55 protein-coding genes and 1 tRNA gene (2 of these 56 cut by a window edge) are annotated in these 56,702 nt (G+C 50.7%); 23 read left to right on the forward strand and 33 right to left on the reverse strand.

Features of this window, described 5'->3' with window-relative positions:
- From EWA64_RS16795 to EWA64_RS16810, 4 genes are all read left to right on the forward strand, one after another.
- Nucleotides 1-407 carry the end of an alpha-amylase gene (locus EWA64_RS16795; protein ID WP_061896090.1) on the forward strand. It extends 1,657 nt beyond the left edge of the window, so 407 of the gene's 2,064 nt are visible here — the last part of the coding sequence; its start codon lies beyond the left edge, outside the window; it ends in the stop codon at nt 405-407.
- 211 nt (nt 408-618) lie between these two features.
- The gene (locus EWA64_RS16800; protein WP_061896089.1) at nt 619-1,386 is read left to right on the forward strand and encodes a DeoR/GlpR family DNA-binding transcription regulator; all 768 of its coding nucleotides are present in this window, start codon (nt 619-621) and stop codon (nt 1,384-1,386) included.
- Nucleotide 1,387: 1 nt separating this feature from the next.
- On the forward strand, nt 1,388-2,428 hold the full coding sequence (locus EWA64_RS16805) for an oxidoreductase (protein WP_061896088.1): 1,041 nt from the start codon (nt 1,388-1,390) through the stop codon (nt 2,426-2,428).
- Nucleotides 2,425-2,895, forward strand: a complete 471-nt coding sequence (locus EWA64_RS16810; protein ID WP_061896087.1) for a heme-degrading domain-containing protein — start codon at nt 2,425-2,427, stop codon at nt 2,893-2,895. Before EWA64_RS16805 ends, EWA64_RS16810 begins: the two co-directional genes overlap by 4 nt.
- A gap of 73 nt (nt 2,896-2,968) precedes the next feature.
- On the opposite strand, the gene tyrS is transcribed toward EWA64_RS16810, so the two are convergent.
- The 4 genes from tyrS to EWA64_RS16830 form a co-directional block, all read right to left on the reverse strand.
- Nucleotides 2,969-4,231, reverse strand: a complete 1,263-nt coding sequence (gene tyrS / locus EWA64_RS16815) for a tyrosine--tRNA ligase (RefSeq protein WP_061896086.1) — start codon at nt 4,229-4,231, stop codon at nt 2,969-2,971.
- Between the two features lie 86 nt (nt 4,232-4,317).
- Nucleotides 4,318-5,160: a helix-turn-helix transcriptional regulator gene (locus tag EWA64_RS16820; protein ID WP_061896085.1), complete on the reverse strand. Its 843-nt coding sequence runs from the start codon at nt 5,158-5,160 to the stop codon at nt 4,318-4,320.
- Nucleotides 5,161-5,248: 88 nt separating this feature from the next.
- A complete protein-coding gene (locus EWA64_RS16825; RefSeq protein WP_061896084.1) occupies nt 5,249-5,623 on the reverse strand; it encodes a rhodanese-like domain-containing protein in 375 nt (124 codons plus the stop codon).
- A 51-nt stretch (nt 5,624-5,674) separates the two neighbouring features.
- Nucleotides 5,675-6,508, reverse strand: a complete 834-nt coding sequence (locus EWA64_RS16830; RefSeq protein WP_061896083.1) for a LysR family transcriptional regulator — start codon at nt 6,506-6,508, stop codon at nt 5,675-5,677.
- A gap of 110 nt (nt 6,509-6,618) precedes the next feature.
- On the opposite strand from EWA64_RS16830, the gene EWA64_RS16835 reads away from it, so the two are divergent.
- The 3 genes from EWA64_RS16835 (at nt 6,619) to EWA64_RS16845 (ending at nt 10,243) form a co-directional block, all read left to right on the forward strand.
- Nucleotides 6,619-7,272, forward strand: coding sequence for a glutathione S-transferase family protein (locus EWA64_RS16835; RefSeq protein ID WP_139045747.1), 654 nt, complete (start codon nt 6,619-6,621; stop codon nt 7,270-7,272).
- Nucleotides 7,273-7,510: 238 nt separating this feature from the next.
- Entirely contained in the window at nt 7,511-9,541 is a 2,031-nt protein-coding gene (locus EWA64_RS16840; RefSeq protein WP_061896081.1) for a sensor domain-containing diguanylate cyclase, read from the forward strand.
- Between the two features lie 294 nt (nt 9,542-9,835).
- Nucleotides 9,836-10,243 (forward strand): hypothetical protein, encoded by a 408-nt coding sequence (locus tag EWA64_RS16845; RefSeq protein ID WP_061896080.1) that lies wholly within the window; start codon nt 9,836-9,838, stop codon nt 10,241-10,243.
- 38 nt (nt 10,244-10,281) lie between these two features.
- Here the strand turns inward: EWA64_RS16845 and EWA64_RS16850 are convergent, their stop codons facing one another.
- Entirely contained in the window at nt 10,282-12,039 is a 1,758-nt protein-coding gene (locus tag EWA64_RS16850) for a sigma-54-dependent Fis family transcriptional regulator (protein ID WP_061896079.1), read from the reverse strand.
- Nucleotides 12,040-12,274: 235 nt separating this feature from the next.
- On the opposite strand from EWA64_RS16850, the gene exaC reads away from it, so the two are divergent.
- Nucleotides 12,275-13,795 (forward strand): acetaldehyde dehydrogenase ExaC, encoded by a 1,521-nt coding sequence (gene exaC, locus EWA64_RS16855; RefSeq protein WP_061896078.1) that lies wholly within the window; start codon nt 12,275-12,277, stop codon nt 13,793-13,795.
- 310 nt (nt 13,796-14,105) lie between these two features.
- Nucleotides 14,106-16,229: a methyl-accepting chemotaxis protein gene (locus EWA64_RS16860; RefSeq protein ID WP_061896077.1), complete on the forward strand. Its 2,124-nt coding sequence runs from the start codon at nt 14,106-14,108 to the stop codon at nt 16,227-16,229.
- 99 nt (nt 16,230-16,328) lie between these two features.
- Here the strand turns inward: EWA64_RS16860 and EWA64_RS16865 are convergent, their stop codons facing one another.
- Both EWA64_RS16865 and EWA64_RS16870 read right to left on the reverse strand, forming a co-directional pair.
- A complete protein-coding gene (locus EWA64_RS16865) occupies nt 16,329-16,778 on the reverse strand; it encodes a GNAT family N-acetyltransferase (protein WP_061896158.1) in 450 nt (149 codons plus the stop codon).
- Between the two features lie 108 nt (nt 16,779-16,886).
- Nucleotides 16,887-17,225 carry a winged helix-turn-helix transcriptional regulator gene (locus EWA64_RS16870; protein ID WP_061896076.1) on the reverse strand — a complete coding sequence of 113 codons (339 nt, stop codon included), beginning with the start codon at nt 17,223-17,225 and terminating at the stop codon, nt 16,887-16,889.
- 89 nt (nt 17,226-17,314) lie between these two features.
- Between EWA64_RS16870 and EWA64_RS16875 the strand changes: the two genes are divergently transcribed.
- The gene (locus tag EWA64_RS16875) at nt 17,315-17,605 is read left to right on the forward strand and encodes a YciI family protein (RefSeq protein ID WP_061896075.1); all 291 of its coding nucleotides are present in this window, start codon (nt 17,315-17,317) and stop codon (nt 17,603-17,605) included.
- 47 nt (nt 17,606-17,652) lie between these two features.
- On the opposite strand, the gene EWA64_RS16880 is transcribed toward EWA64_RS16875, so the two are convergent.
- Nucleotides 17,653-19,167, reverse strand: a complete 1,515-nt coding sequence (locus EWA64_RS16880; protein WP_061896074.1) for a M28 family metallopeptidase — start codon at nt 19,165-19,167, stop codon at nt 17,653-17,655.
- A 225-nt stretch (nt 19,168-19,392) separates the two neighbouring features.
- On the reverse strand, nt 19,393-20,862 hold the full coding sequence (locus EWA64_RS16885; protein WP_061896073.1) for a DEAD/DEAH box helicase: 1,470 nt from the start codon (nt 20,860-20,862) through the stop codon (nt 19,393-19,395).
- Nucleotides 20,863-21,105: 243 nt separating this feature from the next.
- Between EWA64_RS16885 and EWA64_RS16890 the strand changes: the two genes are divergently transcribed.
- From EWA64_RS16890 to EWA64_RS16900, 3 genes are all read left to right on the forward strand, one after another.
- A complete protein-coding gene (locus tag EWA64_RS16890; protein WP_061896072.1) occupies nt 21,106-21,534 on the forward strand; it encodes a VOC family protein in 429 nt (142 codons plus the stop codon).
- A gap of 94 nt (nt 21,535-21,628) precedes the next feature.
- Nucleotides 21,629-21,958, forward strand: coding sequence for a DUF6614 family protein (locus EWA64_RS16895; protein ID WP_061896071.1), 330 nt, complete (start codon nt 21,629-21,631; stop codon nt 21,956-21,958).
- Nucleotides 21,959-21,970: 12 nt separating this feature from the next.
- Nucleotides 21,971-22,390, forward strand: coding sequence for a VOC family protein (locus EWA64_RS16900; RefSeq protein WP_039432987.1), 420 nt, complete (start codon nt 21,971-21,973; stop codon nt 22,388-22,390).
- Between the two features lie 59 nt (nt 22,391-22,449).
- Here EWA64_RS16900 and EWA64_RS16905 read toward each other — a convergent pair whose 3' ends face one another.
- Nucleotides 22,450-23,475 (reverse strand): MBL fold metallo-hydrolase, encoded by a 1,026-nt coding sequence (locus EWA64_RS16905; protein WP_061896157.1) that lies wholly within the window; start codon nt 23,473-23,475, stop codon nt 22,450-22,452.
- A 192-nt stretch (nt 23,476-23,667) separates the two neighbouring features.
- On the opposite strand from EWA64_RS16905, the gene EWA64_RS16910 reads away from it, so the two are divergent.
- Complete coding sequence (locus EWA64_RS16910) at nt 23,668-24,336, forward strand: TetR/AcrR family transcriptional regulator (protein WP_061896070.1); 669 nt, start codon at nt 23,668-23,670, stop codon at nt 24,334-24,336.
- Here the strand turns inward: EWA64_RS16910 and EWA64_RS16915 are convergent.
- From EWA64_RS16915 to EWA64_RS16935, 5 genes are all read right to left on the reverse strand, one after another.
- Entirely contained in the window at nt 24,333-25,259 is a 927-nt protein-coding gene (locus EWA64_RS16915; protein WP_061896069.1) for a Gfo/Idh/MocA family protein, read from the reverse strand. The genes EWA64_RS16910 and EWA64_RS16915 overlap by 4 nt on opposite strands.
- A gap of 123 nt (nt 25,260-25,382) precedes the next feature.
- A complete protein-coding gene (locus EWA64_RS16920; protein WP_061896068.1) occupies nt 25,383-26,471 on the reverse strand; it encodes an AarF/UbiB family protein in 1,089 nt (362 codons plus the stop codon).
- A 165-nt stretch (nt 26,472-26,636) separates the two neighbouring features.
- The gene (locus tag EWA64_RS16925) at nt 26,637-27,734 is read right to left on the reverse strand and encodes an ABC transporter permease (RefSeq protein WP_061896067.1); all 1,098 of its coding nucleotides are present in this window, start codon (nt 27,732-27,734) and stop codon (nt 26,637-26,639) included.
- On the reverse strand, nt 27,731-28,672 hold the full coding sequence (locus EWA64_RS16930; protein WP_061896066.1) for an ABC transporter ATP-binding protein: 942 nt from the start codon (nt 28,670-28,672) through the stop codon (nt 27,731-27,733). The genes EWA64_RS16925 and EWA64_RS16930 overlap by 4 nt, the downstream gene beginning before the upstream one ends.
- A 2-nt stretch (nt 28,673-28,674) precedes the next feature.
- Nucleotides 28,675-29,622, reverse strand: coding sequence for an HlyD family secretion protein (locus EWA64_RS16935; protein WP_061896065.1), 948 nt, complete (start codon nt 29,620-29,622; stop codon nt 28,675-28,677).
- A 396-nt stretch (nt 29,623-30,018) separates the two neighbouring features.
- Here EWA64_RS16935 and EWA64_RS16940 point away from each other — a divergent pair, with 396 nt between their 5' ends.
- Nucleotides 30,019-30,822, forward strand: a complete 804-nt coding sequence (locus EWA64_RS16940) for a hypothetical protein (RefSeq protein ID WP_061896064.1) — start codon at nt 30,019-30,021, stop codon at nt 30,820-30,822.
- An 81-nt stretch (nt 30,823-30,903) separates the two neighbouring features.
- Here EWA64_RS16940 and EWA64_RS16945 read toward each other — a convergent pair whose 3' ends face one another.
- Both EWA64_RS16945 and EWA64_RS16950 read right to left on the reverse strand, forming a co-directional pair.
- Nucleotides 30,904-31,767 (reverse strand): MurR/RpiR family transcriptional regulator, encoded by an 864-nt coding sequence (locus tag EWA64_RS16945; protein WP_061896063.1) that lies wholly within the window; start codon nt 31,765-31,767, stop codon nt 30,904-30,906.
- A 33-nt stretch (nt 31,768-31,800) separates the two neighbouring features.
- Entirely contained in the window at nt 31,801-33,066 is a 1,266-nt protein-coding gene (locus EWA64_RS16950) for an amino acid deaminase (RefSeq protein ID WP_061896062.1), read from the reverse strand.
- 178 nt (nt 33,067-33,244) lie between these two features.
- Here EWA64_RS16950 and EWA64_RS16955 point away from each other — a divergent pair, with 178 nt between their 5' ends.
- From EWA64_RS16955 to EWA64_RS16980, 6 genes are all read left to right on the forward strand, one after another.
- A complete protein-coding gene (locus EWA64_RS16955; protein WP_061896061.1) occupies nt 33,245-34,699 on the forward strand; it encodes an N-acyl-D-amino-acid deacylase family protein in 1,455 nt (484 codons plus the stop codon).
- 50 nt (nt 34,700-34,749) lie between these two features.
- A complete protein-coding gene (locus EWA64_RS16960; RefSeq protein WP_061896060.1) occupies nt 34,750-35,142 on the forward strand; it encodes a RidA family protein in 393 nt (130 codons plus the stop codon).
- On the forward strand, nt 35,139-36,095 hold the full coding sequence (locus EWA64_RS16965; RefSeq protein WP_061896059.1) for a sugar kinase: 957 nt from the start codon (nt 35,139-35,141) through the stop codon (nt 36,093-36,095). The genes EWA64_RS16960 and EWA64_RS16965 overlap by 4 nt, the downstream gene beginning before the upstream one ends.
- A gap of 43 nt (nt 36,096-36,138) precedes the next feature.
- Complete coding sequence (locus tag EWA64_RS16970; protein ID WP_061896058.1) at nt 36,139-38,538, forward strand: beta-N-acetylhexosaminidase; 2,400 nt, start codon at nt 36,139-36,141, stop codon at nt 38,536-38,538.
- Nucleotides 38,539-38,617: 79 nt separating this feature from the next.
- The gene (locus EWA64_RS16975; protein WP_061896057.1) at nt 38,618-39,655 is read left to right on the forward strand and encodes a lactonase family protein; all 1,038 of its coding nucleotides are present in this window, start codon (nt 38,618-38,620) and stop codon (nt 39,653-39,655) included.
- Nucleotides 39,656-39,730: 75 nt separating this feature from the next.
- Complete coding sequence (locus EWA64_RS16980; RefSeq protein ID WP_061896056.1) at nt 39,731-40,093, forward strand: RidA family protein; 363 nt, start codon at nt 39,731-39,733, stop codon at nt 40,091-40,093.
- Nucleotides 40,094-40,162: 69 nt separating this feature from the next.
- Here the strand turns inward: EWA64_RS16980 and EWA64_RS16985 are convergent, their stop codons facing one another.
- A complete protein-coding gene (locus tag EWA64_RS16985; RefSeq protein ID WP_061896055.1) occupies nt 40,163-40,813 on the reverse strand; it encodes an HAD family hydrolase in 651 nt (216 codons plus the stop codon).
- A gap of 164 nt (nt 40,814-40,977) precedes the next feature.
- Here EWA64_RS16985 and EWA64_RS16990 point away from each other — a divergent pair, with 164 nt between their 5' ends.
- The gene (locus EWA64_RS16990; RefSeq protein WP_061896054.1) at nt 40,978-41,853 is read left to right on the forward strand and encodes an NAD(P)-dependent oxidoreductase; all 876 of its coding nucleotides are present in this window, start codon (nt 40,978-40,980) and stop codon (nt 41,851-41,853) included.
- Between the two features lie 42 nt (nt 41,854-41,895).
- On the opposite strand, the gene EWA64_RS16995 is transcribed toward EWA64_RS16990, so the two are convergent.
- From EWA64_RS16995 to EWA64_RS17055, 13 genes are all read right to left on the reverse strand, one after another.
- A complete protein-coding gene (locus EWA64_RS16995; protein ID WP_061896053.1) occupies nt 41,896-42,435 on the reverse strand; it encodes a GNAT family N-acetyltransferase in 540 nt (179 codons plus the stop codon).
- Between the two features lie 211 nt (nt 42,436-42,646).
- Nucleotides 42,647-43,750 carry a protein-glutamate methylesterase/protein-glutamine glutaminase gene (locus EWA64_RS17000; RefSeq protein WP_061896052.1) on the reverse strand — a complete coding sequence of 368 codons (1,104 nt, stop codon included), beginning with the start codon at nt 43,748-43,750 and terminating at the stop codon, nt 42,647-42,649.
- 32 nt (nt 43,751-43,782) lie between these two features.
- Nucleotides 43,783-44,373, reverse strand: a complete 591-nt coding sequence (locus tag EWA64_RS17005) for a chemotaxis protein CheD (protein ID WP_061896051.1) — start codon at nt 44,371-44,373, stop codon at nt 43,783-43,785.
- A gap of 4 nt (nt 44,374-44,377) precedes the next feature.
- Complete coding sequence (locus tag EWA64_RS17010) at nt 44,378-45,232, reverse strand: CheR family methyltransferase (RefSeq protein ID WP_212590094.1); 855 nt, start codon at nt 45,230-45,232, stop codon at nt 44,378-44,380.
- The gene (locus EWA64_RS17015) at nt 45,232-45,768 is read right to left on the reverse strand and encodes a chemotaxis protein CheW (RefSeq protein ID WP_061896050.1); all 537 of its coding nucleotides are present in this window, start codon (nt 45,766-45,768) and stop codon (nt 45,232-45,234) included. Before EWA64_RS17015 ends, EWA64_RS17010 begins: the two co-directional genes overlap by 1 nt.
- 8 nt (nt 45,769-45,776) lie before the next feature.
- Complete coding sequence (locus EWA64_RS17020) at nt 45,777-47,750, reverse strand: methyl-accepting chemotaxis protein (protein ID WP_061896049.1); 1,974 nt, start codon at nt 47,748-47,750, stop codon at nt 45,777-45,779.
- 23 nt (nt 47,751-47,773) lie between these two features.
- Nucleotides 47,774-48,364: a chemotaxis protein CheW gene (locus tag EWA64_RS17025; RefSeq protein WP_065860356.1), complete on the reverse strand. Its 591-nt coding sequence runs from the start codon at nt 48,362-48,364 to the stop codon at nt 47,774-47,776.
- Between the two features lie 11 nt (nt 48,365-48,375).
- A complete protein-coding gene (locus tag EWA64_RS17030; RefSeq protein WP_061896048.1) occupies nt 48,376-50,583 on the reverse strand; it encodes a chemotaxis protein CheA in 2,208 nt (735 codons plus the stop codon).
- Between the two features lie 2 nt (nt 50,584-50,585).
- Nucleotides 50,586-50,909 (reverse strand): STAS domain-containing protein, encoded by a 324-nt coding sequence (locus tag EWA64_RS17035; protein WP_061896047.1) that lies wholly within the window; start codon nt 50,907-50,909, stop codon nt 50,586-50,588.
- A gap of 52 nt (nt 50,910-50,961) precedes the next feature.
- Entirely contained in the window at nt 50,962-51,330 is a 369-nt protein-coding gene (locus EWA64_RS17040; RefSeq protein WP_039441878.1) for a response regulator, read from the reverse strand.
- 76 nt (nt 51,331-51,406) lie between these two features.
- Nucleotides 51,407-52,567, reverse strand: coding sequence for a methyl-accepting chemotaxis protein (locus EWA64_RS17045; protein WP_061896046.1), 1,161 nt, complete (start codon nt 52,565-52,567; stop codon nt 51,407-51,409).
- 259 nt (nt 52,568-52,826) lie between these two features.
- Complete coding sequence (locus EWA64_RS17050; RefSeq protein ID WP_061896155.1) at nt 52,827-53,438, reverse strand: DUF2913 family protein; 612 nt, start codon at nt 53,436-53,438, stop codon at nt 52,827-52,829.
- A 26-nt stretch (nt 53,439-53,464) separates the two neighbouring features.
- A tRNA-Leu gene (locus EWA64_RS17055) sits at nt 53,465-53,548 on the reverse strand.
- 549 nt (nt 53,549-54,097) lie between these two features.
- On the opposite strand from EWA64_RS17055, the gene EWA64_RS17060 reads away from it, so the two are divergent.
- On the forward strand, nt 54,098-55,306 hold the full coding sequence (locus EWA64_RS17060; RefSeq protein WP_061896045.1) for a NupC/NupG family nucleoside CNT transporter: 1,209 nt from the start codon (nt 54,098-54,100) through the stop codon (nt 55,304-55,306).
- A gap of 92 nt (nt 55,307-55,398) precedes the next feature.
- Here the strand turns inward: EWA64_RS17060 and EWA64_RS17065 are convergent, their stop codons facing one another.
- Nucleotides 55,399-55,755 carry a YibL family ribosome-associated protein gene (locus tag EWA64_RS17065; protein ID WP_039432941.1) on the reverse strand — a complete coding sequence of 119 codons (357 nt, stop codon included), beginning with the start codon at nt 55,753-55,755 and terminating at the stop codon, nt 55,399-55,401.
- Between the two features lie 80 nt (nt 55,756-55,835).
- Nucleotides 55,836-56,702: the 3' portion of a 2-hydroxyacid dehydrogenase gene (locus EWA64_RS17070; protein ID WP_061896044.1), read on the reverse strand. Its footprint extends 132 nt past the window's final position; 867 of the gene's 999 nt are visible here — the last part of the coding sequence; its start codon lies beyond the right edge, outside the window; the stop codon is at nt 55,836-55,838.

The following is a 56,702-nucleotide window of genomic DNA, read 5'->3' on the forward strand; positions in this document are numbered from 1 at the left end:
TCGCCAAAGAGAAAGATTTTAATCCGGTCAGTTACATGTCTTCTCACGACACGGAGCTGTTTTTCAGCCGCTTTAAAGACTATGCGATACAGCGTAACGCCGCCAATGCATTGCTGCTGAGCCCCGGCGCGGTGCAGGTTTATTATGGCGATGAGATCGGCCGCAACATTGGCCCGTACGCCGACGATTTCCATCAGGGAACGCGCTCAGATATGGTCTGGACGCTCAATGACCAGCAGCAAGGCTTGTTGAAACACTGGCAGGCCGTCGCCAAATTCAGACAAGCTCACCCGGCGATTGGTGCTGGCGTACATCAGGTGATAGAGCAAGAGGGGGCGTATGTTTTTTCTCGCACCAAAGGCGATGACAAGGTGGTGGTCGCTTTTGTCGGCCGAACGGAGAATTAGTCAGCATAGACCTCACCCATACCATCCCTCGACAAAGTTCGAGGGATTTTTTTAACTTTTCCTGTATTACCCGTCGCAAGCAGATGAGCTTGATTACAACCGAGACAAATAAAAACAGCAAAAACGGGTCAAGATCACAGCGAAAAAGATCTCGACCGCCAGCGTTTAACTCGGCATAATGCATTAAAACTACTTACGTGATTTTAAGTTTATGACGCAAGAAGAGCGCCTGATTCACTTACAAATGCTGATTAAGCAGCAGGGGAAAATGACCCTGACTGATATCTGTGACCAATTTGGCGTATCGCGTGATTCCGCGCGGCGCGATCTGGTGAAGCTCACTCAGATGCCGGGCATTCAGCGCATTCGAGGCGGTGCGATGCTGGCGCCGGTATCGCCGAAAAGCGAGCCGTTCTCGGCCAAAACCGTCAGCGCGAGCAAGCACGCGTTGGCGCAGTGCGCGGCATCCATGGTGGATGCGCAGGATTACATTGTGCTCGATACCAGCACCACGTTGGCGCTGGTCCCCGGTTATCTGGCGGCGCCTGCGACTATCGTGACCAACTCAGTCAACACGCTGGCTCAGGTTGAAGAAGGCTCTTCGCATTCGGTCCATTTGCTGGGCGGCCATTTCGATCCCTACAGCCGCGCTATTTTAGGCGCGCAGGCTGAACAGCAAATGGCTGGCTATCATGTCAACAAGGCGTTTATTGGCGTGTGCGCGCTGTCTGAGCGCGGCCTGACCACCAATGATGAACAAGAAGCGTCGATGAAACGCGCGATGATGGCGCAAGCGCAGCAGATCATTTTGGTGTGCGAACAGCACAAAATGGGCACCGAGAATTTCCATCACGTGTGTGATGTGGCGGCGATCGACATGGTGATCACCGACGCGCCACCCGCGCCAGCACTGCAAGAATTATTTGACCGTCACGACATTCAGTGTGTTGTGGCGACTGCACCAGAAGGACAGTTTTGATATGACTTACGCTCCGGTAAAAACCGCCGTGATTGGCTACGGCTATTCGGCGAAAACCTTTCACTTGCCTTTCATCAACGCGCTGCCTGAGCTGACGCTGAGTGCGATCAGTTCCAGCCAACAAGCCGCAGTCGCGGCCGATTGGCCGAGCGCGCAATGGTTTGGCGATGCGAATGACCTGCTGGACAACAGCGATGCGGAGCTGGTGATCATCACCGCGCCGAACGATGTGCATTACCCGTTGGCCAAACGTGCGCTGCAAAATGGCAAGCACGTGATTGTTGAAAAGCCGTTCGTGACCCGCATTGAAGACGGCGAAGAGCTGATTGCGTTGGCGGCGGAAAAAGGCCTAACGCTGAGCGTTTTCCATAACCGTCGTTGGGATGGCGATTTTCTCACCCTGCAAAAGCTGATGGCACAAGGGCGTTTGGGCGATATCAAACTGTTTGAATCCCACTTCGACCGCTACCGTCCACAAATTCGTCAGCGTTGGCGTGAACTGGCGCAAGATGGTGGCGGTATTTTGTTTGATTTGGCACCGCACCTGCTGGACCAAGCGCTGGCGCTGTTTGGTTTGCCACAGGCGATCAATGCGCAGTGCCGCATGATGCGCCCGGGCGCGACGACCATCGATTACTTCAACCTAATCCTGCACTACCCAAATCATTTGGTGCACCTGCATTCGAACCTCTACAGCCCAGAGCCGAATCTGCGCTACAAAGTGCTGGGCAGTTTGGCGAAGTATGAGAAATACGGCCTTGATCCGCAGGAAAGCTACCTCAAAGAAGGCAAGCAGCCGGACAGCCCACAGTGGTCGCAGGAAGCCGCGTCGCTGTATGGTCAGCTGCACAGCGAAACGGGATCACAAACCATTGCGACCGAACTGGGCGGCTATCAGCTCTATTTCAAAGGCGTAGCGGATGCGATTCGTCTCGGCACGGCCAACCCGGTGCCGCCAGAGCAGGCGTTGCAAAACATTGCGCTGATTGAAATGGCGCTGGAGAGCAGCAAAACGGGCCAAACGTTGCAGGTTAACTTATGAGCCTGACATTATCCGAGATTGCGCAGCAAGAAGAGACGCTGCAACTGAACCATTTTAACCACGATGTCGCGTGGCAACTAGGCTGCGTTCTAAAACAGATGGCGGAAAGTCAGCAAGCTGCGGTGGCGATCGAAGTGTATGGTTTTGGCCAGACGCTGTTCCAATACGCCATGCCGGGCACGTGCGCGGATCATCTCGATTGGATGCGCCGCAAACGCAATTCGGTGCTGCGTTATGGCCGCAGTTCTTACTATCTGTCGCTGTACAACGCGCAGAAACAGCGCGAATTTGAGACGCAACCGCACATTGATGCTGCGGAATATTGCGCTCATGGCGGCTCGTTTCCGATTCGTATTGCCGGATCTGGATTGGTGGGGGCGGTGACGGTTTCTGGTTTGCCTTCTTTGCACGATCACAATTTGGTCACGCAGGCACTTGCTCAGGTGATGGCTGAGAGCGAAAAATGAGAAAAGCCCGTGCTGGGCTTTTCTTAGTTTGGCGTTATTCACAAGATTTTGATGCTTTGTTTACAGTGTAAATTTAGCTCAGTTTGATCAACGCAAACTGTTTCTTACCGCGTTGCAGCAGGTAGTAGCGATCGAACAGCGCAAAGCTCTGGCTCAAATTGGCGTCGGCCATTTTTTCCCCGTTGACGCGAATGGCGCCATTGGCCAACCATTCGCGCGCCTGACGTTTGGAGCTGGCGAGTTGCGAAGCGATCAGCAGTTCAACCACATCATCTGCGGTGCTGACGGTGGTGCACGGCAGCCCATCCAACTCCAGTTGCGCCAGTTCATCCAGGCTGAGCTGTGCAACTGCGCCGCTGAACAGGGCGTCACTGATGCGTTGCGCGCTCGCTAAGCCCGCTTCGCCATGCACAAATGCAGTGATGTTCTCGGCCAGAATTTGCTGCGCTTGCGGTTTGCCGCTTCGCGCGGCATCTTCGGCTTCAATGCGTGCAATCTCGTCCACCGACAGGAAGGTGTAGTAACGCAGAAAACGGTATACATCGGCATCGTCGGTGTTCAACCAGAACTGGTAGAACGCGTAGGGCGAGGTCTCGCTCGCGTCCAGCCAAACGGCGCCCCCTTCGGTTTTGCCAAATTTGCTGCCGTCGGATTTGGTGACGAGTGGCAGCGTTAAACCATGCACGGTTTCATTGTTCAGGCGACGGGTGAGGTCGATGCCGCTGACGATGTTGCCCCATTGATCGTTACCGCCAATTTGCAGGCGACACTGATGTTCGCGGTTCAAATGGGCAAAGTCGAACGATTGCAGCAGCGAGTAGCTGAATTCGGTGAACGAAATGCCTTGGTCCGGGCGAGCCAGACGCTGTTTCACCGATTCGCGGTTGATCATCGCATTGACCGAAAAGTGTTTGCCGATGTCGCGGAAGAAGTCGATCACATTCACTTGGCCCGTCCAATCGGCGTTATTGACACACCGCAGTGGCTGGGTGAGATACGGCGTCATGGTGCGCGTGATCTGCTGGCGTAAATCGTCCACCCATTGCTGCACGGTCTGCGCTGAGTTGAGTGTGCGTTCGGTGGCTTTAAAGCTTGGATCGCCAATCATGCCCGTTGCGCCGCCAATCAGCGCAATGGCTTGGTGCCCCGCATCCTGAAAACGTTTGAGCATCAACAGCGGCACCAAGTGACCGATGTGCAGGCTGCCTGCGGTTGGATCAAAGCCGCAGTAGAGGGTTTGCGGTTCAGAGAATAGGGCGGTGAGTTCATCGAGCGATGTGCTTTGCGCGATCAGGCCGCGCGCGGTTAAATCATGAAATAGGGTTTGAGAATTCATACAGCCTCCAAGATGTCTTGCAGGCAGAGTAACGGATAGTGAGTCGTGTCGGCGATGTCCCTAAAGGGATAATCGCGGTGATTGTCTCAAGCGCGTGGTGAGTGGTTTGGCGCGCCAATCAGGTGATTTAAAAACAGCTGAAACAGTTCACTGAGCGAGGCGACATGGAGCTGCGCGTAGATGCGCTTGCGATGGTTTTTGACCGTGCCGTGTGTGATGCCCAGCTGCGTGGCGATCTCTTGCGAATCCAGCCCTTGTACCAGCAAGGCGGTAATTTGCTGCTCGCGTGGGCTCAGCAGTTGGGTGCCAAAGCTGGCCAGTGCGCGCTCCACCCAGCGGCGCATGTCGGGCGTGTGGTTGGTCTCGCTCTCCGGCGTGGTGTCATCGCTGTGGGCCAGCAGCAGCGCATTGGCGCTCCAATGTTGGCGGCAGAGCGGCGCCAGCGTGTGGAATCGGCTTTTAAGCGCTTGTCGGTCCTGCGCGGAAAAACGGCGTCCAGCAGCAAGGTGGCCAAGGTAGAGCAAGATCCAGCGCTCACTGTCGAGTTGCACTGCCAGGCTCATTTCATCCTGCCAGCCAGTTTGCGGATAAAACTGCTGCTGGTAATGGTGTTGCTGATAACTGTGCGGCGCACCGCTCATCTCGCTGAGATGAAACACGCCTTCTTGCTGCGTATCGGCCACCAAACGATAGAACGGATCGTGCTGATATGACTCGGTCAGGTAGCGTTGAAACAGCAGTTCGCGGTTATTCGGAATCGAATCGTAGAGATAAATCGGGTGTTTGTTGTGGCGATAGCCAAGCATCACCGCGCAGTCAAAATCGACAATCTCGCGCAGCAGTGCCACATAGCGCGACGTAAAGGCGGGCGTATTGAGTGCGATAATCGCATCACCTAAGGCGTGATATTCTAACAGACTGACTTGCATAACCCTAACCGAGAGAAAAGCACAGCCGGCAGTATGCCGATTCTGCTGAGTTTGGTCGAGCTTCCGTTGGCTTTACTGGCATGGAAGCTCAATTAAGTGGCGGCATTTCTAGTTGAGTTTGCTGCATTTCACTTAGGCCACCACCATTGTGCACATTGATGAAACCCTGTTTCACCAGCGCTTGCATGGCGATGGACGAGCGGTTGCCGCTGCGACAATAGACCACCATCGGCTGGTTTTTATCAATCGCGCGAAAGCCGGTGGCAACCTCGCTAAGAGGGATATTACGTGCCTGTTCGAGATGCCCACTGGCGAACTCTTCGGCAGTGCGCACATCGATCAGCAGCGCGCCGCTTTCTACCATTTCCCATGCAATTTCTGCGCGCTCAGAGGCAAAAAGTGGCCCGCAAGGTGCGAGAAGCAATAACGTTAGGCAAGCCGATTTCCAGTTAAGTTTTGACATGCTGTTCTCCAGTTCGCGTTGTCATCGCAACGAATAGATGAAGGTTCAAGGCTAACCAATAAACTCACTTTCGAGCTTTGTCAGCAGTTGTTGACTGAGCAAAGGGTGCGGTTTAGCGGCGACTGCTAACACAATATCCACCTTAGGTAGGGGTGGCATATCGGCCAATATTTGCACTCTATTACCAGCGCTGAGACGCCCCATGGCGCCAATCGCTAAACCCTGCTCGACCAAAGCGCGCTGCGCCGAGGCGGTATTGCAACAGGCCAAAAGATGAAAAGCGATACCGCGCTTGGTCAAGCCATCAATCGCTGCAGCGTGATATTTGCAGTCGGTTTGAAACAGCGCCAGCGTAAGCGGCATGTGCAGATCGACCTGATAGTGCGGCGATGCGATCCACACGCCCTGATCGGACGTAAGCCAATAGCCTTCCTCACTATCGGGCGCGCGGGTAAGAATCGCGCAGTCCAGCTCGCCCGTATCTAATTGGCGACGCAAATCGACACTGGGCAAGCTATAAATCTGTATCGAGCAGGTGGGTTGTAACTGTTGCAGCTTGGCCACTAACGTCGGTAGCACGGTTTGATTGTAATCTTCCGGGCAGCCGAGGCGCAGCGGTCGTTTATCCTGAAACTGCTGCAGTTGAGACAAGGATTCATCGTGCTGCGTCACCAGATTGCGCGCATGAGTAGTGAGGCGCACTCCGGCATCGCTAAGGACCAAATAGCGCCCCTCTTTGATAAACAGCGAAGCGCCAATCTCTTCCTCCAATTTGCGCATTTGCGCACTGAAAGCCGACTGTGTGCGACTGATCTGTTTTGCCGCCCGGGTAAAACTGCCCGTTTCGACAAAAGCAAGAAAACTGCGTAAAGCTTCAATGTCCATTGTTTGCCTCATCCATCGTAATTTTGAATAGGTTATATAAAAACTATCCGTTAGTCGCGCAGAAAAACTTGCCCTATTGTTTTGTTATATCAACCGAAAAAGGAATGACAATGAAGCTCTACATAGGAAATCAAAACTACTCTAGTTGGTCACTACGCGCATGGTTGGGGTTTACTCAAAACGGACTGGAGGTCGAAATTGAAAAGCTCAAGTTATTTACCCCTGAGTTTTACCAAACATTAAGTGGAGTTACGCCTACAGGTAAAGTGCCTGCTTTAGTAGATGGTGAGCGAGTGGTGTGGGATTCCTTGGCGATTTTGGAGTACCTAAACGAAGTGAAATTAGGCGGAAAAGCGTGGCCTAGCGATGTGCGAGAAAGAGCCAAAGCGCGCGCCATCGCTTGTGAAATGCATTCAGGGTTTAGCGCATTACGCAATGAGTTACCAATGAATTGCCGCGCGAGGCGTAAAGTGGCACTTTCTGAACAGGCACGTCTCGATGTCGCCCGTATTGATACGATTTGGAGTGAACAGATGACGCAGTACCCGCAGCAATGGCTGTTTGGCGCTTGGTCGATTGCCGATGCTATGTACGCTCCGGTGGTTTTGCGTTTTATCACTTACCAGATCCCGCTGTCAGAGCAAGCCGCGCTCTATCGAGACAAAGTACTGCAAAGCGCCGCGATGCAGCGTTGGTTGGTAGAAGCCGCTCAAGAGAGCGATATTGTTAGCGAAGACGAAGCGGGCGAAGAGGTCGCGATCTAACCGGTTCTCATCTTGTCGCTGAGATTGGTATACCTTAGCGACAAGGTTTCTCACCTTTATTATGATTTCTGTCAAAAAGTAACCAAAAACCCCTGAAGCCGGCATCGTATCGCTTATAGTTAATTTATCCGCGATCGTGGTCGTACGTTATCCATCCAAAGGGGCGAGTCAATGGTGGCACAATCTTTGCGAATCCGTCTTGTCCTGTATGAGCGTGTCTCAATGGCTGGAGGATCGTATGGATAAATGGGCTGTGCAACAAGGGCGTTCTTTAGCGCTGAGTTTGGTGGTCATGGTGATCTTGACCACATCATTGGTTATCGCCAGCTACGCTTTTCATACCTATCAACATCGCACTGAGATGCTTGAAGAGGAGATTCTGGGTCAAGCTCAGGAGAGTGCAGAGCGGCTAAGCCGTGCGATTACTCTCGATCTGCAAGCTGGTCATCTCGTTGATTACTTGCTCTTGGCACAAACAGAAATGAGTACCGCGAATCATAAAGCGCTGCTCGCCATCTTGCTGGAAGCTTCTCAGTTAGAATCCGCCTCTGAACCGCCTTTCTCTGCCGTCGGTCTGATTAAAATGCCAACGGGTGAAGTGCGTGAGTTTATACCTAGCCAAGATGATCACTTGCTTGCTTCTTCGCTATTTTTCCAGCAGCGAGACATTAGAAGCACAGAGGGTGCTTTGCTCGGTCATGTCAAAGTGTATGGCAGTGGTGAAGAACTACAGCAGGAAAAAAGAAACCTATTGCTGAACTCGTTACTTACGGCCCTTGGCTTGCTGCTGATGCAAACCGTACTCTCAGCCACCCTAATCCAATGGATTTTGACCCGACCGCTACAAAGAATAACCAATACCTTAGTGGAGCGAGATGCCGATGGCTTACCCACGGCAAAAGTTCACTCCTCTTCTTATACCGAACTTTCCGTATTGACCGACACCGTCAACGAGATGTTAGACGTGATTTGCAAAACGCGAGATAACCTGCGCGCGCAAACTGAACGGCTGGAAAACGTGATCGAAGGGACCGATGCTGGCACTTGGTATTGGAATATTCAAACGGGCAAGACGGAGTTCAACCCGCGCTGGGCAGAAATTATTGGTTATCAGTTGCATGAGTTAGAACCCGTTTCTATTCAAACTTGGTTTGCTCTCCTCCACCCCGAGGATGTCAAAAAATCAGAGGAAAAGCTGCAAGCGCATTTTGCTGGTGAGCAGGAATACTACCAGTGTGAGGTGCGGATGCGTCACCGTGACGGACACTGGGTATGGGTAATGGATAGGGGCAAAGTGGCGCTGTGGGATGAAAGTGGTAAGCCGCTAGAGATGTTTGGCACTCACATTGACATCAGTGAAGATAAAGCGCGAGAACAGCAGCTCGCACTCGCCGCGGATGTGTACAAATATGTTCACGAGGGAATTTTGATTGCCAATAGCCGCGGTTTGATCGTGGATGTCAATCGGGCGTTTAGCCAAATTACAGGTTATAGCCGAGAAGAGGTGATTGGTCAGTCGCCGAAAATGCTCAAATCCGGTATTCACGATCGAGCGTTTTATCACAGCATCTGGAGAACATTACATCTCGAAGGATGTTGGCGCGGAGAGATCTGGAACAAACGTAAAAACGGCGAAATCTATCCTGAATTACTGACCATTAGCCGGGTCAGCGATCCGGTCGAGGATGTTCGCTATGTCGCGCTGTTTTCTGATATTTCCGCACTCAAAGAGCACGAATACCAACTAGAAAAGATCGCCCATTATGACGCCTTAACCAAACTTCCTAACCGTCTTTTGCTGCAAGAGCGTCTAAATGCGTCGATGCTGAATGCGAAAAAATATGGCCGTGCCATTGCACTGCTGTTTATTGATTTAGATGGCTTTAAAGACGTGAACGACCAATATGGACACTCCGCGGGGGATGAAGTGCTGTGCATCATGGCACAGAGGATGAAAACCATTACTCGAGAAGAAGACACTTTAGCGCGCTTTGGTGGCGATGAGTTTATTGTGATTCTGTCGGATATTGATGATAAACATCGCACGACTCAGATCGTAGCCCGTTTACTCAGCTCTATCGCGAAGCCGCTGCATGTCTCAGAGTATGAAATGAGTTTGTCGGCCAGTATTGGCATCAGTCTCTATCCAGAAAATCGTGATATCAGCGCAGACACACTCATACAGCAAGCCGATCAAGCCATGTATCAAGCCAAACTGGCGGGGAAAAATGGCTACTACTTTTTTGCTCCTGCTTGTGACAATTTATAGAGATATACAGATCTTGAAGACAAGCAGATTATTCCCTAGAACTGTCACATTTGACGTTAAACAATCTGGAGTCTCAGGTTGACTATCGGCCTGTGGTCAATATACAAGACGAGCGTTTTTAAGTTTGTTTCTCCGATCCTAGAAAAAGGACGGAAAAAGCGAGGCAGTGGGTAAAAAAACAGAAGAAGCGTCTAATTATCACTTTTTATTATAAAGTTATGATTTTATTTAATTTTATTTTTTATAAAAGTGTAGGGTAACATCAAGGTCCCACTTCTAGCTGCGAGCTTTAAGATGTTAAAACGCATCATGTTACTCGGTTTTTGCTTTTTCCCTCTGATGACCCAAGCCGAACAGCAGGTTTACCCTATGGGGGGGATCTATTACGACACACTGTTTAAAGCCAATGTGATTGCCGGAATGAGCTACCGTTTGGATGCCGAAGCGCAAACGAGCCAACGCAGTGGCCTTTACGGGGATCTCTTGCTTGCATCTGACACTTATCTTATCTCTGCTGGGATAGGAGAATTTCAGCCAATTGGCAACTCGCGTTTGGGTCTTTCTCTAGGTCAAAAAGACCAGCATTTTCTCTACGGTGTCACGGCAGTCTATAGCGGTATGGGCTTGAGCATGAAGTTCGGCATTTATGATCGGAAAGAGCATGACGTCCAAGTTATGTTTGGCTTTGGTATCGCTATTTGAACGTTATCTAACAACAAGCCTTGTTACCGCGCACAGAATTAACTCAACATCCCCAAACTCTTAAGTTTGCGATAAATGGTGTTGCGGCTTATGCCAAGCAAACGCGAGGTTTTGCTGATGTTGCCTTGTGTCGCTTGGTAGGTTTTCAGCAAAGATTCATCGACGGTCGATTTAATGTCTTTGACTGCCGTTTCTACCTCATACGGAGGTTGCGGTTGGCCCAGTTTGCCAGCAAGGTGATTCGGCAGATGGCTGAGGGTCAGCACCGTTTCACCTTGTGCCATTAGCGCGGACACTTTAAGCAGGCTATCGAGTTCACGTAAATTGCCCGGCCAGTGGTAACCGAGCAACAGCGCCATCAGATGAGGACAAATTGATTGATCGCTCTCGGCATACCGACGGTGAATTTGCTCTATCAGAGTTTGTTTGTCGCTGCGCTGTTGCAAGCGCGGCAGCTCGATGACAAGGCCATTGAGGCGGTAGTAGAGATCTTGACGAAACTCGCCTTGCGCTACCAACTGCTCGAGATTTTTGTGCGTTGCAGCAATGATCTGTGTATCTACTTGCACACTTTGGTTTGAGCCGATCGGCAGAACAGTTTTATCTTGCAGTACCTGCAGCAATCGGCTTTGTGCCGCTAAAGGCAGATCGGCAATCTCATCTAAAAACAAAATCCCTTTGTCGGCTTGGCGCACTTTACCCAGATAGCCTTTGTTGCTCGCTCCAGTAAAAGCGCCTGCCTGATAGCCAAACAGCTCCGATTCAATCAGATCTTTCGGTAGCGCCCCGCAGTTAACCGCCACCAAAGGCCCGTTTTTGCGCGCGCTGTTTTTGTGCAGTGCTTTAACGAACTCATTTTTACCCACCCCAGTTTCTCCGAGGATCAGTAAACGGATGTCTTTGTCGATGACGCGATTCGCTTGTTGCCAGCAATGCTCGACTCTGCTGTCGCCAAAGTGAAGATCGTTTGAGGCGCAAATCGCGCGGCGGCGCTTTTTCTCGCCTAGGGTTTGGGTGGCGAACACCAGCGAATGCTGGGATGAACGCTGGTGTAAAATGTTCTCCAGCGGCTGGCCGATCACCTTGTCTCGCGCTAACAACTGCTTGGCTACTTGGTTGTGTGCCAAAATTGTTCCTGCTTCATCGGCGATGATCACGCCTTGCCAGCCGCTGTGCAGCAGGGAGGTTTCGCAGGCTAAGTCGACCCGAATATGACTATCTGGGATCTGGTTTAGCAGCTGATTTTCTACCTGCTGCACCATGTTTTGCACCAGCACCTGGGTAGAAAAATCATGTTTTTGCTCTTCGCTGGTGATGTCCAAAATACCGATCAATTGCCCATTGTGATCAAAGAGTGGGCTGGCTGAACAACTGATAAAGCGGTGATGTTGTATAAAATGTTGATCGCCTATCACCGAGATGGGTTTGGCTTCGATTAAGGCGGTGCCAATCGCGTTGGTGCCTTTGAGTTTTTCCTGCCAGCAGGCTCCAGAACTTAGGGCAATTTCGGTCAGTCTTTCGCGAAATTTCGGTTGTCCCCAACTGCCGATAATCACCCCTTCTGCATCAGTGAGAATCAAACGGCTGTCACTGTGCGCAAACAACTGGTTAAACAGGGGCAACGCATATTGGCTGACGCTGTCAATAAGCACACTGTTTTGCTGGCGACGATCTTTGAGCAGTGCAGCCGTTAAACGCACATCTTCTGGGCGTCGGCGCTGCTTTAGGCCGGCCTGTTCACTGCGATTCCACGAACTGGAAAGCCAATTGGGGTTAGTAACCTGTTGAAGTTGCATGACTGTACCATTTTGTCACAGTGAGAGTGTGCCATTTTGTAGCACTTGAACACTGGTGAACACACCATACTTCTGCTCAATCTGAACTCACCCAAGTTGTTATCGTTTGGTAATCATAGTTTTACATTTATTTAACAACAAGCTAATTGTTGTTGGCCTGTGACTTGCGTTGTTCAGTTGGACAACAGTGCGTTTCGACACTGTCAACACTGAACGAGAAACAAAAGGACGAGTTATGATCTATGCACAACCAGGTAGTGAAAATGCCATCGTTAGCTTCAAATCTCACTATGACAATTACATCGGTGGAGAGTGGGTGAAACCGGTCGGCGGTGACTATTTCGACAACATTTCTCCGGTCAACGGTCAGCCGTATTGCAAAGTCGCTCGCTCAGGAGAGGCGGACATCAATCTCGCGCTGGATGCCGCGCACAATGTCAGAGCGCAGTGGGCGAAAACCAGTGTCACGGAACGCTCCAATATCTTGTTGAAAATCGCCGATCGCATTGAAGCGCATCTGGAAGAGCTGGCGGTGGCTGAAACGTGGGAAAATGGAAAGCCTGTACGCGAAACATTAGCGGCAGATTTACCGCTGGTGGTTGACCACTTCCGCTATTTTGCTGGCTGTATCCGAGCGCAGGAAGGTAGTGCGGCGGAGCTTGATGCGAATACCGCGAGCTATCACTTCCCTGAACCGATTGGTGTGGTCGGACAGATCATTCCGTGGAACTTCCCGATGCTGATGGCGGCGTGGAAACTGGCACCCGCGCTGGCGGCAGGCTGTTGTGTGGTTCTGAAACCGGCAGAGCAGACACCAACGTCGATCTTAGTTCTGATGGAAAAAATCGGCGATTTGATCCCGGCGGGTGTTATCAATGTGGTCAACGGCTTCGGTACTGAAGCCGGTCAAGCGCTCGCGACCAGCAACCGCATTGCCAAATTGGCCTTTACTGGCTCAACGCAAGTGGGCAACCACATTTTGCGCTGTGCGGCTGATAACCTAATTCCATCTACGGTTGAGCTGGGCGGTAAGTCACCGAACATCTATTTCCCAGACGTGTTTGACCATGAAGATGAGTATCTGAACAAGTGTATTGAAGGCACTTTGCTGGCGTTTTTCAACCAAGGTGAAGTGTGTACCTGTCCGTCACGCGTGCTGGTGCATGAATCCATCTACGACAAGTTTATTGCCAAAGTGGCCGAGCGGGCGAAAACCATCAAGCAAGGCAACCCGCTGGATACCGATTGTCAAGTGGGCGCGCAAGCCTCGCAAGAGCAGTTTGACAAGATCCTCAGCTATCTTGAAATCGGTCGTCAGGAAGGCGCAAAAGTGATCTTCGGCGGTGAAATCGCCCAGCAAGAAAGTGCGTTGTCGCAAGGCTACTACATTCAGCCGACCTTACTGCAAGGCCACAACAAAATGCGCGTATTCCAAGAGGAGATCTTTGGCCCGGTGATTGCGGTGACCACTTTTAAAGATGAAGCAGAGGCCTTGGCGATCGCTAACGATACCGAATATGGTCTCGGCGCTGGAGTGTGGACGCGTGACCAGAACCTCGCTTATCGCATGGGACGTAATATCGAAGCGGGGCGGATCTGGATCAACTGCTATCACGCCTATCCTGCCCATGCAGCATTTGGCGGCTACAAGAAATCGGGCATTGGCCGTGAAACGCACAAAATGATGCTCAATCACTATCAAAACACTAAAAACTTGCTGATTAGCTACGACATCAACCCTCTGGGTTTCTTCTAAGTTCCCACCATCTTGCTACGTTTAAGCCCTGAAACTTCAGGGCTTTTTTCATGGCTTCACGAGATGCATCTCACCTATCTGGTGCAAGTTCTGCAACTTAAAGGCGCATTCGCACGCAAATAGTGCAAAAAATAAATTCATCAAATCAAAAGCTTAAGTTTCATTCACTGACCTTTGGCCAAAATGCCAGTTGGGTTTTTGGGAGCGAGTTCAAATTTCAGAATATCGTCTGGTTTTCTTATTTCTGCAACCGTTATGGAATAAGGGTTGCACAGCCTTGTGAATAAAAATGATAAATGGTGGATTATCTATGCATTTGACGTCGGAAGAACAACGCTGGCTGCCTTGGCTGGGGAAAACAGGCAAATTGGCGATGGGTAAAGCGTGCTTTATTAATCGCAACCGCACGCACGCTTTGGAGCAAACTTTTGAAAATATTGCCAATACACGGGTGCAAATTTTAACTACTTGGGCGAACAATCAATGGGCATTTTTGCAAGATGCCGCGCTCTACCTCTCCTCCAAAGCGCCCGATGAATATCACGAAACGCTGCAAAGGTTGCTCAAACGGGGCACGGATTTTTCCGAACTGTTTATTGTAGAGCCCAGTGGCACCATAGTGGAATCGACTTACTCTGGGCAAAAAACGCGTCAAGTCGCAGTCAAAGCGGCGCTAAAAAACGGCTTGCAACAACCGTTTCTGCACGGTCCGTATGTTGATAAAGTCACTCTGGCGATAGGCGCGTCAAGTTCCACTTTTCACGACCAAGTGACCCTGATGTTTTATCAACCGCTGCGCCAAGAGGGCAAGTTGCTTGGCTGTCTCTGCGGACGAGTGCCGAACGATGTTATTGGCGATTTAATTCAGCGCGAAGCCGGGCACATTTACAGCGAATCGGGCGATAACTACCTGTTTATGGTGCAGTCAAACTTTGACCCTGCGATAGCTCCTGGCGTAGCGCTCTCGCGCTCGCGCTTTGAGGATAACCGTTTTTCGCATGGGGAAAATTTGAAATCTGGTGTGCATACTAAGTGGGGCGTGGTCAAAGTACAGCATCATACCGAATTTGAGATTGTGTTTAATGATCCGAAAACGGGCAAGCTGCATCCCGGTGTGCGTGAAACCATCAAAAATGGCGCCAATTTGTATGTGCAGTACCCCGGCTACTCGGATTACCGGCACATCCCGGTGATTGGTAAAGGGGTGACTTTCTCCATGCCTGGTTCTGTGGATAGGTGGGGCATGATGTGTGAAGCGGATCTGGAAGAGGTGTATCGCCATCGCTCTGTGGCGCAAAAACTGAATCAGCAGTTTGCATTGAGCATTTTTGCCCCGATGCTGCTGCCATTTGCAGTCAGCTCTCTTTACCCGCTGAGCGAGTGGCAACTGCTGCTGTTTTCACTGTTGATGGGTGCTGTGGCGGTAACGCTGTTTTATTTTCTCACCGCGAAGCCACTGGCGAGACATCTTGCTAGCATGACGCAGGTGATGCAAGTTTTGGCTGAGGGGGATGGCAACTTGACTCGCCGTCTTGATGCCAGTCGTTTTAAAGCCGATGAAACGGGCGATCTTGGCCGTTGGACCAACAGTTTTATCGACAGTTTGCAGGGGATGGTCAAAGAGCTGGTGTTTGCCAGCAAAGAGGTGCAGAGCGTATCGCAGTCGATGTTTCGTCGCAGCCAGATCTTGCTGTCCAGTAGCGACTCGACCGCCACATCGCTCACCGACATGCTGACATTAGCGGGGATTCAAAGCCAAGAGATTGCGGGGGCCAACGATACGGCCATCGAGATGAATGGCTTGATGCGGGACGCGGTGCACGCCGCGCAGCAGGAATATCACAATGCTGCGCAAAGTGCCGAGCAGATCAAAACCATTGTCCAGTCCTCAGCGCAGACGGTGGAAGAAGTAAACCGCGAAATGCAAAAAATCGGCGGTATTGTCGATCTCATCACTGAGATCACTTCGCAAACCAACCTCTTAGCTCTGAATGCGGCGATCGAGGCTGCGCGCGCAGGTGAGCATGGGCGAGGGTTCTCGGTCGTTGCCGACGAGGTGCGCGTCTTAGCTAACAAAACCTCGCAGGCGGCCAATAATATCGGCGAGCTGATGAAGGCGCTACACAGCCAGTCGGAACTGGCGGTCAGCTACATGCAAGAAGGCATTGCCAATGTAGAAAGCAACACGCAGGTGGTCGACCAATCGGCGCAAAGTGAGCGCTTGCGAACCTCAGTTAGTGGCCTTTTTAAACGGATCCAAGAGATCGCTCGCAACAGTGAAGAACACCGCCAAACCGCCGACGCCACCTCACACACCGTGGCGGCGTTGCAAGAAGCTTCTGGCCAGTTAGCGCGTCGAACGGCGTTGATGCAAAACTCATTGCAACGTTTGGATCAATTGGTCGGTCGCTTTGATGTTGGCAAAGCGTCTTAACAAATGTCTTAAAAAAGGGGAGACACGCAGTGTGCCTCCCTTTCGTTAGTGCATTACTGCGTGGTTAGTAACTGAGTGGTTAGTAGGTGACCACTAGGTCTATACATATTGATTTTCTGAGCTATTAAACGAGAACATGCGGATTTCGTCTCGCGCTTGCCACCCCAATTTTAGGTAGAAATCCTGCGCCGAGAGGTTGTTACTCAGAACGAAAAGGTGGGTTTTGGCGATGCCTTGCTGCGCGAGGGCTTCGGTTGCGCTTTGCACCAAACGCTGACCAATATTTTGTCCGCGGTAGTGCAGATCGACGGCCAAATGTTGTAAGTAACCACGGCGGCCATCGGTGCCAACCAGCACGGCGCCAACTATGTCTTGCCCGCCAATCGGTTGTCCGTCAATCGCAACGAAGCTTAGCCCGGGGTTTTTGGCTAAATAGGCGGCGATGCTCGCACGGGAGTCGGCGTCTTTGAGCGATAAGTTTTCTGTTTGTCCCCACAGCGTCATCACTGAGTTGTAGTCTGAAATATCCATTTGACGAATTGTAATCACATCTTCTCCATTGCCTTCGGCAGCATGTGTTGTAGTGCAGCTTTCGTCGATATCATGCGGGCAATTCACTCATAAAGACAAGCTCCAAGCGCGTGGCCGTTCACACGTTTATTCCTGTGAATGACTCAACTGCGCCTCCCACTCTTTTGCCCATGCTCTGAGTGGATCAAGCGTTTCCATTAAGGTCAAGCCAAGTGACGTGAGTTGGTATCCTTGTGTTGTTGTTACCACCAACTGCGCTTCACTAAGCTGCTTTATGCGCGTGTTGAGTACGGAAGGCGACATGCCATCGCAGCGCTCCTGCAAGGCACGAAAACTGAGGGGTTCGCTTCTCAGTTCCCACAATATTCGCATGTTCCATTTTCGCCCTAGAAGGTCAAAAACCGCCATGATAGCGACGCCAGAGCTTGAACCTCTGACGGCTTGATTAGGTTTTGGTGTGGTCATTGTTGTTGTGCTTCTAAAAAAGTAGCGATAGTATTGCTACGAAATAAGTAGCATTTTATGCCAAATCAACCATCAAAAGCGAGGGAATTATGTACTTAGTTGACATGCAGTTTGTTGAAATGGAAAAAATCACCGCTCAATTGACCGAACAACATAAAGCGTACTTAGAACAAGAGTACAAAAACGGTAAATTGATGTTTGGTGGGCGAAAAGTACCCAGAACTGGCGGTATTCTGCTGTCTCGGCACACTTCACAAAAGGAGTTGCAACAAGTGCTAGACGCTGATCCGTTTATTCAAAGTGGCGCAGTGCAGTATACGATCACCGAATTTGCACCAGTGATGGCAAGCAGTCAGTATCAGGTCGTTTTCGCTGAATAAGAGCTCAAGAAAGATGGCTCCCACTGAGCCATCTTGTCCGTCCGCCGCTAGTTGGCGTTGGCTTGCAAGCTTAAGCCGCTAAAAGCGGAATAGCCGTTGAGCATGATGTGGTAGGTACCCGGTGTGGCGCTAGGGAATGTGCATGTTTCACTATTCCCATTGCGATACGGGCGACAATCCCAGTTTTGCAGTGTCGGCTCTGAGCCAAATTTGACGTACAGATCCGCATCGCCGCTCCCACCCCAGCTTGTGATCTGCAGATTCTCTGACTGCGTCAGTTCAAAGGTATAGCGAAGCTGAGTGCTGCGCGAACCAGCAAGGTTATTGACTGGCACGCCATTTTTCAGCACGTTGCCGGGTTGTGGGGTTGAGTCTGCATTGGCCATCTCAATCGCGTAGGCTAAGCCCAGCTTAGTAAATTTCTCCGCGTGCGCGCCTTCAGCATCGGAGTTTTGCAGCGTGTCCCGGCCCGTGTGAATATTGGGGTTTGAGTCATTGAACTTAGATTCAAATGGCATCGCGGCGGAAAAGCCCGCATTGTGCCATGAAGCGTGATCCGAACAGGCGTAGCCGCAGCGATCATAGCCGTAAGTGAGTGATGGTAAATATTCATCAATCAAGTTGGCAAGAAACTGCGTGAGGTTACTGTCGGTGTAATCGGTGATAAACACAATGTCTTGCGCAGATCCTTGATAATTGGTCATATCCAGCTGCAACGCTGAGACGACTTTCTTACCTTGCGCTTGATAACGGTTCGCGATGTCTTGTGAACCGCGCAGCCCAACCTCTTCGGCGGCATACGCCATAAAGGCGATAGAGCGTTTGGGCTGGAAGTTGTTTTGTGTCAGCACGCGGATCACCTCGGTCACGGAGGCGATACCGGAGGCGTCATCGTCCGCGCCCGGGGCAATGCTCTGCTCGTTGGTGCGTGAGCCGATGGTAGAGTCGAGATGACCACCGATGACGATCCACTCGTCCGGCTTTTCACTACCAGTAATGGTCAACACCACCGATTTTTGGTTGTAACCGCTGTGGGCAATTTGCTCAACATTCGCACCGGGTAGACCTGATGAGAGTGAGCGCCATTGACTCGCGATCCAGTCAGACGCTTGTGCGCCAGAGGTTGTGGTGTAAAAACGGTTGTTGAAACTGGCGAGTGAGCTGATGACGGTAGTGATTTGACTGGCATCGACTTGCGGTAACCATGCGTTGACGGTGGCCTGCTGGGAAATATCAGGAATAGCGAAACTGGCAAGGGTTTGCGGCATCACGCTTGCTGCCATGGCACTTTGTGCTGATGCGTGCACCATATATCCCCCACAGCGATGATGCTCTTCGTGCATGTCATGAGAGAGCGCCGCGAGCTGGCTGTTGTCGACTTGCCCGACCCAAACCTCGCTGCTGCTCGCTAGCGTATTGGGTAAAATGGGCATTGCCCCAGAGCGAGTAACGGTCTGCACTGCATCCGAGCCGATCGAAATCCAGATTTTCTCTTCCTCGGCGTATGCATGTGCAACGCTGCCTGCCAAGACCATAGCCAATAACGTTTTGTTGTATTTCATTATCTCCTCCTGAGATATTTATAAAATCAACAAAATTTAGAACAGAAATTCGTTTTATGTTAATTATTTGTTATTGCCATGCTTGTCATGATTTATTGGCAGAAAATTATCAATAACGGCGGGAATGAATAGCAGCGCTTGAACAGCTTAGGTGGAAAGATTTTCTGCTAAAGGCTCAGCAGAGAAGCGCTTTCTCTGCTGATAAGGTGCTGAATAAGCTAGGTTTTACGCTTTGGCCGCTTGTTGTGGTTTCGCTCTGCGACGCGTAGAAGAAGGATTTCCGTTATTTGGCTTGCCATTGCTTGGTCTGCCAGCGTTTGCTTTAGGCTTTCCTTGCTGATTGTTTGTGGCGGCTTTACCGTTTTGTTTCGCGCGCGGATTCCCTTTGTTTTCTTGGCCCGATTTCGGCTGGCTAAACTGACGTTTCGGCTTTTTCTGTCCGTTATCGGCAGAATTTGCTGGGCGACGCTCACCGCCTTCAGCGTTTGTTTGTGGTTTCTTTGGTTTTTTCGGCTTTTTCGCTTTGATTGGGCGAGTATCGAGTTTGGACTCTGGCACTTCGTTGCTCGGTTTGAAGCCTTCCAGCTCATGACGAGGCAACAGCTCTTGGATCAAACGCTCAATTGCGAACAGTTCAGGTGCTTCCAAGGCGCAGACCAGTGAGATGGCTTTGCCGGTTTCTCCAGCTCGGCCTGTACGGCCAATGCGGTGCACATAGTCTTCTGCCACTTTCGGCAGCTCAAAGTTAACCACTTGTGGCAACTGAGGAATGTCGATACCACGAGCGGCGATATCCGTCGCTACCAGCACACGAATGTCACCCGATTTAAAATCCGCCAGCGCTTTGGTTCGCGCACCTTGGCTCTTGTTACCGTGAATCGCTGCCGCTGAAATGTGGTTGTCATTGAGGAAAGCGGCAAGACGGTTTGCGCCGTGTTTGGTGCGGGTAAATACCAGCACTTGCTGCCAGTTACCGTCTTGGATCAGTTTCGCCAACATGGCTGGCTTTTTCTTCACATCGGATGGGTAAATGCACTGCTCAACGGTGCGAGCGGTCGAGTTTGCCGGGCTAACCGAGATCTCCACCGGATTGTTTACCAGCCCTTTGGCGAGCGCGCGGATCTCTTCTGAGAAGGTGGCCGAAAACAGCAAGTTCTGACGTTTTACCGGCAAAATCTGCAGAATTTTACGAATATCGCGGATAAAACCCATGTCGAGCATGCGGTCCGCTTCATCCAGTACCAACACTTCTAACTGATCAAACTTCACCGCGTTCTGCTGGTAAAGATCCATCAGACGCCCTGGAGTTGCGACCAACACGTCGGCGCCTTTACGCAGACGCAGCATTTGCGGGTTGATTTTTACCCCACCAAATACCACCGCACTGCTCAGTGGCAGGTGACGGCTGTACATAAACACGTTCTCTTGCACTTGCGCCGCGAGTTCACGCGTTGGCGTTAGGATCAAGGCGCGAACTTGGTTACTACGTACTCGCGGGCCATTGGACAATCTTTCAAGGATCGGCAGAGTAAAGCCTGCGGTTTTCCCCGTACCTGTCTGCGCGGCGGCCATCACGTCCTTGCCTTGTAAAATCGCAGGAATTGCCTGCATTTGAATTGGCGATGGCGTGTCGTAGCCTTTCTCCTGAATAGCTTTAAGGATTGGTGCAGACAGACCTAACGAGGTAAAACCCATATGTGATTCTCAATATAAATAGTAGGAAGCGTCGCCCATTTTTCAGGCGGCGAAAAGTGCGACATTCTGAGGCTTTTACCCGTCTACTTCAACCGATAATTGTCTCTTTTCAATTCAAGTGCAGAGTCGTGGCTTTTGTGAAGCACTTCTCGCTTTTGCTCATCAAGGCCTATTTCCTCTTTACCTCAACTTAACTTGGGGTTTTAGCCTGCATCTAGGGTTTAAAAAAACAAGGAGATGATGATGAGAAGCTATGTTGAACACGCCAACATGTCGGTGGTGGACGCACAAAAAACCATTCACTTTTTGACCAGTGCGATCCCCGAGTGGCGGATAAGGGGTCAAGGGAAAATAGATAACTGGTTTGGCCGACCGATTGAGTGGTTTCACGTTGGCGATGAACAGAGCTATATCGCGGTTAACAGTGGTGGTGAAGGGCAGGCGAGCAACTGGAAAGCACATTTCACGGGTGTAAAACACGTTGGCATCGTGGTGCCGGATGTCGACAAGGTGGTTGAGCGACTCGAGCAAGCAGGTTACGCAATTGATCACTGGGGCGGCGATCACCCGCATCGCAAGAGCGTCTATTTTCTCGAAGGGAATGGTTTTCAGTTTGAGTTTATCGAATATCTCAGCGCTGACACGCACTTACGCAATGATTACACGCAATAACGTTAGGCTGTCCATCTCACGGCGTAACTCTGCTCTGTGAATGAGCGCGCCAGCAGAAGGCTAGGTTACAAGGCAAGGAAAAAAGAGGCGAGTAATGAAAACCTACAATGTGTTCTATTCGGTCAAGCAAGGCGTAAGTAGTGAGCAGGTGAGTAAACTGACCGATGAATTTATCGCCCAGTTACGCACTCATGAGTTGATTGAATCGGCTGCGAGTTCTCGCATCGTCAACAGAGGCAATTTTCCAGAAATGCCTGACTTTCATTTGGCGGTGAGCTTTAAAGATCAAGCGCAGATGGATGCGTCATTTCACACCATTCGGCTATCTTTAATGACAACTTACCCGCATGCCGACTTGATGCGTTCAGTAGCGGATTTTAAAGTGACGTTTAGCGAGTCGCTGAGCGATTTACCCGTGGCTTAAAATGAGGATGTTATGCAAAAGCAAAACCCAATTGAACTGCAAGCGCTCGATCACCTTGTGCTGCGCGTGAGCGATTTGCCGCGCATGCTGCACTTTTACTGCGAGGTGTTGGGCTGCCAAGTGGAACGCGAATTGGCAGAATTTGGCTTAACGCAACTTCGTGCTGGCAGTGCCTTGATTGATCTGGTGACTATCGAGGGCAAACTTGGTCAACAAGGTGGCCGTGCGCCGGGCAAAGAAGGGCGCAATATGGAGCATTTCTGTTTGCAAATTACTCCGGCGGATGAAGAGCAACTGCTGAAGTACTTTGCTTCACATCAAGTGCCCGTGGACGAGTTTGTTGAACGTTACGGTGCACAAGGCTTTGGCCGCTCTGTGTATATTCGCGATCCAGAAGGCAATACGGTGGAGCTGAAACCGCAGGTGCGTTAAAACGTTGAAAACGAAAAGAGCAGCGTGTGGGCTGCTCTATGTTTCGCAAAGGCGGCACTTTAGTCAGCTTGGCTTGGTGCTCGCCACCATGGGTGGATAGGTTGTGGCGCACCGATCACATTTCTCTGGCCAATTTCCGGGCTGATCATGCTAACCCCTTTCTCTTGGCTAATCTGCCACGCTTGCTCCATCGGCTCGTACCAGTCATGCATTGACAGATCAAACGTGCTGTTGTGGATTGGCAGCATCACTTTGCCTTTGAGATCCAAATGCGCCTGCACGCTTTGCTCGGGGAACATGTGAATCTTCGACCAAAGCGAGTTGTAGGCTCCGGTTTCAATCATGGTGAGATCAAACGGACCATATTTTTCACCAATCGCTTTAAAACCGTCGAAGTAGCCAGAGTCGCCGCTAAAGTACAGGCTTTGTGAGCGGGAGCGGATCACCCAACTGCCCCACAAAGTAGAGTTGCCATCACCCAAACCACGTCCAGAAAAATGCTGGGTGGGGGTAAAAACATACTCTATGCCATTCACCACTTTGCTCTCCCACCAATTGAACTCGACGATTTTCTCTTTGGCGATCCCCCACTCTTGTAAAAGCACACCCACTTTGAGTGGAACGAGAAACAGCGCCACTTTGTCGGCAAGTTGTTTGACGGATGCTTTGTCGAGGTGATCGTAGTGATCATGGCTGATCAGGACCACATCGATCTCAGGCAAGCCCTCCAATGAAATCGGGGTAGGGTGAAAACGTTTTGGTCCGAAAAATTGCACTGGCGAGGCACGTTCACTGAATACTGGATCGGTCATGATCAACTGGTTATCCAGTTTAAGGATTAGGCTTGAATGGCCTAAGCGGTAGAAGACATCTTCGCGCTCTTCAATCAGTTGCGTTGCGGTGATGGCGTGCACAGGCAAAGCAAAGCTCGGGGTTGGATCGGCGCGTTTGGTGGTGAAATAGGCTTTAATGATTTCAAATAGATCAGAGCCCCCATCAAAGTTTGGGTCGCTGTTACGAAACGTTTTTGGGTAGGCCGCTTTTTCTGCCTCAGCAGTGGTACAGGCGGTGAAGAGAGAACTCATAGCGATGGCTCCTAACACGGTCAAAAAAGTGTTTTTTAAAAGTCGTTTGTGCATGGTGTTTTCATCATCCTTCTCACAGCCCAAGCGAGTAATTTAATGTAAACTAGTCGGTGTAGTTTACAAATTGCGAGTGAAAAGTAAACTACTTAGTGTAAAATAAACCGAGAATTTTAATCTTCAGGTTGCAACGCAATGATGGACAAGAAAAAAACACGTAGTGAAGAGAAACGTGATGCAATTATGTGCGCGGCGAAACAGGCGTTTCTCGAATTTGGCGTGCAAAACACCAGCATGGACAAGTTGGCCGCGCTAGCGGGAGTGTCGAAAAGAACCGTTTACAATCACTTTGCTTCAAAAGAAGCGCTGGTGATGGAGCTGTTGTCTGTGTTGTGGAAAAGCGCAATCAGTGAAGATGAGCTGGTGGCGCTCAATAAGCTGCCATTGCAGCAGCAACTGGTGATGTTATTGTGCCAAGAGATCAACGTAATTGCGCAGCCCGGCTATTTGGACATGGCGAAAGTGGCGTTAGGCCATTTTTTGTTTAAGCCAGAAGAGTGGCAAGCGCAAACCAAGGGGATGTCGAAGCAAGACACCGCGCTCTACACTTGGCTGGAAGAGCAACATAAAAAAGGGCGCTTGAAACTGGAGAATGTCGCACTGGCACGTACCCAGTTGCACAGTCTGATTAAAGGCAGCGCCTTTTGGCCACAGTTGATTGGTAGCGCAGAGCCACTGACCCAAGAGCAGGGCGAAACGTTGGCGCGGCAAACGGCAGAGCTGTTTCTAAGCCATTACGCTACTGCTCCAAGTCATCACTCTACCGATCCAAGTTATCATGCTACCGCTCAAAGCAACGTCTAATTCGCGTTGCCGATTTTCTGGCAGATCGCCTCTGCCAGTTGGTGGCTGGCGATATTACGCTCGATGACCGCATCTGGCACTCGGCCTTGTTCAATCACGCCAATCCAATCCTCGATCATGTTAGCAAAGCCTTTGCTGGCAAGCATCGGCGTCCAGTCGGCGAGGTTAAGCGTACTTTGTTGCCCTTGTTGCCACAGGGTACCTTGGACAAAAGAGTCAAATGCCACGGCGCGGTTTTGATAGCTCGCGCTGACTCGTTCGCAAGTGATGCCAAACTGGCGGTTCATTGAGGCGTGCAGCAGCGTTTCGCCACTTTGCCACTGCACATCGACTCTAGCGAGCTTACCATCGGCCATTTGATGGGTGAGGTAGACATCGCGCAAATCCGCTTTGGCGTTGAGATTAACGCTATCGAGTGGGTGAATGAAATCGTCAAAAAGGAAAGTGCGAACATCACCGGGTAAATTGAGGCGATGTTTTTCCCAACGTAGAGAGCGTAGCTCACCACTCTTGCCATGTGCTAATTCTGGTACATGCTGGTTAAACAGCGGGATATGGCGGCGATTGAATCCGACATATAAGGGCTGTTGCTGGCGAATAGCCAGCTCGTAGAGCGCTTCGACCTCTCTGGCATTATCAGCCAAGGGTTTATCGACAAATGTGGCGATGCCGTGTTGAAGGAAAAACGCGGCGATCTCGTAGTGAATCTGCGTGGCCGCGTGGATCATCACCGCATCCACCTTCATCTCCAGCAGTTGGCGATAATCCTGACACACTTCAGTCACGCGATACTGCTGTGCTAACTGCGCTAAGGTTTGCGCGTTGCGGGTGCAAAACACCAGTTCAATCCCAGCTCTTTGACAAATCACAGGTAGGTAAGCTTTCTGCGCGATGTCGCCCAGCCCAATGATGGCTATTTTCATCTTTTCCTCAGTGCTATTCAGCGATTGATGCTTCTATCGGTAAGGTGAGCAACGTAATGAATCGGTTGGCATTCGGTCAACTCTTCTCTACCAAGCTTGTGCAGCGAATCGCTTTGTTTATCGCTAAGGTTGAATTTGATAGCGCTCTGCCAAGCGTTTTTTCTCACGGTAGTCAGCCAGCAATTCGGCTTGTGAACGGTCTGCGTTTTGGTAAAACAGCGCACCTTGCTTTTTGAGTAAGGGATAGTTTGTTTGCAGCTCGGCAAGGACAAATTCAATTCTTTCTAGGGTGAGCGCGGTGCAGGATTGCCCATGCAAATCGTCCTCAATGTCGAGAACATGTGAGCGAAACGCATCAAGTTGAAACTGTGTTTGTAAATGCATTTCGTCGCCAAGGGCACGCTGCCAAGTGTCGATGATCTCGGCAAAATGTTGGCATACCAAGGTGTCGGCTTGCTGGTCTTTCAGCCATTGCAGTTTGTGGGTGTAGCTGCGTAGCCCCTCGCTTTTCACTTGGCGGTAAAGGGCCAGCGCTGCTGATTTCCCTATGCCTTGCTTAAGCAGCCAGCCAAAAAAGAAGCGCGTTTCAAAACGCTCGACAGCATGGAACAAAGGGTCGGCAAGGCCGTTACTGTTGAACTCGCTTCGCGGATCGAAACGGTACATATAGCCAAAATCAAACAGCCACAATTTACCTTGCTTATCAACCAGTAGGTTGCCACTGCATAGATCCCACTCCATCAAACCTTGCTCTTCACAGGCGTTGAGGGTAGCAAAAAGCTGGGCGAGCAGATTTTGGTTGAGAGACGTAATGTGCCCGCCCTCAATCCAAGGGGAGACAATGATGCCCAGACGATAGTCGGCGTAAAGCGTCGGCACTATGTGCGCAAAGCGTCTTGCTTGCTGAGCATCGTTTTTCAGTTGGGTAAAATCCGCTCTGCGCTGCACTTCATTAAGAAAGGAGTACTGACCATCAAGGTTGGCCACTTTGGCTTGGGAGCGGCGCTTTTTCAGGTTGTACTCCTGCCCATCAATGCGCAAACGAAAAATTTCTGCCGTGAGACCAGAGCGAATCACCTCGACCACATACGGGGAGTCGCTGGTGAGTGTGGCAAGCGTGTGCGGCGGTAGCGGGCAGTGCTGCGCTGAACCGACGATGAGGTTTTTTCCGCTGCTCTCGAATGTAAGTTGCTGCTGCTGTCTTAAGTTCATGCTCTCTCCTCATTGATGAATGACCAATTAAACGGCAAGTCTGGTTGAAAAATATCCTACCGAGCGCGGCGCATCAAGGTGGAGGGGGAATGTTGAGACGGGTAAATAAGGGCGTAGAAGGGTGAAAAATGAGAAAAACCAGCCCCAAAGCGGGGCTGGATAGGTTCAGTCGAGGGATTTTTTAAACCTGAAAGACGCGAGAATCAGGCCAAATAGGGTGAAACCAATCATCCATATGGTGTCGCGCCACAGGTCGAATAAATCCGCGCCGCGCAGCACAATGCCGCGGATCATGCGCATAAAGTGGGTAGCGGGCAGCACTTCAGCAATCCATTGCGCCGCGACGGGCATCCCCTCGTAGGGGAACATAAAGCCTGAGAGCAAAATCGAGGGCAACAGGATAAACACTGTCATCTGCATGGCTTGTAACTGGGTGGTGGCGATGGTGGAGATCACCAAACCGAGCGTCAAGCTGGCGGAAATAAACAGCAGTGTCCCGAGTAAGATCTGGCTGATCGCGCCATTAATAGGCACACCGAAAATAAAGTGACCCAAACCCAAAATAATGAACACCTGAATCAGGCCGACAAAAATATACGGCACAATTTTCGCCACCATCAGCTCAAATGAGCGCACAGGCGTGGTGATGAGCAGCTCCAAATTGCCTCGTTCGCGCTCACGCACAATCGCCGCGCTGGTGAACAAAATCATCGTCATGGTGAGGATCACGCCAAGCAAACCCGGCACAATATTGACCGCAGAGCGGCGACTCGGGTTGTAATAAAGCGCCACTTCAAAGGTTTTCTGCACTTTGGGCCTGAGCTCAAAATCAAAGTCGGTCAACGGCATATTTTGCAAACCAAGGATCGCCGAGCTGATCATGGTATCGGAGCCATCGACAATCCACTGCCCGAGCTCGCGCCCCTGCGCCATACGTTGTGTCAGATCGGGCGGCAAAATCAACGCCGCGCGTACAATACCGTCTTGAATCGCCTGCTCAGCTTGCTCTGCGGTGGCGTATTGCTGGGTAACGCTCACCACTTGTGTCACCCTGACCGATTGGGTCAAGAGGCGTCCTGCCGTACTTTCGCTTTGATCGACCACCGCCACGGGAATGTCGCGAATATCGGTGTTGATCGCATAACCAAAGAGCAGCAACTGGATGAGCGGGATCATCACCACCATGCCAAAGGTGATGCGATCACGCGATAACTGACGCAGCTCTTTAACCACAATCGCTTTCATGCGAAACAGCGCGTTCATTGGCGACCCTCCCCTGTGACCGAAACAAACACATCTTCCAAACTGGGTCGAGCCAGGTTCATTTCCGCTTGTTGCAGATGAGGAAATTGGCTTTTCAACCACGCAATTGGATCGGGTACGCTCTGGTCAATCAGCACCCGCAAACGAATACCGATCTGAGCGGCGGAGCGCACTTGTGGCAGTGGCAACAGGGCTTCTTTTAGGGCGCGTAACTGATTTGCTTTTACCTCAACAATCTTGACTCCCATTTGCGCCATCAGCTCTTCAGGCGCCCCATCAGCGCGGATCAGGCCCGCTTCCATAATCGCTAAACGGTGGCAGCGTTCGGCTTCGTCCATGTAGTGAGTGGTCACCAAAATGGTGGTGCCTTGATCGGAGAGATCGAACAACTGCTCCCAAAAATCGCGGCGATTTTCTGGGTCAACCGCCGAAGTCGGTTCATCCAAAAACAACAGCTCTGGTTTGTGCATGGTGGCCGCTGCCAGAGAAAGACGCTGCTTTTGTCCGCCGCTCATACCAGAAACCCGCTGTTTGCGGCGCTGATCCAGCCCATAGGTGGCGAGCTGCTCGTCCACGCGCTGCTTGAGCGCTTTACGATCCATACCGAAGATCTGCCCGATAAATTGCAGGTTCTCTTGCACGGTTAAGTCGTCGTACAGGGAGAACTTCTGCGTCATGTAGCCAATTTTAAGTCGCAGTTGTTCCGATTGACGCGGTATCTGCAATCCGAGCACATCCACCTTACCTTCGGTTGGGCTCAGTAGCCCGGTCAGTACGCGGATGGTGGTCGATTTACCACAGCCGTTTGGCCCGAGAAAACCGTAAATGCTGCCCTTGGGAACGTTAAGCGTGATGTTATCGATGGCGGTAAACTCGCCAAATTTCTTCACTACATTTTCGGCTTGAATCGCGTAATCGCCGCGGTTGATTTGATTCATGCTCAGTCTCCCAAATCGATCTGCGCGGGCACGCCGGAAGGGAGTGATTGGGCAGCCGCGTCGAGATCCACCTCGGCGAGATACATCAAACGTGAACGCTCCTCTTCTGTCAGAGCAAAGTAGGGGGTGAATGACGGCTCGTCAGATACCCAACGCACGTTGCCACTGAGTGGGTTGTCCACACCATCGACATGCACCGTGACCTGCTTACCGGGCACAAAATCGACGCGATATTTAGCGGGTACGTAGACGCGCGCATAAGGAATGCGGTTGGCCTGAATCACCGCGACCATGCCATTGACAGGAACGCGCTCACCCAAGTTATACGGAAGATTATCGAGAATGCCGTCACGGGTAGCGATGATGGTCAGCTCGGCCAATTTTTGCTCTTGCAGCGCGACATCGGCATCGGCAACCGCCAGTTGCGCTTTGGCTTGCTCAATGTCTTCCGGACGTGCACCCGAGGTCAATTTGCTGAACTCTTCGTTGGCCGAGTCGAGTTCAGCCCTAGCGGAATCACGCGCGGCGAGAGCGGTGTCTTTCTCGGATTGACTGATGAGTTTTTTCGCCACCAGTTCAGATTTGCGCTTGTAAGTTTTCTGCGCTTCGATCAACTGCGCTTCGGCTCGTGCCACCCGCGCTTGCGCCGCAGCGATGTCTTCAGGGCGCTCACCATTGGTCAGCTTGAGTAAAGAAGCCTGCGCTTTGGCTTTTTCGGCCAGCGCACGCGCTAGCATGGCTTGCTGATTTTTGCTGTCCAAACGGACCAGAACATCGCCTTGTGCTACTGCGCTGCCTTCTTTAACGGGCAACTCTCGAATGATTTCATTGGCGGTGGCGGTAAAGGTCACCCTATCGCGCTCAAGCGTGCCGAGTGCTTGGGGTTTGGAATCGCTGGTGCAAGCGGTCAGGGCGGTTAAAACCAGTGTTGCAAATAGCAGATGTCTCATTGTTTTGTCCTGGTTAATTCAGCAGTGATGATTTATTCACAGTGTAGCCTCGCCGAGTGAAAGAGCGGTAGCGGCATAATTCTGCAAATATTACGCAAGTGATGAATTTGCGTGACTAACACCTTGAGTATAGTAACTCACTGATTAAGCGTTATTTCTTGCACATGGAACGGGATCAAGATCGCGCGAAGTACTCTGTGCAAAGGCGAGGGTGGTGAGCAAACACTTTCTGGAACGTGGGTATTTGCTAAAAGGAAGTTGCATGAAAAGTGGCACAATTAGAGGCTTGTTTTGATTGAATTTAGACTCACCTCAAAGTAATTCTGCCCTTTAAAACGGATTGCCTTGCTATATTGCGTGGCAGGTATGGGTTGCAGAGAAAATGAAGGAATAACAATGATTAAACGCACATGCGTTTTGACGACCGCAATGTTGTTGGTGGGCTGTGGTGGCGGCGGTGGCAGCGCGACGCCAAGCGAGCAAGGTTCTGCTAATAATGGCAACTGCGGCAATATGCCAGACATGGCATGTACCTATCCCGTAGAAAAATTAACCACCAAAGTGACTTTTTCGCATAGTTCATCCTCTTTAGAGGACGTCTATACGCTGTATATCCGAATGGAGGGGAATAACGGACAGACGTCAACGCCAATTCAAATTCTCAATGATCACAAGTTTGAATTGGCTATCGGAGGTGTCTCTTTCCCGCTCGAAGCAGGTAACGGTGGAGAGGTGCTAACCGCTCATAACTTGCCGATAAACGGGCAGATTTATGAGCTGTACTGGTATAAAGGTGACGATTTGATCGAAAGAAACGCTGTGCAATCGCTGGCTGAGCCAGTCAAAGTTAATTTGTACACAGATGCTTCTGACAATGCGCAAATTGAGATCATCAATTGGCAGCCGGACAATTATCAATACCGTGTTGACCTGTTTAATTTGTCTTGCGGCAACCTGCTTGGGGAAAAACAAACCTATGTTCCCAAAGGAACGGGGTATTTTTCTCTTGAAGATCCGGTGACTTTTATCTCTTTTTCCGACAAATATGGCGTAAGTTATCAGCAAATGGTCGAAGATAACCAGAGTTGTGAATTTATGGTTAATGTTGAGGCTGAAAAGAATCTGACGCCAATCGATGCAGTGAATAAGTTGAGCTTTAGTAGCTACTCCCACACAACTGAAAGCAAAAAACTGTTCTAAGCGTGTTGGCTTAGCGCCGCTGACCCGACATTTCGCTCATTAACGTCCAGTGTATGCCACTGGACGTTATGTTTCTGGGGCTTAATCTCCCAGCGGCTGCCTCTCTTCACCGCCTCGGTGGGAATCTAACGCTACTTTCAAGCGACGCAATTTATCCCGTGAGCGGCGTTTGTTTTTTACCGCCAGGGCCATGGCGAGTACATCGATCAAAGCCAGCATTGCGTAGCGGGACGCGGAGGGTTTGTAAATAAAATCGGTCTCATGGTGCTGGATGGGCAGCAGCAAATCGGCTTTCTGCGCCAAAGGGGTGCGCGGCGGACAAATGACGATGACTTTTAGCCCATACTCGCGCGCCAGTTGCGCACTTTCCAGCAGATCTGGTGTGTAGCCAGACGCCGACAGCATCAGCATCACATCGCTGCGCTCTGCGGTTGCCGCGACCATGCGCGTTAGCAAACCATCGTGATAGGCCACCACGGCAAAACCGAGGCGAAATAACCGATGTTGCAGCTCTTGCGCGGCGATGGTTGAGCCGCCGCCCATGCCGACACTGATGATCTGCCGTGCGCTATTGAGCCACTCTACCGCTTGGTCGATCGCTTGTTCGTTTATTAAGCGACGGTTTTGTTCCAACGTCTGTTTGATCGATTGGTAAACCATCTGATAGCTGCTCGGCTCGGGAGATTCGAGAATAAATCGCTGGCCGATGGTTAAAGATTGGGCCAGTTTGATTTTCATCTCACGCACATTCTTACAGCCAATCGCCTTGGCAAAACGGGTCACGCTCGCGTCACTTACTTGTGCGCTTTGGGCAATTTCGCTAATGCTGGCATTGGCGGCGGCGCTGACCTCATCCATCACCCATTGGGCGACTTTTTTCTCCGCATCACGCAGAGTGCTGAAACGTTCGTTGATTTGCGAAAGGACGTCGACATCTAAGTTCACAAGAATATCCTGTACTGCGTTGGTGGGAGGAAACTAGAAACGGGTTTCTAGCCACTGCGTCACGTGATAATGCTCATCTCGCAGGGCCAGAGCGCGCCATTTATCGAACGTCAGGCATGGGTGTGAGGTGGAAAACACCAAAATGTCCCCCACATCCAGCGTGCAGTCAGCGGGAATTTCGACAAAGGTGTGCTGGTCCATAATCGCTACCGCTTGGCTGTGCTGTGGCAGCGCGAGCGGCTGGCCATCGCGAAATGCCAGTTGTAAAGTCGGCAGCCCTGCGTCGAAAGCCACGTCACGTTTGCCCATACCGACCAGAAGGCGCGTGGGCTCAGGGCGAGAAATCACGTGCGCCCAGATTTCCAGCGCAGAGATGAGATCGCCATTCAATTCACACGCTACGCCCTGATGCGGTTTGGCACGCGCCATCACTTGTTGCTGCGCCATTTGGTAAATTCCGGTGTCATGGGTAACGTAGCAGCCGGGGCGGATCACCGTCTCAATGCCGCCCAGTTCGGCGAAGGCTTTTGCTACCACGTCATACCACGCCGAGCCTGCGCCTGTGAGCAGGGGTTTCGCTGGCAGCAGCCTGGCGGTTTGCAACTGGCGCGTTAGCTCACAGGCGGTGTGGATGAATGTGCGGATCTCGCTTTCGGCATTGTCGCCGTGGATCACTCCTTCATAGACTTCAATGCCCGCCAGTTTCAGGTTCGGGTGCTTAGCAATGTGTGTTGCTAAGGCGTGCACTTGTCGAGGCGTGCGGCACCCGCAGCGACCGCCCGCCACGCCGTATTCGATCAAGACGTTGAGCGTCAGTTGCTGCGCTGCGAAAAACTCCGCCAACGCATCGACGTTGCGTGTTGAATCCACGCAGCAGTAAAACTCAATCGATTGTGCACTAAGCAGCTTGGCGATGATCGCCATATTGCCTTTGCCCACCAGTTGATTCGCCATGATGAGCCGTTTAGCTCCCGCCATAACCGCCACTTGCGCTTGCGCAGGGCTGGCCACGGTGATGCCCCAAGCGCCATGCTGCAGTTGTTGGCGAAACAGTTCCGGCGTCATCGAGGTTTTACCATGGGGAGCGAGTTTGACTTGATGACGATCGGCAAAGTCTTGCATCCAACGCAAGTTGTTTTCCAGCGCGCTGTGGTTTAACACGGCGGCTGGCAGGCTGATCTCGTCATGAGCAAGAGAAGGGAGATGAGTATGAAGTGCTTGCCCTTTTTCACCTTCGGCAGGGAAATTGTCTGCGTGCTTCTGATAGTTTTTATCAGATAAGTCCTTTATTTTTCTCATAATCTCCCACTCCTAACATGATTTAATTGATTGATAAGTAATACTTATTTTTGATAATGCTAAGCGCCGTGATAGAAACTATCAAACTTTGCTCGATGCTTTGCGGGAGACATCACTGATTCGAAATGGCCAAGCTTTAAGATCACTTCCTCTTATTTTGGCATGGACGCAAACCCGCATGCAGTTCGACACCCTCATCAAACAGGCCGAGATTTACGACGGCACAGGCGCGACGCCATTTATTGCCGACGTCGCGATAAAGCAAGATCGCATAGTTCAGCTTGGACAGCTCGCAAACGCGTCGGCGCAGCAAGTGATTGACGGGCAAGGTCTAGCACTAGCGCCCGGATTTATCGATGTGCACACTCATGACGACACCAACGTGATCCGTTTTCCGCACTGTTTGGCCAAAATTAGCCAAGGCGTCACCACTGTGATTGTGGGCAACTGCGGCATCAGCGCCAGCCCTGCGGTGCTGAGCGGAGAACCGCCGGATCCAATGAATCTGCTTGGTGAACAGAGCGATTTCGTTTATCCCACATTTGCTCACTATGCCGCGGCGGTCGAGCAGGCTAAACCGGCAGTGAATGTTGCGGCACTGGTTGGCCATACCACGCTGCGCAACAACCTGATGGACCACTTGCAGCGCCCAGCCACGCAAGCGGAAATCGAGCAGATGCGCGCGGCACTGGCAGAAGCGATGGAGCAGGGGGCGCTCGGGCTCAGCTCGGGTCTGGCGTACGCCAGTGCCAAGCAAGCCACCGCCGAAGAGGTGGTGCAACTGGCTAAGGTGTTGGCCGATTATCAAGGTGTTTACACCACGCATATGCGCAGCGAGTTTGCCGAGATCCTCACCGCGATGGACGAAGCGTTTGCGACGGGCAGACAAGCGCGGGTGCCTGTGGTGATTTCTCATTTGAAATGCGCGGGCGCAGGAAACTGGGGGCGCAGTGTGCAAGTACTGGAGCGGATGGAGAGCGCAGCAGCCCAGCAAGAGGTCAGTTGCGATTGCTACCCTTATTCGGCCAGCTCCTCAACCTTAGATTTAGCGCAAGTGAATGACGAAATTGATATTTTTATTACCTGGTCAAAAGGATTGTCACAGCAGGCGGGCAAAACCCTCAAGCAGATAGCCGCCGATTTACAGTTACCGCTGATGCAGGCCGCAAAAGCACTGCTGCCTGCGGGCGCGGTCTACCACTGCATGGCAGAGCAAGATGTTCAACGAGTGCTGAAATACCCGTTAACCATGGTGGGGTCCGATGGTTTGCCCAACGATCCGCATCCCCACCCGCGTTTGTGGGGCGCTTTTCCCCGAGTGCTTGGACACTACTGCCGCGAGGAGAAGCTTTTCTCCCTTGCCGAGGCGATTTTTAAGATGACCGGGATGTCGGCGCAGCGTTTCAAACTGGCGGATCGCGGCGTGATTCGGCTGGGCGCTTTTGCCGACTTGGTGCTGTTTAACCCGCGCACCATCAAAGATACCGCGACCTTTGCCAATCCAATTTCAGCCGCGCAAGGCATTGAAGCGGTGTTTGTCAACGGGCAGCTCTCTTATCAAGCTGGCGAAGTAGCGCCGACTCGAGCAGGTCGGTTTCTCTATCGAAGTCAATTTAAACCAGAAACCGTGTGAATCGCCGCTAGGCAGACAACGGGTTCTCTAACAGCAAAAGGACAATAACAATGACGATAAAACGATACGGCGTAGAAGGTGGCGTAGGAACGGGTGGACAGCATTTGCCCTTTGCCCGTGCCACCGAAGCAGGCGGCTTTTTGTATGTTTCGGGGCAAACCCCGATGAGAGAGGGTGAAGTTGTCGAAGGCGGGATCGTCGAGCAATCGCGTCTCGCGCTGCAAAACTGTGTCGATATTATGCACGAGGCCGGTTACACGCTGGAAGATGTGGTGCATGTGAAAGTGATCCTTACCGATGCGCGCTATTTTCAGTCGTTCAATAAAGTGTTTAGCGAATTTTTCGCCACTCATCCACCGGCGCGCATCTGTATGGTGTGTGATTTGGTAGTGGATGTAAAAGTGGAAGTGGACGTCACCTGCTACCGTGCGGATCGCGTATGAGCGTCAGCAAGCTTAAGGTTGCCTTTTTCGGTGAATGCATGATTGAACTGAGCGGCCAGCCGCTCAAACAAGGTTTTGGTGGCGACACGCTCAACAGCGCGCTCTATCTCGCTCGCCTGTGCCAAGATAGCCCGATAGCGGTTTATTACGCGACAGGGTTGGGAGACGATGACCTGTCGCAGCAACTGCTCGTGGCTTGGAAAGCTGAAGGCATTGACACCTCGCTGGTGACGCGCCATGCAGGGCGGCTGCCCGGACTGTACCTAGTGAGCAATGATGCCTCTGGTGAGCGCAGTTTCCACTATTGGCGTGATAGCGCCGCAGCGAAATTTTATCTTTCCGACGCGCAGCTAAGCCCGCTGGAGCGTGCATTGCAAGCAGGGGAACTCGATTGGCTTTACTTGAGTGGTATCAGCCTTGCGATTTTGCCTGACGCAGACAAAGCGCGGCTGATTGACAAGTTGCGCGATTTCTCGTTGGCGGGCGGCAAAGTGGCGTTTGATAACAATTTTCGTCCCCAGCTTTGGTCGGCGAAACAGGCGCGGCACTGGTATGGTGAGCTGCTGCCTTGGGTCTATCTCGCTTTCATCACGCAAGAAGATGACGAGCAAATATGGGGGCAAGAGCAGCCTTTGTATGAGCGATACCAACAGTGGAACTGCGCTGAGGTGGTTGTCAAACGTGGTGCGCAGCCCTGCCAGTTGCTTGTGCGTCAGCAGGGTGAAGTGCGATCGCTGAGTGTTGAGGCTGAAAAAGTCGCTCATGTAGTTGATACCTGCGCCGCGGGCGATGCATTCGCTGCTGGCTATCTGGCTGGGCGATGCTCTGGGAGTGGGCCACAAGCATCGGCTGAGCTTGCTCACCGTTTGGCCGCACTGGTTATTCAGCATTCAGGCGCAATCATTCCGGCCCAGAGTATGCGTCATCTACAGCTTGAGTCAGGCGGGGTTTAGGCGCTGCTCACGCAGAGTTCTATTTCTTATCTAAGGAGGCAGCATGGCGGCCAACCGTGAACTTAATCTAATGCCCTATCCGCAGCAAGTGCAGCTCCTTTCTGGACGAATTGCTATCGATGCCAACTTCAGCATGCTGCTTAAAGGTTATCGATGCAAAACGGTGATGAAAAAGCTCAAAGGTACATTGGAGCGCCTCTATCGGCAAACGGGCGTGCCGATGTTGCACTGGCAAGCCTCGTCGCAGCAAAGCGCGACGTTAGTGGTGGATATCGCTAGTGCGCCGCCAAGCGACGTGCCGAATTTGGGTTGGGACGAGTCTTATCATTTGCACGCAACAGAGGGGCAAGTGGTGATCCGCGCGCCGCAGCCAGTGGGGGCCTTGCATGCGCTGGAAACCTTCTTGCAATTGATTGAAAGCGATGCTCAGGGCTACTACCTCCCAGCGCTGTCTATCACGGATGCGCCGAGATTTGGCTGGCGAGGCGTTTCCTATGACACGGCCCGTCGCTACATTGATCTGCCCGTTATTTTGCGCCAACTCGATGCGATGGCTGCCGCCAAACTCAACGTATTCCACTGGCACTTTTGGGACGATCAAGGCATTCGCATTCAGTTCGAAAGCTACCCCAAACTGTGGCAGCAAAGTGCTGATGGTGATGTATACAGCAAAGCCGAGGTGTCGCAGGTGATCGAATATGCTCGCGCGCTGGGGATACGGGTGATACCGGAGATCTCCTTGCCCGGCCACGCCTCTGCGGTGGCGCATGCCTATCCGCATCTGATGTCTGGCCCCAGCGGGCAAACCTACCCACAGCAACGTGGATGGGGCGTGTTTGCGCCGCTGATGGACCCAACCAATCCCGAGCTGTTGAGCTTTCTGGCGAGCATTTTTCACGAAGTGGTGGCGCTTTTCCCCGACCGGTATGTGCATATTGGTGGAGACGAACCCGACTACCAACAGTGGCGCGATAATCCACGCATTCAGCGTTTTATCCAAGAGCATCAGCTTGATGGTGAACGCGGTTTGCAGTCCTACCTCAATACCCAAGTCGAGAGCATGCTGGCGGCGCATGGACGTAACATCATCGGCTGGGACGAAGTGTGGCACCAAGATCTGCCGACGTCGGTGGTCATCCAAAGCTGGCAAGGGCACGACAGCATTGGCCGCGCCGCTAAGCAGGGCTATCAAGGGATTTTATCCACCGGCTACTATCTTGATCAGCCGCAGCCCACCAGTTACCACTATCGCAACGATCCCATGCCGCAAGGTTTAGCCGTGGATGATCAGTTGACGGCAAACGACAAGTTTGTCTGTTACACCTGGCATAAGCCGCGGCCTAAAGGAGAGGCGCTAAGTGGCAATCTGATCATCATTGAAAGTGTGCAAGGGCAGGTACGCGCTTTTAGCGATTACCATGGCCGATCTCGTCAGGCTGTCACCGTGTTGGAATACCTTCCCGGCGTACGTTTTCGCGGTCATCTCGACACCTTCATGTCCTACACGGAATTCCACTACCAGTTTGCTGGCGAGCAGCTTGCTAACGGCAGTTATCAACGGATTGGTAATGTGCGTTATCCCGTTACTGGCGTGTTAAGTGCCAGCAGCGATTGGCCGCAAAACACACTGCCAGAGGCAAAGGGCGGCTACCCTGCTGAACTTAGTGAAAACGAGCGAGCGTTGATCCTCGGCGGTGAAATCACCATTTGGGGAGAGCTGGTCGACTCGATGACGATCGAAGCGCGTTTGTGGCCGCGCAGTTTCGCTATCGCAGAACGTTTTTGGTCGAGTGTTGAGCAGCGCGATGCGCAGAGCATGTATCGCCGTATGCAGGGTATCGATACTTGGTCGCAGCTTTCACTCGGTTTACGCCATCAGGCCGACGCGCAACTGGGCTTAATGCGGCTGGCGATGGGCTTTGACAGTACGCCGCTGGCGGTGCTCGCCCTGTACACAGAGCCCGGACAATACTACGCAAGGCATTGGCAAAAGTGGCAGGCAACGCCGACTTGTGGCGAACGTTACAATCAATATGAGCGGCTTAACCGTTTTGTTGATGCCTTGGCGGTAGAAAGCCTCGCCGTCTATCAGATGGAACAACTGCTTCGCGACGTGGATTTCGGCCAGAGAGCAGAGTGCCAAGTGATTCTCGCCTCATTAACCAGCCATTACCAGACGGCGAAATGGGCCGCCACGCAGTCGCTTGAACTGCTAGCACGAAGCGCCTCTGGGGCGCAAAGTGTACCACTGGCACAAGCGACCACTGAGGTGGCTGATTTGGCCTTGTTCTTATTGGAGAAATTGTCCGAGAGCGCCACAATAAGCGCAGAGCAATACCACGCTTACCAAGCCGTGTTAAACGAAAAAGCTGTGCTATTTGATGAGGCGATTGTGGCGCTTGTCAGGCCGACGGAGCAACTGCTTCACAAATTTGCGCACTGATTAGCGAAAGCCGTTGCCGCCTACGCCGACAGGCGGCAAGGTAGAGAGATAACGAGAAGCGATGGAAGCATAAATCCTAATGACGACAGGCAATTTACATTTTTATCTTGGCACTTATACCGATCAACCCAGCATCAGCGAAGGCGTCGCACAACTGGAATTAAATAGCGAAACGGGTGAGTTGATCCCGTTCAATGAGTTGGCGGTGTTAGCCAATCCCTCTTATCTCACCCAAACTGCACGCGGTTTATACACGTTCAGTGAAGTGGCGCAGGCACAAGCACCGCAACTGGTATGGCTTGGCTGTCACGATACGGCGCAAATTGAGATCGCAGGCGATTACCCGTGTCATCTCGATATTGACCGTGAGCAACGGTTTTGCGCGGTGGCCAATTACGGCTCTGGCAACACTTCAATCTTCAAGTTGGATGAAACTGGCAAGCCGATTGGCAAACTGACAGAACTGTTTGTTGATGGCTGTGGGCCAAATCAGGCGAGACAAACCGCGCCGCATGCTCATCAGGCTACCTTCTTGCGCCACAGTCCGTATTTGCTGGTGGTCGATCTGGGCGCGGATCGTCTCAATATTTTTGCTATCGATAGACAAAATGAGACCTTCAGCCTGCATCAATCTCTCTCATTGCCACCGGGCTGCGGTCCGCGTCATCTGATGTTAACGCAAGAGGAAGATCGCCTTTACCTAGTTGCAGAGCTTTTTGAAACCTTGATGGTGATTGAGCGCCGCGGCGAACAGTGGCATCTCTGCTCGCAGCAACCATTGCTCCCGGGTGAAAGCAACGGCGAAGCCGCCTCGGCGATTCGCTTGTCCCCAGATGAGCGGTTTCTTTATGTCTCGTGTCGCAGGCAGAATAAAATTGCCATTTTTGCACTCAGCCACACCCAGCCTGAATGGATTGGCGCTGTTGATACTGGCGGCCAGTTTCCGCGTGATTTTGTGCTGTCGCGTGACGGTAAATGGTTGCTGGTTGCCAATCAGCACTCGCATAATGTGGTCAGTTTTCGCCGCGACAGGCAAACCGGCTTACTGAGCCCAAGTGGGTTTAGTTGCCAAGTAGGTAGCCCGGTCTGTTTACTGGAACATCAAGGGGCGTGTTAACGCCTCTTGGCTGGAAAGCCTGATGATAACTTGAGATACTTCTGCGCTTGGTTTGAAGTTAAAGAGAAAATAAGCATGACAATTCATCGCATTAACCCCGGCAATCGCTGGTCAGATATTACCGTTTTTAATGGCATCGCCCATTTTGTTGAAGTGGCGGACAGTGATACTTCGGCAGATATGAAAGGCCAAGTGGAACAGATTTTGTCTCAGGCAGAAGTGCAGTTGGCGAAGATTGGTAGCGACCGCTCTCGCGTTCTTTCGGTGACCATCTACGTGACCGATTTCGCCCATTTCGATGCATTAAACCAAGTGTGGGACAGTTGGTTCCCGCAAGGTTGTGCGCCGAGCCGCGCGTGTGTCAAAGCTGAACTGGCTGATCCGAACTATTTGGTTGAGATGGCGTTTGTCGCCGCTGCGGGTGCAGAGTTTCAATAGCCGTAGACAGTATGTAGACGTAATAAAGCACAAAGGGGCAGTTCGCCCCTTTGTTGTTCGTGTTTGTTGCTAATGTTGCTCACTGAGCTGCGCCAATACGTCAGTCAGCGAAGGGCAGATGTGGTGGCCAAAGCCTTTCACTTCGGCGCAAGGTTCAACCAAATCGGGGATTTGGTAGGTGATCATCTGCGCTGCCACCGCCGCGCGTACGCCGTTGTTGGAATCTTCAAAAGCCAAACAGCGCTCTGGTGCGATCTTGAGTCTGCTGGCGGCGAGTAAGTAGATTTCTGGGTCGGGTTTGCCGTGGCTTACTTCGCACCCGGTGGTGATGCTGTCGAAGTAGTGATCCAGCCCGGCGAGCTTGAGTTTGACTGACGCGACCTCTTTTTGCGTCGAGGTGGCCACCGCCGTTGGGATTTGCTGAGCTTTTAGCCACTGTAACAGCTCGATCACGCCAGCTTTGACCGGAATAGCCTCATGAAATACCACTTGGTTGTAACGCTGGCGCCACTCGGCGTGTAGGCGGTCGAGGTCATCCCCATACGCTTTGCGCAGCACCGCTTCAATGCCTGCGGCATTACGGCCAATCACCGAGAGGTAAGTCTCTTTGTAAAAAGGTAGGTTTTGCGCATGACAGGCTTGTTCGAAAACCTGCATACAGACACGTTCGGTGTCGAGTAGAAGTCCATCCATATCGAAGATGGCGGCAGCAAAATTCATAGTTACAGCTTGTTTTTGTCTCAATAGGTTGGCGCCATTCTGACATAAAGCGGTGCAATTGGGGAAGGGATATGGTCGCGAGTGCGGTTTTTCAGTTATCATGTGCGGCGCGAAATCGATAACAAGTTGATTGAAACTGATAACAACGTCATTGGGGAGCAAGAATGGAAATCAAAACAGTTGCCTTTATTGGATTGGGAGTCATGGGCTACCCAATGGCAGGCTATTTGAGCAAAGCGGGTTACCAAACCCGGGTTTACAACCGTACATTTGCCAAAGCAGAAAAATGGGCCCAGCAGCATCAAGGCCAAGCGTTTGAAACCCCTGGTGAGGCCGCGCTTGGTTGTGATGTTGTGTTTGTTTGTGTCGGCAATGATGACGATGTACGCAGCGTGGTATACGGTGAAAATGGCGTACTGGCTGGGCTAAAAGCGGGCGCGACCTTGGTTGACCACACCACGACCTCCGCTGAGCTGGCGATTGAGCTGGCCGCCGCATGTCAAAAAATGGCGGTGAATTTCATTGATGCGCCTGTTTCTGGTGGCCAAGCTGGCGCTGAAAATGGCGTGCTAACCATCATGTGTGGTGGTGATGCCGACGTGTTTGCTAATGTCTCGCCAGTGATGGATGTCTACGCCAAACAGATCACTTTGCTGGGTGAAAATGGCCAAGGACAACGTTGCAAAATGGTGAACCAGATTTGTATCGCTGGCGTGCTGCAAGGGCTGAGTGAAGCGCTGCTACTGGCACAAAAATCGGGCTTAGATATTGAGCAGGTTGTCAACACGCTAAAACACGGCGCGGCTGGTTCTTGGCAGATGGAAAATCGCGCCCAGACCATGGCACAAGGCAAGTTTGATTTTGGCTTCGCCATCGATTGGATGCGCAAAGATCTCGGTTTCTGTCTGCAAGAAGCGGAACGCGTTGGTTTAACGCTGCCACTGACTGAGCAAGTCGACGCTCAGTACGCCAAGCTGCAGCAGCAGGGGTTAGGACGAATGGATACCTCAGTGTTGATCAAAGCGGTAGCAAAAGAGTAAAAATAATCATCAGCCGAAAACCTTGATTTTCGGCTGAGTTTCTTATTGGCAGGTGTGTTTGTGTAGGCCATAAATGGCATGATCCAGCACCCTATCTTGCACCTTCTCATTGCGAGTGATGATGCCTTCGAGCGTCATACCAAGGCGCTCCGCCACCGCCCTGCTGGCCAGGTTCTCTTTCGCTGCTTGCAATTGCACTTTCTCTAAACCTAGCGTGTCAAACGCATGCTTAATCAGCGTCTGCGCCGCACGGGTGACGATGCCTTTGCCTTTATACGATTCAGCCAGCCAATAGCCGATACAAGTGCGGCCAAGCTCTGGATTGATTTCATGCAGGCCAATATTGCCGACCAGATCGCCATGGTAAAAAATTGCGCAGGTAAGTGATTTGCCATCAGCGTAATCGTGCAGCGAACGGTGTACAAACAGACGGAAATCTTGCTCAGAGGTACAAAATTCAGGCCAAGCAAGCCATTGGGAGAGATAAGTTTTCTGCTCTGCCACTAGCTCTTTATACAAAGGCGCAAGGGATTCTTGCACCAAAGCCAGCTCAATTTCGTTGTCGACATTTATAGTAAACATAGCCATTCCCCAAAATAGGTTTGTGTCTAGAGTGAATTAATTATTTAATTAATCAATTTCTTAAGTTGAATTGTTTTATTCATCTTTTAGGGTATCAGACTCTATTTCATTCAATTAATCTACTGTGTTGTCCCAATTCTCGTGAAATAGAGTGGAAAGTACCATAGACACAGAAAAGTTTTTGATAACGCGCTCATTGGTGGTTGTCTGGCTACGCATTTTTGAGTGACATGATCAGTTTCGGAATCGCATCTAGCGTCACAATGTGGTCGACCGCACCCAATTTGACCGCTTCTTTGGGCATGCCGTACACCACACAACTGCTCTCATCTTGCGCTATGGTGAGCGCGCCTGCCTCGTGCATCTCTTTCATTCCCTGCGCGCCATCGTCGCCCATGCCGGTCATGATGATGCCCGTCGCATTGGCTCCGGCCGCATTGGCCACCGAGCGAAACAGCACATTTACCGAAGGTCGGTGACGACTGACGAGAGGACCATCCTTGAGTTCCACCCGATACTGAGCGCCACTGCGTCTAAGCAGCATGTGTTTGCCGCCATTGGCAATCAGCACCAACCCCGGCAACACGCGATCATTATTTTCCGCTTCTTTCACGTTCACTCTGCACAATTGATTGAGCCTTTGAGCAAAAGAGGCGGTGAACTGTTCTGGCATATGTTGCACGACAACGATGCCCGGCGCACTGGGTTCAAGCTGTTTCAGCACCACCTCTAATGCTTGTGTGCCCCCCGTTGACGTGCCGATGGCGATGACGCGATCGGTGGTCTCTGCCATCGGTTTGGCTTTGCTGCTTGACAGGATAACGTCTGCGCTCAGTTTTGGCGCACTCTTTAGTGGTGTAAGGGGCTGTGGAGAGTGTGGCTTTGCCGAACTTGATTGGCTTTGAAGCTTGTTAACGTTAGCGGCGGCGGCTCCTTTGATGGCTTGAATCATGGCGATTTTGCTTTCTTGCAAGAAGGATTTTAAACCCGCTTTCGGCTTGGTGATAATATCGATCGCGCCAGCTGCCATCGCCTCCATGGTCACTTGTGCGCCAATGCCGGTTAACGTTGAGCAAATCACCACCGCCGTTGGCCTTTCTGCCATCAGTTTTTTAAGGAACGTAATGCCATCCATACGAGGCATTTCGATATCGAGAATGACCACATCGGGCCATTGCTGCTGCATTTTTTTCATGGCGAAAATCGGGTCAGAGGCAGAGCCAATCACGTCAATATTTGACTCACCATGCAGTTGTTCAGTTAACACTTGCCTCACCACGGCTGAGTCATCGACGATTAATACTTTAATGGCCATAGGTTGTTCCTTTTTACTGCCAGCATTATTGATTACCAGAACTGAATTGGGCGTGATTTTTGTTGTGATTGCTGTAATAGGAAGGCTCTTTCTTGCTTGGCGAGCGTGTCCTGATTTTGATGACCAACGCGTTTAACATAGACGCTGAAATCGTCGTCTGAAACAAAATGAACGACTCGGGCATGTGCTCCGCCTAAACTGAACGCGATTAAGGGGATTCCCTCCTGTTTAAGAAATTCGACCACAAACTGGCTATTGAGCTGCCCAATGGTAAATGGCAGGATCTCTTTACCTTTGCTATCGAGCAAGTTACAGCCGCCAAATGCCTTGGCTTGCAGATGTCTACGCTCTGCGCCTTTCTTTAGCATGGCGTTGATCAGCAGCTCCATGGCGTGAATGCCATATCGACCTGCGTCAGAAAAAAGCAGTGGTTCCCTTTTTTGGAATGTTGTATTCGCCAACAAAAAATGGTTCATCCCCATCACATGATGGACAGGATCCCACAGGCACGTTGCCACGCAAGAACCCAAAATGGTAGAAAATACCGGTTTTTGATGGCAAGCGTGATACTCCCCGGGTCCGAGCGTGATACGAGTTCTGCCTTGATGGATTGATGAACGCATAGCGCTATTCACTTTGTTTGCGATAAATCGATGAGCGAACTAATTTGGCTTTGTGCTCTAAACCATTCAGTGATTCGGAATGACCAATAAAAAGCAGCCCATTTGGTTTCAACTGCTGTAAGAGTTTTTGGATCACCTTCTGTTTGGTATCGCGGTTGAAATAGATCATCACATTGCGCAAGAAGATCGCATCAAATAGCCCTAAGTTGGGTAAAGGTTCGATGAGGTTAACTTGATGAAAGGTGCAACGTGAGCGCAAAAAGCGTTCAACCAGAAAGTAGCCTTCTTGCTGCCGAATGCCCTTAAGGCAGTATTGGCGTAGATAGTAGTCACTCATCGAACCTCGGCGAGAGAGCGGATAAACCGCTTTTTGACAGTGGTCGAGCATACGCTGACTGACATCGGAGCCAACCACTTCCCACGCTCTATGTGGCAATGCTTCTGCCAGCGTCATGGCCAGCGTATACACCTCTTCACCCGATGAACAGGCCGCGCTCCAAATGCGAAATGTCCCGCTGGGTCGAGACTCTTTGAGGTGTTGCCGCAAAAACTCAAAGTGATTCGGTTCGCGGAAAAAGTAGGTTTCGTTGGTGGTGAGAAGATCCACCATCACTTGCATTTCGCCAGGATATTGCTGGGTGTTGCGTATTAACTGATAATACTGTTCGAAGGTCTTCAGATGATAGTGGCGTAGCCTTTTGGCTAAACGTCCGGAAACGAGCACTTTCTTTTCGTCGGCCATCGATATTCCTGCAGTGCGGAAGATCAACTCTCTGAAGCAGCCGAACTCCTCGTCCGTAATGGGACGAAAACTTTCTAACACCGTGGCACTTTGAGTTTCAGGCTGCATCACGTTCATTACGCATGTACCACTTCTGGTAAGTGTTCTAGTGCGGATTGATGTTGTGATATCTCTTCTAATGTGAGCACGCGGTTGATGTTGAGTAGGGTAATAAAGTCCTCATCGTATCTCGCCATATGATGGATGTACTCGTTGGCAATGTCCGTCCCAAACTCAGGGGGAGATTGCAGTTGCTGATCAGCAATATCGAGAATTTCACGTACATTATCGACCATCATTCCCACTAGATTATGCTCTTCATTGTGTTCGGTTTCGACGAAAACGATACAACTGCGTTTACTCAGCTTGGCAGGTGTGCCAAGCAAGCGAAACGGTAAGTCAACCACGGGGACGACATTCCCCCTTAGGTTGATGACACCGCGAATTTCTTGTGAGGTCATCGGAACTCGCGTCATATCGGTGAGTTCGATGATCTCTTTTACATCAAGAATCGAAATGGCCATCACTTGGTGGGCAACGGAAAACGTCAGATATTGACGGCTGTGGCCGTCAATATCACGAACGTCTTTTCCTTGAGCAATCAGTTGCTTCATAGCATCTCCTAAAATCGTTCAAAATCCCTTTCATCGAAACCTGTTGCGGTAGCATAGCTCAGTGAAGGTTGTGGTTTCGGTGTTGGGGATGGCGCCGATTTTTTTACCGATGGGGCTGCTTTTGGTGGTGGGGCAACATTGTCGTTTGCCATGTTCAATCGGAAAAATGCGACCGCTTGTTGCAGCGCTTCGGCCTGTGCACTCAGTTCTTCCGCCGTTGCGGCGAGCTCTTCTGAGGACGCGGCACTTTGCTGCGTCGTTTGATCTAACTGCGACATAGCGCTGTTAATTTGTGCCACGCCACTGGATTGCTCATCAGAAGCTGCAGCAATTTCTTGTACTAAATCAGCCGTTTTACTGATGCTGGGCACTATTTCTTCCAGCAGTTTACCCGCTTCTTCGGCAATTGAGACGCTGTTGGTCGCTAATTGGTTGATTTCTTGGGCTGTCACTCGGCTGTTTTCAGCCAGTTTTCGTACTTCGGCAGCCACGACGGTAAACCCTTTGCCATGTTCACCCGCTCTTGCGGCCTCTATTGCAGCATTGAGGGAGAGCAGATTCGTTTTGTAAGCGATATCTTCGATCAGGCTAATTTTGCTGGCGATCTCTTTCATTGCTTGTACAGTACGGCCTACGGCTTTTCCGCCTTTTTCTGCTTCGCCAGACGCTTTGGTGGCCATGCTATCCGTCACTCGAGCGTTCTCGGCATTTTGTTGGACAGAGGCGTTGAGCTCCTCGACCGAAGCGGTGGTCTCTTCAACGCTGGCTGCCTGTTCCGTTGCGCCTTGGCTTAAAGTTTGTGCGGTGGCGTTGACCTGCTGCGAGGCGCTGACGAGGGCGTCGGCATTGCCCCGAACTTGTTCAATTATGCCGCTCAGTCGAGTGACCATCTCTTGCATCGCCCCATAAACACCAGTTGCCTGACCTTGATGTTCGAAGCGAATGTTCAGGTCCCCATCGGCAATTTGGCGAGCAATGGTCTCCATATCTCTCGGCTCACCCCCCAATGGTTTTTTAATGATACGGACCAACAACCACGACAAGATGATACTGACCACAACTGCTCCCATAGACACCCATATTACCGTTGTTACGGTATTCACGTTGTCCTGTTTGACTTGTGGCCCGAGAGTGTCTTGATCTTTTTGCACCGAGAGTGTGACCGCCTCACTGGCCGTCGAAACGATTTTTTCAAGGCGATCAAGGTCATCGGTGATCTTTTTATGCAAACTATTGGCGATTTGGTTCATGTCCGATAGGGCTTGAGCGTAAATTGCCTTTGCCGCCATGAAGTTTTCCAGCAGACGTCTGCGTTCAGGGTTTTCTAAATTGGCATCGAGACTTTTTTCTCTTTCCACCATAGCGATATTGAGCTCATTGAATGCGCGATCGGCATCGGCTTGATCGTAAGAGAGCAAATATTTCGTGACATAAAGCCGTGCTAAAAGTAGAGATTCTTGGGTTTCACTGGCAAAGAAGGTTGCTTCAGGATCCGAGTCTTGATGCGCAGAGTCCATGATGCTAGCCATGGACTTGACCATGATGCCTCCCTGAGGTTCCAACTGCTGCTTCATGATGGCATCACGCTGTTCCATGAGCTTGGTGATTTGGGAAAACGTCTCGTCGTACTGTGTAATCGAGCTTAAGATGAGTTTAATGTTCTCAGCACGCTCTGGTTTTTGTATGCTTCCATCTGCGCGTTTAACGAGCTCCATCAACTGAGAGAAATAGTCCCGATACAGACGTAACGAGTCCTGATTTTGGTTGATGATGTAATCCTTAGCATAGACTCGTGTCAGCAGCATGTGGATTTCCACTTGGCTGGCGAGGTTAGAGTCCCTAGCCAGTTCTCGGTAGCTGTCAAAGCCAGAAGCCGCCTTTGACTGACCGAAATAAGCAGTGATTGATACGGCGATCAACATCGCCATGACTAACGCGTAGCCCAAACTGATTTGAGCGCTTAATTTTAAACGACTAAACATGACGCCATCCCCTTGCCAATAAGTTATTCTGAGTTCGATGAAGTTGTCATTGAGCGTTCAGAGAACGCCGTTGAATGCTGGGTTGCTATGGTTTCCCAATGCTGTGCAGCAATATCCCCCACATATGAGAGAAGGTGCTTGATATCTAATAGAATAAAAAACAGTTCATTAGTGCGAGCCATCGCTTTGATAAACTGTGTATCGACGGATTCGCCAAAGGCTGGGGGCGGATGAATGCCCCCTTGCTCTATCTCAACGATTTCGTCAACACTGTCGACCAACATTCCAATGGGGAGAGAGTGTTGCTCGCCTGCTATTTGCACAAGAATAATGCAACTGCGTCCGTCTAACGCGCGTTGCCCTTTGCCTAGTCTGGCGGAGAGATCAACCACCGGTACCGCTTGGCCACGTAGATTGATAACTCCACGGATGAAGTTGGGCATCATCGGTATTGCGGTCATCGATCCAAACTCAATAATTTCACTGACTTCAAGGATGCCGATAGCAAAAAGCTCGTTGGCTACTTTAAAAGTCAGGTACTGTTCGATGTGTTCGTCGCTAGAGTTCTGCTTTTCGTCCTGTTCAACACCGAAGCCTGTGATCAGTTCCACCATGTTTGAACCTCCTAATACGCGTGAGAACTCATAGGGAGTTTGGAACGTTTGGGATGTGAGCTCTCGCCTTGTTTAATCGCAAGTGAAATCAGCCCTTGAATATCCAAGATTAAAGCGATGTTGCCATTGCCTAACACCGTTGCTCCACTGATCCCTTTCAGCCCTTGAAAGACTTTTCCTAATGGCTTAATCACGGTTTGCAGTTCGCCGAAAAGCTGATCAACCACCAGCCCAGCCCGGCTGCGTCCAAAACGAACCACCACCAAGTTTTCACGATCAGTACGCTCTTCATCCACGACATCAAAGAAATCTCTCAGGCGCAGGCAAGGCATCATATCGCCGCGCAGATTGATGTGATGACGCTGGTTGTCTGAGGACCATTGTGCCGAGTCCAGCTCCACGCACTCTTCTACCATGCTAAGCGGGATCACATAGCGTTCAGAGCCGACGCCGACCATAAATCCGTCAATGATGGCTAAGGTCAGAGGAAGGTGAATGGTGACTAGGGTTCCTTTGCCCTTTTCACTGTCGACCTCCACGTTGCCTCGTAGGGCATCAATGTTACGTTTCACTACATCCATGCCGACACCTCGGCCGGATAGGTTACTGGCTTGTTCTTTGGTGCTTAAACCTGGTTCGAAAATCAGTCGGGTGAGTTCACGACGGCTTAATGTCTGATCGGCTTTGATGAGCCCGTTGACTTCAGCTTTTCTGCGTATTTTTTCCAGATCCAGCCCTGCGCCGTCATCGGCAATTTGGATCACAATGTGACCAGAGTCGTGCAGCGCATTGAGTCGCAGCGTTCCTGTGCTGGGCTTGCCATTGGCACGTCGTTCGGCGGGTGATTCAATGCCGTGGTCGAGGGCATTGCGAACAAGGTGTGTGAGTGGATCAGCAATTTTTTCGACCACGCTTTTATCCAGTTCGGCTTCTCCTCCCGTGATGACCAGCTCAATCTCTTTACCTAACTCTTGGCTGACATCGCGGACCACACGGCGAAAGCGTGAGAAGGTATCGCCAATCGGTACCATCCTTAGTTGCAGCGCGTGGTCGCGAATTTCTTCAACTAACGCCTCAACGTTGGTGACCACTTCTTGTGCGTCTTGCATCTGATACTTGTCGACCATCAGACGTACCGCGGCGTTTGAGATGACTAACTCGCCAACTAGGTTAATCAAATGCCCCAAGCGATTCGCATCGACGCGTATCGATTGGTTCTCTTTATTCGCTTTTTCTCGGTTGGTTTGCTGCTTGTGTAGTGCTTTCTCGAGAACGGGTTCCGAAACGATTTGGTGTTTAACCAATATTTCACCCAATGGCTGTCCTGCCTCTTGTGGATCGGCTGATTGAACTGGCGAGTTCTGTTCCGTCAGAGCCAATGCGAGTTCTTGCTCAGTGATTGCGCCGATGTTAATCAACATTTCACCAAGGCGTTGTACATTCTCTTCAGGAAGGTTATCGAGTAAGTCTAAATAACTCGCTTGTAAACTATTGGGAGGCACAATGCGGACATCACAATCTTCTCTGACAAATTCAAACACTTCCTCAATGTCAGTTTTGCTTGCTTCACTGATTAGCGAGATGCGAAATGAAAGATAGCAACTTTCTGCATCCATCAACTCAGCCGTTGGTAAATCTTGCGTGAGTGTAACGATATCAGTGATATGTCCAAGACGTGGGAGATAGCGAATAAAAGAGAGTGGGTCTAGGCCATTGCGAAGGGCATCAGGTTTGAAATCCAGTGCAATCACCCAAAAATCGCGACTGTTTTCTCGCTCCATTTGCGTTTCTAGGGGGTTATGCGCTTCGCTTGCGATGGGGGTTGGCGTTGATGATACTTGCAATAGCTGTGCTATCAGTTCCCTTCCGGCTTGTTCAAGTTCAGTGGGCATCTCATGTTCCATACCTTCTGTAACTGTACCGACTAAGCGCTCTGTATGGTCTTTGCATTCTAATAGCAGAGCGATGAAAGCACTGTCGATGCTTCTCACCCCTTTCCTCACCAGATCCATTTGCGTTTCTACCGGGTGAGTAAAATCGACAATGCAATCAAAGCCAAAGATGCCAGCAGCCCCTTTAATGGTGTGCATGGCTCTAAACACTTGGTTGATAGGTTCTTCATCATTGGGTGATTGCTCCATGGCAAGCAGTGCGTCTTCCATCTGTTCGAGCAGCTCTGCCGACTCTTGGACAAAAATAAACTTCGCATCATCGGACATGGTTATTTTTCTCCTGCTGGCAACAAAATAGGGTCACCGAGAGCGGCAACAAGATTGAGTGTTTCGAGTACATCAATCACGGCGGTGCTGTGCTTAGTTAACTGCACCTTTTTTTCCAGTCGAACAGATTCATTTCGAAGCATCAGCAGAAGCTGAACGCCAGCCGTATCAATCTCTTTGATGGCTTCAAGATCAACATCGAGCGAGTCGAACTGGCACAATGCCTCGAAGAGGGCTTGTTTCATTTCGGCGGCACTGTAAATGGTTAACTCGTCTTGTATGCTAACCTGCGCGTGACCTTGCTCGGCTTTTATTGCAATCGTCATTGGGCTTCCTTTCCTTGTATCCCTACTCAAAGGGAAACAGCGCGATAGAGCGCTAAGGTAGAACAAGTTTGGCAACCGCATCCAACATTTTGGGGGGTTGAAACGGCTTCACAATCCACGCTTTGGCTCCGGCAGTTCGGCCTTCAGACATCTTGTCTTGACCTGCTTCGGTAGTCAGCATGATAACGGGCGTGAACTTGTAGCGAGGGTGCTGTTTGATCTCTTTGAGAAACGCAATGCCATCCATAACAGGCATGTTGACATCGCTGATGATCAAATGAATTTTATCCCCAGTCATTTTGCTTAAAGCATCTTTGCCATTGCTTGCTTCAATGACATCGTAGCCAGCACCACGTAACGCAATGCCAACGACTTGACGGATCGAGGTTGAATCGTCAACAACCAGTATTGTTTTAGCCATAGTGTCGTCTCTTCAATCAATTGAAATTCTGCAAGCTCTCTCGCTTGCGCGCTCTGTTTCTCGCCCTGAATTGGAGCTAGAAAAAACTCACCGAGCCACTTTCTGCTGATGCGCTTACATGGCGAGCTTTAGGATCGTGCTGCTGGTGTTCTTCCACCGTGGTGTAACTCGATTTCATTTTGGCTAGTAGCTGATCAATATCTTTCTTACTCAGCGGCGTCTCTTGATCGAGCACCTTGCTACTGAGCTCATCCATACTTTTGCTTATTTGGCTTAAGATTTGGCTCACTCGGTCTTGGAACTGTAACTCGATCAGCACTTGCTCAATTTGTTGTTGAATCTCTTGTTGAGTGACCAGCAGTTGCGCGGCTTCATCGTGCAGCGATTGCGTATAAGCGCCCAAGTTCTCAATCACGTCTTGGATGTGATGCTCGCTTTCTTCAAGGGTTTTATCTTCTTGATCTTTTGTTGACGATGCTGAAGCCAATATCGAGCTCATCACACCTTTTACTTCATTGATTTTCTTGGCAATTTGATCGCCCGTTGTGCCTGATTGGGCTGAGAGATCGCGCACCTCTTGTGCCACGACTGCAAAGCCCCGTCCTGCTTCACCTGCTCTGGCTGCTTCTATCGCCGCGTTGAGGGCAAGCATATTGGTTTGGTTGGCAATATTGGCGACGGCAAGTGCCATTTGGTCGAGGTCGTTAGTGAAGTTTTCCAGCGAGCCTATCTGGGTGAATAGCTGGTCGGTGACGTCGTCATACGCTTTTAGCTGCGAAAAGATGGTGGTTAATTTGTCTCTATCCTGTTCAATATTGTGATGGCTTTGAGGACCGTTAATCGCACTGGATTCACCTTGGGTTTGAACCATCAGAGCGACCAGATTGGAAAAGCGGTTCGACAACTCATTAATGGCATTTTCCGATATATCTTTACAACTGGTGATGTGTCGCTGCCAAATGGGGATCACCTTATGCCAGATATGATGTTCTTGCTCGGTAAGCTCGTGCTGTTTATGGGATTGTGACTGCTCGGACGCGATTTGCTTCTTAACACTGCCGATTTCCCTGTCCATCTCGTTGGCGGCAATGTGAATCAGAGCCACAAAGCCCGTGCTACAAATCAGCCAAAGCACGACAAAGTAGAGTGCAAAGTCTGGAAATACAAAGAAAGCTACCGCCAGTCCGACGGAAAAAAGGAACAACAGCCAAGAGTAGGTTTTCAAATTCACAATCATTAGCGTAGGCAATCCGGTAATTTGATTTTCCTCTTTAGACTAGATAGCAATCAGGCGAGGCAGCGTGATTTAGATCGGAAAATTCAACTTTAAGCAATCTGTAGCACATTTAATTGGTTTTATATTGTTGAGGGCATATCGCAGATTAAGTGATGTGTTTTGTGAATAAACTTGATTATCTTTTTGAAAATTAAGGGTTTATATTGAAGGAAATTGTGCTGAGGTGATTGTGACGTGTAAGAAAGTGAGGTGACGGGGGTTACGCTAGTTCAAGCGTAATGCGTACAAAAAGCTCATCTTGGTACTGCACTGCATAGCCGTAGGTATTGTTGGCGTAGATTGCGCCAAGGAACAATGAACGCTGGCTCATCGGGCCGCGAAATAGCATCGAAATGGGTTTGATCAAGGTGTTTTGGCTATCAAAATGATCGTTCAGATTTTGCGTCAACACACACAGTAGGCAACCATTTTCATCATGAGAAAGGTCAACATCTTCAGCGCGTGACAGCAAAACAGTGGTCCCGAGTTTTTTCTCGATCTCATTGATCAGCAAGAGGTAACTGTCCAGATGCGGTTGCGCAGGTGGCGTTTCAGCACCGACACACTTTTCCAGCAGTTTTTCTAAGTTGCCTTGTTCGCCTTTGGCTTGCTGGGTTAGGGTTTTGAGCGGCTTTTTAATCAGTTTGTAGCGATTGCTTTTCAGCTTAGGCTTGAGCCATTTTTGCAGTAAATCGTTACTGTCTTTAACTGATAGAGGCTGTTCGGCGGTAGCAAGGCGACGGAATTCAAGATGCAACAAAGCGTGAACCGCAAGCTCACTGAGAAGTTGATTTGCATCTGCAGCCTGTCTGGCTTGCTTAATACCTTGCATCACATCGAAATTATCTAATAAGGGAATGGTGCCGAGAGAGGGACTCGAACCCTCACACCATAGGCGCTAGCACCTCATGCTAGTGTGTCTACCAATTTCACCATCTCGGCATAGGATGTTGAAGCATCGCTTCAATATTGATGTGGTTCATTTCAAACCGAAGCGAATTGTATATCCAAAATTTTCGTTAGGCGAGTGTTTATTGAAGAGAAATTGATGATTTTGGTTTGTTTGCACATTTGTTGCGCAAAGAGCGGTAAAATTCAGCATTAACCATATTTTTGTTATTGTTATGAGGATGGTGGAAGAGCGTTTTGTCTGTTTTATAAACGCTTGAACGTTTGCGTGAATAAATGTGATGAATGTCTCATTAATCTCCCTATACTAGCGACCCGTTTAAACGGGATTCAGGGTAGCGAGGTTCGCTGCTCTTACCCATACAAGCCGTCACACGGAATTAGGCTCACGCCTGAGTGAATGACCCCAAGGACCGGACCAGCTTCTTATCAAAGCTTGTATAAGGTAACAAAGATGTCGAACTATATGTTCTCTGTGATTCACTCCTCTTGGTGTCACACTTCACCATTTCATGCAGCTCCCTCTTTTGCTGATTTCGTCAGCGTTCCACTCTTTTTCAAACGCTAAGCAGGTCATTTCACATGAGTATTCTATTTGGTCTTCTGGGTGTGTTGGCCCTTCTTGGCTGCGCGGTTTTGTTGTCTGAAAGTCGCCGTTCGATTAACTGGCGTACGGTGTTTCGAGCTTTACTGCTGCAAGTCGGTTTTGCTGCGCTGGTGCTGTATTTTCCTTGGGGACAAGTTGCGCTGGCGTCACTGAGTGGTGCGGTGTCCGGTTTGCTGGGCTTTGCCGATGAAGGTATCGCCTTTCTATTTGGTGATTTAGCGTCTTCAGGCTTTATTTTTGCCGTGCGTGTGTTACCTATCATCATCTTTTTCAGCGCTCTGATTTCGGCACTTTACTATCTTGGTATTATGCAGAAGGTGATTCAGTTTCTCGGTGGCGGTATTCAAAAATTTCTTGGTACCAGCAAAGCCGAGTCTTTGGTTGCGACCGGTAACATCTTCCTCTCACAGGGTGAGTCGCCTTTATTGATCCGTCCTTTCTTGCCGAAAATGACCCGTTCGGAGTTGTTTGCAGTAATGGTCGGTGGCATGGCATCGGTGGCGGGCAGTGTGCTTGGCGGCTATGCGGGCTTGGGTGTTGAACTTAAATATCTGATTGCGGCCAGCTTCATGGCGGCGCCCGGAAGCTTGTTGATGGCGAAAATCATCATTCCTGAGCGTGCAACGCCGTGCGATTACAATGACATTGCGCTGGACAAATCGGATCAAAGCAATGTGATTGATGCGCTAGCTAGCGGCGCGATGGGCGGGATGAAAGTCGCGGTTGCAGTCGGCACCATGTTGATTGCGTTTGTCAGCGTGATCGCGATGGTCAACACTGGGCTGGAAAATCTGGGTGAACTGCTTGGCTTTAGCGGCATCACATTGCAAGCGATCTTTGGTTATCTCTTCTCTCCTTTAGCATGGCTGATTGGTGTACCTGCGCATGAAGTGTTGGCGGCGGGCTCTTACATCGGGCAGAAAATCGTAATGAATGAGTTTGTTGCCTTCATCGATTTTGTTGAGCACAAAGCGCTCTTGTCTGAACACAGCCAAGTGATTGTCACCTTTGCTCTGTGTGGCTTTGCCAATATCGGTTCTATCGCCATCCAGTTGGGATCAATTGGCGTAATGGCGCCAGAGCGTCGTGGCGATGTGGCAAACATGGGCTTGAAAGCCGTTGCGGCGGGCACGTTGGCGAACTTGATGAGCGCGTGTTTGGCGGGCATTTTTATCGCCTTGTAAGAGGGCGATAACAGCATGCTTTCGTTGGCGAGGGTATGATAAACAAAAAAGCCTGAGTGATCGTCGCTCAGGCTTTTCTTTTCTCTTAGCGCTTAAAACGCTTTTGGCGCAAAGCCTGTCATCACATCCAGACGCAGTTCTTTACCAATCTTGGTCATTGGATGGACGATGACCAAGCCTTTGACGCGTTTTTTCAGTTTACCAATGTCTGCTTGCTCTTCTTTGGTAATTTCACGCGAGAAAGGCATGTCGAGCAAACTCTTACGTTCTTTATTTAGCTCGTAATTTTGCTTGTGCTTGAGTTGGGACAGTGACTTAGACAGTTCATCCACTTCATTGGTGAATTTGGTGATCATTTCCTGATCACCGCGAGTACGTGCGGTTTCAAGTTTACGCTGACAAGTGTCTAAACGGTTGTGCAGCTTCTGGATGTCGTTTTTTATGCTCATGAACACTGGGCTCTGGTAGAAATGGTCGGGAAGTATAGCATAGCTAAGCGTAGCACTTTACTATACTGCCCGACATTTTATCATTCGCTGATTAACTCGTTGCCGCTGGTTGCGCCAGAAAAATAGGCGTCGATGTTGTTTAGCGTCACCGAGGCGATATTATTGAGTGCCTCGTGCGTTAAAAAGGCCTGATGGCCAGTGAACAACACGTTGTGGCAAGCGGAAAGGCGGCGGAAAACATCGTCGACAATCACATCGTTGGATTTGTCTTGGAAAAAGAGATCTTTCTCGTTGTCATACACATCCAAACCGAGCGCGCCAATTTGTCCCTGTTTAAGCGCTTCAATGGCGGCAAGCGAATCGAGCAGTTCGCCGCGGCTGGTGTTGATGATCATGACGCCGCGTTTCATTTTGGCAAACGAGGTTTCGTTGAGCAGATGGTAGTTCTCTTTGCTCATTGGGCAGTGCAGGCTGATGATGTCTGACTTGGCATACAACTCATCCAAGGAAACGTATTGTGCACCCAGCTCCAGCGCGAGAGGGTTGGGATACGGATCGTAGCAGAGAATATCCATTCCCAAGCCTTTGAAAATACGCATTGCGGCTACTCCAATTTTGCCCGAGCCAATCACGCCGACAGTTTTGCCGTAGAAGTTGAAACCCACTAAGCCATCAAGCGAGAAGTTCGCATCACGGGTGCGCTGATACGCTTTGTGCAGACGGCGATTTAAACACATCATCATGCCGACCGCATGCTCGGCGACCGCTTCTGGTGAATAGGCTGGCACGCGCACTACTTGCAGGCCGAATTCTTTTGCCGCTGCCAAGTCTACTTTGTCAAAACCCGCGCAGCGCATGGCGATCAGTTTGGTTCCACCTTCTGCCAGTAACTTAAGAACTGGCGCAGAAAGATCGTCGTTGACGAATGCGCACACCACCTCGTGGTT

Source organism: Vibrio cidicii (genome assembly GCF_009665415.1).
Classification (GTDB): Bacteria; Pseudomonadota; Gammaproteobacteria; order Enterobacterales; family Vibrionaceae; genus Vibrio; species Vibrio cidicii.

Coding starts and splice junctions, on each gene's coding strand:
- EWA64_RS16800 (WP_061896089.1), top strand. CDS start 619: ATGACGCAAGAAGAGCGCCTGATTCACTTACAAATGCTGATTAAGCAG.
- EWA64_RS16805 (WP_061896088.1), top strand. CDS start 1,388: ATGACTTACGCTCCGGTAAAAACCGCCGTGATTGGCTACGGCTATTCG.
- EWA64_RS16810 (WP_061896087.1), top strand. CDS start 2,425: ATGAGCCTGACATTATCCGAGATTGCGCAGCAAGAAGAGACGCTGCAA.
- tyrS (WP_061896086.1), bottom strand. CDS start 4,231: ATGAATTCTCAAACCCTATTTCATGATTTAACCGCGCGCGGCCTGATC.
- EWA64_RS16820 (WP_061896085.1), bottom strand. CDS start 5,160: ATGCAAGTCAGTCTGTTAGAATATCACGCCTTAGGTGATGCGATTATC.
- EWA64_RS16825 (WP_061896084.1), bottom strand. CDS start 5,623: ATGTCAAAACTTAACTGGAAATCGGCTTGCCTAACGTTATTGCTTCTC.
- EWA64_RS16830 (WP_061896083.1), bottom strand. CDS start 6,508: ATGGACATTGAAGCTTTACGCAGTTTTCTTGCTTTTGTCGAAACGGGC.
- EWA64_RS16835 (WP_139045747.1), top strand. CDS start 6,619: ATGAAGCTCTACATAGGAAATCAAAACTACTCTAGTTGGTCACTACGC.
- EWA64_RS16840 (WP_061896081.1), top strand. CDS start 7,511: ATGGATAAATGGGCTGTGCAACAAGGGCGTTCTTTAGCGCTGAGTTTG.
- EWA64_RS16845 (WP_061896080.1), top strand. CDS start 9,836: ATGTTAAAACGCATCATGTTACTCGGTTTTTGCTTTTTCCCTCTGATG.
- EWA64_RS16850 (WP_061896079.1), bottom strand. CDS start 12,039: ATGCAACTTCAACAGGTTACTAACCCCAATTGGCTTTCCAGTTCGTGG.
- exaC (WP_061896078.1), top strand. CDS start 12,275: ATGATCTATGCACAACCAGGTAGTGAAAATGCCATCGTTAGCTTCAAA.
- EWA64_RS16860 (WP_061896077.1), top strand. CDS start 14,106: ATGCATTTGACGTCGGAAGAACAACGCTGGCTGCCTTGGCTGGGGAAA.
- EWA64_RS16870 (WP_061896076.1), bottom strand. CDS start 17,225: ATGACCACACCAAAACCTAATCAAGCCGTCAGAGGTTCAAGCTCTGGC.
- EWA64_RS16875 (WP_061896075.1), top strand. CDS start 17,315: ATGTACTTAGTTGACATGCAGTTTGTTGAAATGGAAAAAATCACCGCT.
- EWA64_RS16880 (WP_061896074.1), bottom strand. CDS start 19,167: ATGAAATACAACAAAACGTTATTGGCTATGGTCTTGGCAGGCAGCGTT.
- EWA64_RS16885 (WP_061896073.1), bottom strand. CDS start 20,862: ATGGGTTTTACCTCGTTAGGTCTGTCTGCACCAATCCTTAAAGCTATT.
- EWA64_RS16890 (WP_061896072.1), top strand. CDS start 21,106: ATGAGAAGCTATGTTGAACACGCCAACATGTCGGTGGTGGACGCACAA.
- EWA64_RS16895 (WP_061896071.1), top strand. CDS start 21,629: ATGAAAACCTACAATGTGTTCTATTCGGTCAAGCAAGGCGTAAGTAGT.
- EWA64_RS16900 (WP_039432987.1), top strand. CDS start 21,971: ATGCAAAAGCAAAACCCAATTGAACTGCAAGCGCTCGATCACCTTGTG.
- EWA64_RS16905 (WP_061896157.1), bottom strand. CDS start 23,475: ATGAGTTCTCTCTTCACCGCCTGTACCACTGCTGAGGCAGAAAAAGCG.
- EWA64_RS16910 (WP_061896070.1), top strand. CDS start 23,668: ATGATGGACAAGAAAAAAACACGTAGTGAAGAGAAACGTGATGCAATT.
- EWA64_RS16915 (WP_061896069.1), bottom strand. CDS start 25,259: ATGAAAATAGCCATCATTGGGCTGGGCGACATCGCGCAGAAAGCTTAC.
- EWA64_RS16920 (WP_061896068.1), bottom strand. CDS start 26,471: ATGAACTTAAGACAGCAGCAGCAACTTACATTCGAGAGCAGCGGAAAA.
- EWA64_RS16925 (WP_061896067.1), bottom strand. CDS start 27,734: ATGAACGCGCTGTTTCGCATGAAAGCGATTGTGGTTAAAGAGCTGCGT.
- EWA64_RS16930 (WP_061896066.1), bottom strand. CDS start 28,672: ATGAATCAAATCAACCGCGGCGATTACGCGATTCAAGCCGAAAATGTA.
- EWA64_RS16935 (WP_061896065.1), bottom strand. CDS start 29,622: ATGAGACATCTGCTATTTGCAACACTGGTTTTAACCGCCCTGACCGCT.
- EWA64_RS16940 (WP_061896064.1), top strand. CDS start 30,019: ATGATTAAACGCACATGCGTTTTGACGACCGCAATGTTGTTGGTGGGC.
- EWA64_RS16950 (WP_061896062.1), bottom strand. CDS start 33,066: ATGAGAAAAATAAAGGACTTATCTGATAAAAACTATCAGAAGCACGCA.
- EWA64_RS16955 (WP_061896061.1), top strand. CDS start 33,245: ATGCAGTTCGACACCCTCATCAAACAGGCCGAGATTTACGACGGCACA.
- EWA64_RS16960 (WP_061896060.1), top strand. CDS start 34,750: ATGACGATAAAACGATACGGCGTAGAAGGTGGCGTAGGAACGGGTGGA.
- EWA64_RS16965 (WP_061896059.1), top strand. CDS start 35,139: ATGAGCGTCAGCAAGCTTAAGGTTGCCTTTTTCGGTGAATGCATGATT.
- EWA64_RS16970 (WP_061896058.1), top strand. CDS start 36,139: ATGGCGGCCAACCGTGAACTTAATCTAATGCCCTATCCGCAGCAAGTG.
- EWA64_RS16975 (WP_061896057.1), top strand. CDS start 38,618: ATGACGACAGGCAATTTACATTTTTATCTTGGCACTTATACCGATCAA.
- EWA64_RS16980 (WP_061896056.1), top strand. CDS start 39,731: ATGACAATTCATCGCATTAACCCCGGCAATCGCTGGTCAGATATTACC.
- EWA64_RS16985 (WP_061896055.1), bottom strand. CDS start 40,813: ATGAATTTTGCTGCCGCCATCTTCGATATGGATGGACTTCTACTCGAC.
- EWA64_RS16990 (WP_061896054.1), top strand. CDS start 40,978: ATGGAAATCAAAACAGTTGCCTTTATTGGATTGGGAGTCATGGGCTAC.
- EWA64_RS16995 (WP_061896053.1), bottom strand. CDS start 42,435: ATGTTTACTATAAATGTCGACAACGAAATTGAGCTGGCTTTGGTGCAA.
- EWA64_RS17000 (WP_061896052.1), bottom strand. CDS start 43,750: ATGGCCATTAAAGTATTAATCGTCGATGACTCAGCCGTGGTGAGGCAA.
- EWA64_RS17005 (WP_061896051.1), bottom strand. CDS start 44,373: ATGCGTTCATCAATCCATCAAGGCAGAACTCGTATCACGCTCGGACCC.
- EWA64_RS17010 (WP_212590094.1), bottom strand. CDS start 45,232: ATGAACGTGATGCAGCCTGAAACTCAAAGTGCCACGGTGTTAGAAAGT.
- EWA64_RS17015 (WP_061896050.1), bottom strand. CDS start 45,768: ATGAAGCAACTGATTGCTCAAGGAAAAGACGTTCGTGATATTGACGGC.
- EWA64_RS17020 (WP_061896049.1), bottom strand. CDS start 47,750: ATGTTTAGTCGTTTAAAATTAAGCGCTCAAATCAGTTTGGGCTACGCG.
- EWA64_RS17025 (WP_065860356.1), bottom strand. CDS start 48,364: ATGGTGGAACTGATCACAGGCTTCGGTGTTGAACAGGACGAAAAGCAG.
- EWA64_RS17030 (WP_061896048.1), bottom strand. CDS start 50,583: ATGTCCGATGATGCGAAGTTTATTTTTGTCCAAGAGTCGGCAGAGCTG.
- EWA64_RS17035 (WP_061896047.1), bottom strand. CDS start 50,909: ATGACGATTGCAATAAAAGCCGAGCAAGGTCACGCGCAGGTTAGCATA.
- EWA64_RS17040 (WP_039441878.1), bottom strand. CDS start 51,330: ATGGCTAAAACAATACTGGTTGTTGACGATTCAACCTCGATCCGTCAA.
- EWA64_RS17045 (WP_061896046.1), bottom strand. CDS start 52,567: ATGATTGTGAATTTGAAAACCTACTCTTGGCTGTTGTTCCTTTTTTCC.
- EWA64_RS17050 (WP_061896155.1), bottom strand. CDS start 53,438: ATGCAAGGTATTAAGCAAGCCAGACAGGCTGCAGATGCAAATCAACTT.
- EWA64_RS17060 (WP_061896045.1), top strand. CDS start 54,098: ATGAGTATTCTATTTGGTCTTCTGGGTGTGTTGGCCCTTCTTGGCTGC.
- EWA64_RS17065 (WP_039432941.1), bottom strand. CDS start 55,755: ATGAGCATAAAAAACGACATCCAGAAGCTGCACAACCGTTTAGACACT.